This is a genomic window from Halomonas sp. 111, assembly GCF_052379685.1.
Classification (GTDB): Bacteria; Pseudomonadota; Gammaproteobacteria; order Pseudomonadales; family Halomonadaceae; genus Vreelandella; species Vreelandella citrativorans.
Window position 1 is genome coordinate 113119 of record NZ_JBQSYV010000005.1, and the last position, 57671, is coordinate 170789.

The 57671-nt window shown below is 54.8% G+C and carries 48 protein-coding genes and 7 tRNA genes (2 of these 55 only partly in view); 30 read left to right on the forward strand and 25 right to left on the reverse strand.

Features of this window, described 5'->3' with window-relative positions; translation table 11 throughout:
• Together ACT3T7_RS05585 and ACT3T7_RS05590 are read right to left on the reverse strand one after the other, a co-directional pair.
• Positions 1–859, reverse strand: the 5' portion of a protein-coding gene (locus ACT3T7_RS05585; RefSeq protein ID WP_444630303.1) for a YcjX family protein. It extends 530 nt beyond the left edge of the window; the window shows 859 of its 1389 coding nt (coding positions 1–859); the start codon lies at positions 857–859; its stop codon lies beyond the left edge, outside the window.
• Positions 860–1023: 164 nt separating this feature from the next.
• Positions 1024–1893 carry a D-hexose-6-phosphate mutarotase gene (locus ACT3T7_RS05590; RefSeq protein WP_444630304.1) on the reverse strand — a complete coding sequence of 290 codons (870 nt, stop codon included), beginning with the start codon at positions 1891–1893 and terminating at the stop codon, positions 1024–1026.
• A gap of 150 nt (positions 1894–2043) precedes the next feature.
• On the opposite strand from ACT3T7_RS05590, the gene ACT3T7_RS05595 reads away from it, so the two are divergent.
• The 4 genes from ACT3T7_RS05595 (at position 2044) to ACT3T7_RS05610 (ending at position 6911) form a co-directional block, all read left to right on the forward strand.
• The gene (locus ACT3T7_RS05595; RefSeq protein WP_192527808.1) at positions 2044–2286 is read left to right on the forward strand and encodes a GlsB/YeaQ/YmgE family stress response membrane protein; all 243 of its coding nucleotides are present in this window, start codon (positions 2044–2046) and stop codon (positions 2284–2286) included.
• Between the two features lie 189 nt (positions 2287–2475).
• Positions 2476–4941 carry a DUF1266 domain-containing protein gene (locus ACT3T7_RS05600; RefSeq protein ID WP_444630306.1) on the forward strand — a complete coding sequence of 822 codons (2466 nt, stop codon included), beginning with the start codon at positions 2476–2478 and terminating at the stop codon, positions 4939–4941.
• 85 nt (positions 4942–5026) lie between these two features.
• A complete protein-coding gene (locus ACT3T7_RS05605; RefSeq protein WP_444630307.1) occupies positions 5027–5662 on the forward strand; it encodes a C40 family peptidase in 636 nt (211 codons plus the stop codon).
• A gap of 61 nt (positions 5663–5723) precedes the next feature.
• Positions 5724–6911 carry an MFS transporter gene (locus tag ACT3T7_RS05610; protein ID WP_444630309.1) on the forward strand — a complete coding sequence of 396 codons (1188 nt, stop codon included), beginning with the start codon at positions 5724–5726 and terminating at the stop codon, positions 6909–6911.
• A gap of 54 nt (positions 6912–6965) precedes the next feature.
• Here ACT3T7_RS05610 and ACT3T7_RS05615 read toward each other — a convergent pair whose 3' ends face one another.
• Positions 6966–7448, reverse strand: coding sequence for an FKBP-type peptidyl-prolyl cis-trans isomerase (locus tag ACT3T7_RS05615; protein ID WP_172117189.1), 483 nt, complete (start codon positions 7446–7448; stop codon positions 6966–6968).
• A gap of 178 nt (positions 7449–7626) precedes the next feature.
• Between ACT3T7_RS05615 and ACT3T7_RS05620 the strand changes: the two genes are divergently transcribed.
• Positions 7627–7905: a hypothetical protein gene (locus tag ACT3T7_RS05620; RefSeq protein ID WP_444630310.1), complete on the forward strand. Its 279-nt coding sequence runs from the start codon at positions 7627–7629 to the stop codon at positions 7903–7905.
• Between the two features lie 173 nt (positions 7906–8078).
• Here ACT3T7_RS05620 and ACT3T7_RS05625 read toward each other — a convergent pair whose 3' ends face one another.
• The 8 genes from ACT3T7_RS05625 to ACT3T7_RS05660 all read right to left on the reverse strand — a co-directional run bounded on the left by ACT3T7_RS05625 (position 8079) and on the right by ACT3T7_RS05660 (position 16323).
• A complete protein-coding gene (locus tag ACT3T7_RS05625; RefSeq protein ID WP_444630311.1) occupies positions 8079–8546 on the reverse strand; it encodes a hypothetical protein in 468 nt (155 codons plus the stop codon).
• Between the two features lie 234 nt (positions 8547–8780).
• Complete coding sequence (locus tag ACT3T7_RS05630) at positions 8781–10379, reverse strand: isocitrate lyase (protein ID WP_444630312.1); 1599 nt, start codon at positions 10377–10379, stop codon at positions 8781–8783.
• Between the two features lie 333 nt (positions 10380–10712).
• Positions 10713–11894, reverse strand: coding sequence for a JmjC domain-containing protein (locus tag ACT3T7_RS05635; protein ID WP_444630313.1), 1182 nt, complete (start codon positions 11892–11894; stop codon positions 10713–10715).
• A gap of 30 nt (positions 11895–11924) precedes the next feature.
• Positions 11925–13313 (reverse strand): adenylosuccinate lyase, encoded by a 1389-nt coding sequence (purB, locus tag ACT3T7_RS05640; protein WP_444630314.1) that lies wholly within the window; start codon positions 13311–13313, stop codon positions 11925–11927.
• 77 nt (positions 13314–13390) lie between these two features.
• Positions 13391–14032 (reverse strand): high frequency lysogenization protein HflD, encoded by a 642-nt coding sequence (hflD, locus tag ACT3T7_RS05645; protein ID WP_444630315.1) that lies wholly within the window; start codon positions 14030–14032, stop codon positions 13391–13393.
• Positions 14029–15186, reverse strand: a complete 1158-nt coding sequence (mnmA, locus tag ACT3T7_RS05650; protein WP_444630316.1) for a tRNA 2-thiouridine(34) synthase MnmA — start codon at positions 15184–15186, stop codon at positions 14029–14031. Before mnmA ends, hflD begins: the two co-directional genes overlap by 4 nt.
• Positions 15187–15259: 73 nt before the next feature.
• The gene (locus ACT3T7_RS05655; protein ID WP_444630317.1) at positions 15260–15715 is read right to left on the reverse strand and encodes an NUDIX domain-containing protein; all 456 of its coding nucleotides are present in this window, start codon (positions 15713–15715) and stop codon (positions 15260–15262) included.
• Complete coding sequence (locus ACT3T7_RS05660) at positions 15712–16323, reverse strand: pseudouridine synthase (protein WP_444630318.1); 612 nt, start codon at positions 16321–16323, stop codon at positions 15712–15714. Before ACT3T7_RS05660 ends, ACT3T7_RS05655 begins: the two co-directional genes overlap by 4 nt.
• A gap of 231 nt (positions 16324–16554) precedes the next feature.
• Between ACT3T7_RS05660 and ACT3T7_RS05665 the strand changes: the two genes are divergently transcribed.
• The 3 genes from ACT3T7_RS05665 to clpA all read left to right on the forward strand — a co-directional run bounded on the left by ACT3T7_RS05665 (position 16555) and on the right by clpA (position 21823).
• Entirely contained in the window at positions 16555–18789 is a 2235-nt protein-coding gene (locus tag ACT3T7_RS05665) for an NADP-dependent isocitrate dehydrogenase (protein WP_444630319.1), read from the forward strand.
• 315 nt (positions 18790–19104) lie between these two features.
• Positions 19105–19410, forward strand: coding sequence for an ATP-dependent Clp protease adapter ClpS (clpS, locus tag ACT3T7_RS05670; protein ID WP_444630341.1), 306 nt, complete (start codon positions 19105–19107; stop codon positions 19408–19410).
• A gap of 139 nt (positions 19411–19549) precedes the next feature.
• On the forward strand, positions 19550–21823 hold the full coding sequence (gene clpA / locus ACT3T7_RS05675) for an ATP-dependent Clp protease ATP-binding subunit ClpA (protein WP_444630320.1): 2274 nt from the start codon (positions 19550–19552) through the stop codon (positions 21821–21823).
• A 134-nt stretch (positions 21824–21957) separates the two neighbouring features.
• Here the strand turns inward: clpA and infA are convergent, their stop codons facing one another.
• From infA to aat, 3 genes are all read right to left on the reverse strand, one after another.
• Positions 21958–22176 (reverse strand): translation initiation factor IF-1, encoded by a 219-nt coding sequence (infA, locus tag ACT3T7_RS05680; RefSeq protein WP_007111068.1) that lies wholly within the window; start codon positions 22174–22176, stop codon positions 21958–21960.
• Positions 22177–22335: 159 nt separating this feature from the next.
• Positions 22336–23070: an arginyltransferase gene (locus ACT3T7_RS05685; RefSeq protein ID WP_192527797.1), complete on the reverse strand. Its 735-nt coding sequence runs from the start codon at positions 23068–23070 to the stop codon at positions 22336–22338.
• A gap of 39 nt (positions 23071–23109) precedes the next feature.
• A complete protein-coding gene (aat, locus tag ACT3T7_RS05690) occupies positions 23110–23850 on the reverse strand; it encodes a leucyl/phenylalanyl-tRNA--protein transferase (RefSeq protein WP_444630321.1) in 741 nt (246 codons plus the stop codon).
• Positions 23851–23968: 118 nt separating this feature from the next.
• On the opposite strand from aat, the gene ACT3T7_RS05695 reads away from it, so the two are divergent.
• Together ACT3T7_RS05695 and lolA are read left to right on the forward strand one after the other, a co-directional pair.
• On the forward strand, positions 23969–27256 hold the full coding sequence (locus tag ACT3T7_RS05695; protein ID WP_444630322.1) for a DNA translocase FtsK 4TM domain-containing protein: 3288 nt from the start codon (positions 23969–23971) through the stop codon (positions 27254–27256).
• A gap of 237 nt (positions 27257–27493) precedes the next feature.
• Positions 27494–28147 (forward strand): outer membrane lipoprotein chaperone LolA, encoded by a 654-nt coding sequence (gene lolA / locus ACT3T7_RS05700; RefSeq protein WP_172117176.1) that lies wholly within the window; start codon positions 27494–27496, stop codon positions 28145–28147.
• A 35-nt stretch (positions 28148–28182) separates the two neighbouring features.
• Here the strand turns inward: lolA and ACT3T7_RS05705 are convergent, their stop codons facing one another.
• Positions 28183–29517, reverse strand: coding sequence for a replication-associated recombination protein A (locus tag ACT3T7_RS05705; RefSeq protein ID WP_444630323.1), 1335 nt, complete (start codon positions 29515–29517; stop codon positions 28183–28185).
• A 304-nt stretch (positions 29518–29821) separates the two neighbouring features.
• Between ACT3T7_RS05705 and ACT3T7_RS05710 the strand changes: the two genes are divergently transcribed.
• The 5 genes from ACT3T7_RS05710 (at position 29822) to ACT3T7_RS05730 (ending at position 38617) form a co-directional block, all read left to right on the forward strand.
• A complete protein-coding gene (locus ACT3T7_RS05710; protein WP_193054843.1) occupies positions 29822–30367 on the forward strand; it encodes a hemerythrin domain-containing protein in 546 nt (181 codons plus the stop codon).
• Positions 30368–30480: 113 nt separating this feature from the next.
• Positions 30481–31269, forward strand: coding sequence for a glutamate racemase (murI, locus tag ACT3T7_RS05715; protein ID WP_444630342.1), 789 nt, complete (start codon positions 30481–30483; stop codon positions 31267–31269).
• Positions 31270–31349: 80 nt separating this feature from the next.
• On the forward strand, positions 31350–32474 hold the full coding sequence (trmA, locus tag ACT3T7_RS05720) for a tRNA (uridine(54)-C5)-methyltransferase TrmA (protein WP_444630324.1): 1125 nt from the start codon (positions 31350–31352) through the stop codon (positions 32472–32474).
• Positions 32475–32604: 130 nt separating this feature from the next.
• Positions 32605–37428 carry an NAD-glutamate dehydrogenase gene (locus ACT3T7_RS05725; RefSeq protein WP_444630325.1) on the forward strand — a complete coding sequence of 1608 codons (4824 nt, stop codon included), beginning with the start codon at positions 32605–32607 and terminating at the stop codon, positions 37426–37428.
• A 175-nt stretch (positions 37429–37603) separates the two neighbouring features.
• Positions 37604–38617 (forward strand): quinone-dependent dihydroorotate dehydrogenase, encoded by a 1014-nt coding sequence (locus ACT3T7_RS05730; protein ID WP_444630326.1) that lies wholly within the window; start codon positions 37604–37606, stop codon positions 38615–38617.
• 81 nt (positions 38618–38698) lie between these two features.
• Here the strand turns inward: ACT3T7_RS05730 and rmf are convergent, their stop codons facing one another.
• Positions 38699–38908, reverse strand: coding sequence for a ribosome modulation factor (rmf, locus tag ACT3T7_RS05735; RefSeq protein ID WP_087106179.1), 210 nt, complete (start codon positions 38906–38908; stop codon positions 38699–38701).
• A 325-nt stretch (positions 38909–39233) separates the two neighbouring features.
• Between rmf and rlmKL the strand changes: the two genes are divergently transcribed.
• Positions 39234–41456: a bifunctional 23S rRNA (guanine(2069)-N(7))-methyltransferase RlmK/23S rRNA (guanine(2445)-N(2))-methyltransferase RlmL gene (gene rlmKL, locus ACT3T7_RS05740; protein ID WP_444630343.1), complete on the forward strand. Its 2223-nt coding sequence runs from the start codon at positions 39234–39236 to the stop codon at positions 41454–41456.
• A gap of 19 nt (positions 41457–41475) precedes the next feature.
• Entirely contained in the window at positions 41476–41811 is a 336-nt protein-coding gene (locus tag ACT3T7_RS05745) for a glutaredoxin family protein (RefSeq protein WP_193054847.1), read from the forward strand.
• Between the two features lie 17 nt (positions 41812–41828).
• Here ACT3T7_RS05745 and ACT3T7_RS05750 read toward each other — a convergent pair whose 3' ends face one another.
• The gene (locus ACT3T7_RS05750; RefSeq protein WP_018916661.1) at positions 41829–42110 is read right to left on the reverse strand and encodes a hypothetical protein; all 282 of its coding nucleotides are present in this window, start codon (positions 42108–42110) and stop codon (positions 41829–41831) included.
• A gap of 187 nt (positions 42111–42297) precedes the next feature.
• Between ACT3T7_RS05750 and pdxB the strand changes: the two genes are divergently transcribed.
• Positions 42298–43446 carry a 4-phosphoerythronate dehydrogenase PdxB gene (gene pdxB, locus ACT3T7_RS05755; RefSeq protein WP_444630327.1) on the forward strand — a complete coding sequence of 383 codons (1149 nt, stop codon included), beginning with the start codon at positions 42298–42300 and terminating at the stop codon, positions 43444–43446.
• A 62-nt stretch (positions 43447–43508) separates the two neighbouring features.
• On the opposite strand, the gene htpX is transcribed toward pdxB, so the two are convergent.
• The 4 genes from htpX to msrB all read right to left on the reverse strand — a co-directional run bounded on the left by htpX (position 43509) and on the right by msrB (position 47315).
• Positions 43509–44414, reverse strand: coding sequence for a protease HtpX (gene htpX, locus ACT3T7_RS05760; RefSeq protein ID WP_172117168.1), 906 nt, complete (start codon positions 44412–44414; stop codon positions 43509–43511).
• Between the two features lie 92 nt (positions 44415–44506).
• Positions 44507–45799 carry a pyridoxal phosphate-dependent aminotransferase gene (locus ACT3T7_RS05765; protein ID WP_444630328.1) on the reverse strand — a complete coding sequence of 431 codons (1293 nt, stop codon included), beginning with the start codon at positions 45797–45799 and terminating at the stop codon, positions 44507–44509.
• Positions 45800–45856: 57 nt separating this feature from the next.
• Positions 45857–46810: a ribosome biogenesis GTPase YlqF gene (gene ylqF / locus ACT3T7_RS05770; protein ID WP_444630329.1), complete on the reverse strand. Its 954-nt coding sequence runs from the start codon at positions 46808–46810 to the stop codon at positions 45857–45859.
• 106 nt (positions 46811–46916) lie between these two features.
• Entirely contained in the window at positions 46917–47315 is a 399-nt protein-coding gene (msrB, locus tag ACT3T7_RS05775; RefSeq protein ID WP_172117166.1) for a peptide-methionine (R)-S-oxide reductase MsrB, read from the reverse strand.
• Positions 47316–47565: 250 nt separating this feature from the next.
• Between msrB and ACT3T7_RS05780 the strand changes: the two genes are divergently transcribed.
• The 6 genes from ACT3T7_RS05780 (at position 47566) to ACT3T7_RS05805 (ending at position 48191) form a co-directional block, all read left to right on the forward strand.
• Positions 47566–47641 (forward strand) — tRNA-Glu (locus ACT3T7_RS05780).
• Between the two features lie 24 nt (positions 47642–47665).
• Positions 47666–47740, forward strand: a tRNA-Gly gene (locus ACT3T7_RS05785).
• Between the two features lie 79 nt (positions 47741–47819).
• A tRNA-Glu gene (locus tag ACT3T7_RS05790) sits at positions 47820–47895 on the forward strand.
• A gap of 24 nt (positions 47896–47919) precedes the next feature.
• Positions 47920–47994 (forward strand) — tRNA-Gly (locus ACT3T7_RS05795).
• Positions 47995–48017: 23 nt separating this feature from the next.
• A tRNA-Glu gene (locus tag ACT3T7_RS05800) sits at positions 48018–48093 on the forward strand.
• Between the two features lie 23 nt (positions 48094–48116).
• Positions 48117–48191 (forward strand) — tRNA-Gly (locus ACT3T7_RS05805).
• Positions 48192–48372: 181 nt separating this feature from the next.
• On the opposite strand, the gene ACT3T7_RS05810 is transcribed toward ACT3T7_RS05805, so the two are convergent.
• Entirely contained in the window at positions 48373–49998 is a 1626-nt protein-coding gene (locus ACT3T7_RS05810; protein ID WP_193054871.1) for a methyl-accepting chemotaxis protein, read from the reverse strand.
• Positions 49999–50281: 283 nt separating this feature from the next.
• On the opposite strand from ACT3T7_RS05810, the gene ACT3T7_RS05815 reads away from it, so the two are divergent.
• The 6 genes from ACT3T7_RS05815 (at position 50282) to ACT3T7_RS05840 (ending at position 54210) form a co-directional block, all read left to right on the forward strand.
• The gene (locus tag ACT3T7_RS05815; RefSeq protein ID WP_193054851.1) at positions 50282–51250 is read left to right on the forward strand and encodes an ABC transporter ATP-binding protein; all 969 of its coding nucleotides are present in this window, start codon (positions 50282–50284) and stop codon (positions 51248–51250) included.
• Positions 51247–52020 carry an ABC transporter permease gene (locus tag ACT3T7_RS05820; RefSeq protein WP_172117164.1) on the forward strand — a complete coding sequence of 258 codons (774 nt, stop codon included), beginning with the start codon at positions 51247–51249 and terminating at the stop codon, positions 52018–52020. The genes ACT3T7_RS05815 and ACT3T7_RS05820 overlap by 4 nt, the downstream gene beginning before the upstream one ends.
• A 35-nt stretch (positions 52021–52055) precedes the next feature.
• Complete coding sequence (queF, locus tag ACT3T7_RS05825; RefSeq protein ID WP_444630330.1) at positions 52056–52889, forward strand: NADPH-dependent 7-cyano-7-deazaguanine reductase QueF; 834 nt, start codon at positions 52056–52058, stop codon at positions 52887–52889.
• Between the two features lie 47 nt (positions 52890–52936).
• Positions 52937–53497 (forward strand): nitroreductase family protein, encoded by a 561-nt coding sequence (locus ACT3T7_RS05830; RefSeq protein ID WP_444630331.1) that lies wholly within the window; start codon positions 52937–52939, stop codon positions 53495–53497.
• Between the two features lie 14 nt (positions 53498–53511).
• Positions 53512–54015 (forward strand): YiiD C-terminal domain-containing protein, encoded by a 504-nt coding sequence (locus ACT3T7_RS05835; protein WP_444630332.1) that lies wholly within the window; start codon positions 53512–53514, stop codon positions 54013–54015.
• A 107-nt stretch (positions 54016–54122) separates the two neighbouring features.
• Positions 54123–54210: transfer RNA gene (locus tag ACT3T7_RS05840), tRNA-Ser, on the forward strand.
• Between the two features lie 173 nt (positions 54211–54383).
• Here the strand turns inward: ACT3T7_RS05840 and ACT3T7_RS05845 are convergent.
• The 3 genes from ACT3T7_RS05845 to ACT3T7_RS05855 all read right to left on the reverse strand — a co-directional run.
• The gene (locus ACT3T7_RS05845; protein WP_444630333.1) at positions 54384–55523 is read right to left on the reverse strand and encodes an ABC transporter substrate-binding protein; all 1140 of its coding nucleotides are present in this window, start codon (positions 55521–55523) and stop codon (positions 54384–54386) included.
• Positions 55524–55584: 61 nt separating this feature from the next.
• Positions 55585–56688 carry an ABC transporter ATP-binding protein gene (locus ACT3T7_RS05850; protein ID WP_444630334.1) on the reverse strand — a complete coding sequence of 368 codons (1104 nt, stop codon included), beginning with the start codon at positions 56686–56688 and terminating at the stop codon, positions 55585–55587.
• 2 nt (positions 56689–56690) lie between these two features.
• On the reverse strand, positions 56691–57671 hold the 3' portion of the coding sequence (locus ACT3T7_RS05855) for an ABC transporter permease (protein ID WP_444630335.1). Its footprint extends 867 nt past the window's final position; 981 of the gene's 1848 nt are visible here — the last part of the coding sequence; the start codon falls outside the window, past its right edge — the gene reads right to left on this strand; the stop codon is at positions 56691–56693.

Here is a 57671-nt window from a genome sequence, read left to right on the forward strand (position 1 = left end):
CATCGACCAGTACAATCTGGCGATCAAAACGCCTGAAATGATCACGATAGAAGGGCTTCACCACCTGTTGCTGATAGTAGCGAAAACGGGCAGCAAGCGTGGCGTAAAGGCTGCTTTGGGGCAGGTTGTTGAGCATTTCCCTGGAAGCATCAAGATGGGGCAGGGGGAAAAACTGCAGCACCGGGGCGCCCGCCAGCTCACCGGGAAGCAAAAAACGCCCTGGTTGAAGGTCCGAAAAGCCCGCTGCCTTGGCACGACGAAGCCCTTGCGCATAGGCATCAGCCAAGTGCGCCAGTTGCGCTTCGTCCGCTTCAGCAGCGGGGTCTAAAGCTTTCACCGCGTCTAACCACTCGCTGAAGAGTGCGCGCCGCTGCTCGCCTTCCAACAAGGGCTGGGCCTGGCACCAGCTGTAAAAATCGTGCTGCAGCAGCGGTAAATCGAGCAGCCATTCGCCCGGGTAATCAAACAGGTCCAGAGTTAAATGGGCGATATCCGGTGACAGCCAGCCGTTTTGCGCAGGCCGATAGCGCAACTGCAGGCGTAATTCGCTGATGCCCCGTGTCGGTTCGGGCCAGCGCGGCGGCGTATCGCGCAGTGCTGCCATGCCCGGGTCGTAGGGGAAGCGGGGGACGCCAAGATCGGGTTGATTAAGCCGCTGTGCGCCCAGTAAGCGGCCATCTCGGGCGGCGGGCAGTAAATCCAGCCTTGCCTCGACGCCCGCATGACGTAGCTGGTTCACCAACGAGGTTAAAAACGCCGTTTTGCCCGCTTGTGATAGCCCTGTTACCGCTAAGCGCAGCTGACGGTCTCGGCCTCGTTCCAGTAAGTTACTCAGTTCGCGGCTTAACGGCTGGCGCATCCTGGCGTTCCTTTTGTTAATCCTGAATTCAGAAGTCATGGGGCCGTGGCCGTAAGCGGCTCACGTAGTGAGCGAACATTAGTGGCTGGCGGCGTTGCAAACGTAATGGCTAATTTGGTTGCTAGCATAGTGAATAGCATAGCCAAGGGTTGATGAACCGTGCATTAACCGCGACTTAGCGTTGTCCCCAGCAGGTGCTGGGCGCCTGGTACCAGCCACACCGGGTCAAGGCGCGTGTTGGCGGCTTCAATGCACAAAAAATGGCGCGCGGCGTCAGCAGGTGTGTCGCCGGGAGGGTTCGCACCGGGGTGCCACACCACGGTTGAATCACTTGACTGCTTGGCAACGCGCAAGCGGCGCACGCCATCATCTAGAAGCACGGCTTCATTGCTGTGATAAATTCGGTCGATGCCGCCACGGATAGCCAGCGTGCCTTGTTGCTCGGACTCCGCAAAATCACGCAGTTTGTCCAGGTAACGGGCGCCCGCAAGACCTTCCACACGGCACTGATGCACGTCATCAACGGCTAAATAGGTGTGCAGCGCACCGCTGGTTTTAACCGGCGTATCGCCGATATTTTCACTGATAAGCTCAACATTTAAGTGCTGCGCGTTGGCCTGAACCACCACGCGTGCGGTGAGTTGGTTGTGCAGAGGGTGCTCGGGAGAAAGGTGCACCTCAATTCCCTCTGCGTGCTCATCAACGGCGTCCAGCCGCCAACTGGCTTGGCGAGCCAAACCGTGGAATGGGCCGTCGCGTTCAGGACTTTCGTCGGCGTAGCGCTCGTCTGCAAACCAGGGCCAGCATAATGGGATGCCGCCGCGTATAACGTCGGGCATTGCGGGCGGTGTCGGTGTTACCCAAAGCCAGCCGGTATCATTGGCAGGTTTGAAGTGAAGCACTTGGGCGCCTTGTAGGCTGATGGCAAGCTCGCCCCAGGGCATATTGAAAAGAGCGACATTGCGTCCTTCCCACGTCGTTATTTGCTGGCCGTCTACGCTAGCCATAAGAGTTACGAGTGAATCAGGGGTCATGAGCGTTCCTTAAAAGGGTGTGTATCAAATCAGGCAGGATTGTCGCGCTGTGTGCTATGGTAGGACAAGCATAATGAGTAGGTAAAACGCCTAGGTTGGCAGGTAAGAGACATAGGTAAAACCCTGAAAAGTGGATATCAAGGAGGCACTATGGGCTTTATTGCGTGGTTAATTATTGGTGGTTTGGCTGGCTGGATCGCTGGCAATATCATGCGCGGCGGCGGTTTCGGCATCCTGGGCAATATCGGTGTGGGTATCGTTGGAGCCGTGTTAGGTGGCTTTTTGTTTAGTTTGCTAGGCTTGCAGGCGGGCGGCTTTATTGGCTCGCTAGTGACCGCTACGGTAGGGGCTGTCGTACTGCTGTGGGTTATTAGTAAAGTGCGAAGTGCGTAGCGTTAAATAAAAGACGCCGTGCTTAAGCGGCGCACTGGTTCGATATCATTTGCTGCCCGGCCTTGTGTCGGGCAGTGTCGTTTTGCACCAATCGGTCAGTTTAGCTATCGGTCTTGCCACCACTTTCCGTTACACTAAGGCGCTTTGCTCTAGCGCACTGCTGGTAGATTTTTTGTTTCGAGGTGTCTCTTGGTCGACGCGTTAAACGCTTGGTGGGCCCAACAGCTGGTGCTGTGTGATTGGGCATTTACCCCGCATCCGCTCTCGGTGGATACGCAAGCTGCTGAGCAGCGTTTGCTGCAACTGGGTATTACCAGCCGTAACGAGCTGGCCGAACAGCTTTTTCATGCGTTAGGCGCTTCGACAGGAGAAGCGGACCGCTTATTGGGCGCGCTTGAGTGGTCGGCGTTGGCCGGGGCAGCAGGGTGGTTAAATGCCGATCAGGCTCATGCCTGGGCGCACCATGTTATCCGCCGTATTACCGCTGACTACAGCGATTTACGCGGCTGGCTTTCAGAGCTGCGCCGGGTGCTGGGCGCCAAGGGCTGGGAAACCGGCGCGGATGATCGTTTTATTGACGCCTGCCAGGCACTCTCAGCACTGGAAAGCGAAGACGAAGGGATTACCTGGCAAAGGCTTGAACATACGCTGGCACAGTTGCCCGCGCCAGCGCCGTTATGGCCCCAGGCGGAAGAAGCGCAGGTGTGGCGTTTATGTGCGCTGTTTCGCCCCGTTATTAGCTACCCCGCAAGCCGAGCCGATTGGCCGGAAGCCGACCAATGGCTTGAACGCATTTGGCAGATCAATGACCGCGAGCAGCTACTCGAAGTGGCGCTATGGCTGAGCGCTCAGGGAGAGCGTCAGCGCTGGGATATTGAAGCCCGTGAGCTGCTGGGGATGGATAACGCCCAACGGCTTGCTTGGCAGCAGGATGAAATAGAAGACTCACCCTACGCGGGTGTCCTCAACGCGTTTGTAAGCCAAGGCGAGCCGCTTGAATGGGCCGCGTGGGACTGGCTACGGCTGGTGGAGATTGCCTGGGCCGGTGCTTGCTGTGGTTGGTTAAGCCAGGCAGAAGCAGATGATCTTGCATGCCACGCGGCGGACCTAATGAATCATCGCTACCACGACTGGCGCGCTATTCTAAAAGCCTATATGCGCGGTCAGAGCCTTTTTGAGGGTGTCGACCGACGCGATATGACGCCCAACCCTCATCACGTCTTACTGCTCAACGCCGCACATAGCCCATGGGCTTGCCCGCCCTCTACGCTGTTGAATGAGACGAGTCGCCAAGCATCACAACAGCGTGTCAAAGCGTGGCGCAATACGTCCCATCACTGGCTGCTGGCGTTAGCGGGGGTACGTGAACCCGATGTCATGCTGCGCCAGCTAAACCCCGGCGCACCCATTGCCGAGCAGCGCCGAGCAGATGCCGCACTTTATCTTCAAGAGTCGCTTGGCCTGCATGCGGATGAGGGTCCCACTGTTCTAGCCCGTTACTGGCTGCCTGCCCAGGCACATCATCTTAATCAGTTAGCGGCCGATGCGGTGCACGGCGTGTTGCCACCATCACACACGCTGTTTGGTCAGCCTACATCAGACGAGTTGAAGCAGCGTAATGCGGTGAAGGGTGTCAGCCGTCATGCGGCAACGATCCATATGGCGGAAAAGTTTGCCTTCTATTTGCACATGTCGCTGGATAGCGGTTTATTCGAGCGTGAGCCGCTGCTTGCTTATGCCCGTGAACTGCGTAGCTGCTTGTGCCGTTTTTACCCTAACCCCAAGCGGTTGCTGGAAGCCTGGTTTGCCTGGGAAAGCTGCTTGCCGGAGCCTGAGCATACCTCGCTAATTAACGAGATAGCTTGGCACCTGGAAGATCCCGGGAGCCTCTTTTACTGGCTGGATTGGCGCCCCGATGCCTGGTGCGAGCCAGGCGGGCGGCCAACGCTTACGCACTTTACGGCCATGTCACTGGTTGGGCCGCTTAATAGTGCCGTGTGGAGTGAGCCTCAGCCAGAAAGCGCGCGCGAGTGCGCGGACATTAAAGAGTGGGTGGAGAGTCACTATCACTTGAGTAGTGCCGCCGATATGCAAGAGTTTCTAACCTTTATGTTGGAAGCTGGCGACCGCCAGGAGTATCAGATCAACTATGCGCCCTATACGCTGAACCCGGAGCGTCTAGAGGCCGAAATCGCGATTCTGGAATCGGGTGACTGTGCCGAAGAAGATCGCCACCATCTGCTTCGCCTACGGCGTGTGCAGGGTAATGAAGATAGCTGTAATGATGTTGACATGGCCGCATGGGATATTGCTCAGCTTGTCGATTTGGCGATCGCTGCCCGGCAGTTGGGTTGGCTGGAAAGCCAGGCATTTGCCGAGGTGCTGGACCGTGCGTACCATTTGGCGGCTAATCACTATGCTGGCTGGCAAGAGTATGCCGCAGGAATGTATGCTGGATTCTCGTTTTTTATGGGTGAAACACCCGAACGTGACAGCTTTTTAGCCGGGTTTCGTCAAGCCATGGTGGCTTGGGTGTGCGGTGCACCGATCCTTGCGGGCCCTTGGGCAAGCCTCGATTTTCCGGGTAATAAACCGCGCCATTTTGCGCCGCTGCATATCGACACCTTACCCGGTGATTCACGAACATTACATTGAGACTCGCCAACCATGCATTGTCTAGCTTATAGTTTAACGCGTGTTAATTACCCTACCTTCACCATAATAGTACGAGGTTAATCGCATGGTTGCGTTGCCACACCCCGCTGTGACCGCTGTCCGTGTTGTAAGTGTTTGTGTTGTCATTGCTTTTCTGACTGGCTGTGCAGGCTCTTCGCATCAATCTATCGAGCCGCCCGAGGACTATTTCTCGATGACGCTGCCAGGAATGGCGAAAGGCGTTAGTCCTCAGATGTCACCCGTCAGTAATTCGTTAGACCAGTTACGTAGTTTTCAGACACCGCCACCGACTCTGGTACGTCAGGCACTACTGGAACAGCACCAGCGATGGTCGGGGACGCCTTACCGCATCGGCGGGACGTCAGAACGAGGAATCGACTGTTCGGCGCTGGTACGTAATGTTTATCGCGATACGTTTAATTTAGAATTACCCCGTTCCACTTCGGGCCAGGTACATGAGGGACGCTCGATCGACCGCCAAGAGCTGCAGGCGGGCGATCTGGTTTTCTTCCGTCCACCAGGGCGTTATAACCATGTGGGCATCTATGTAGGAGATGGCTACTTTTTACATGCCTCTACCTCACAAGGCGTCATAATTTCCAGTTTGGGTAATAGCTACTGGCAGCGTTATTACTGGCAGTCGCGTCGGGCGCTGGAACCCACCAACCTGGCTTATTTAGGCAGTAACTTCACGCCGTGAAGGGGCAGGGCTGTTGGCGTTTCGCTTCCAGCCCTGCAGGTTGTCTACTCCTGGGAATGGCATGATTGAAGGCAAAACACGCGCTTGGTGGCGAGCAACAATGGCCCTGTGTTTAGGGTCATTTCTGGTATTTATTAATCTGTATGTTCCTCAACCGTTACTGCCCGAGCTTAAAACGGCCTACGAGGTGTCTACCTTAGGCGTCAGCCTGCTGATGTCGGTTGCTACACTGTCACTTGCTCTGTCCCTTTTGGTCTTTGGACCGCTTTCCGATGCGATAGGTCGTGAAGGCATTATGCGTATCACGCTACTGCTAGCGGGGGGCTGTTCGCTGGCGCTGGCATTTGCCCCGAACTTTGAAAGCCTGCTACTGCTTCGCTTAGTCCAGGGGTTTGTATTAGGCGGTCTACCCGCCGTTGCCATTGCCTGGATGGGCGATGCCTTTGAAAAGTCTGCGCTGCTAAGCGCCGTAGGGCTCTATATTGGTGCCAATACGCTGGGCGGTATTAGCGGTCGGGTCGTAGGGGGGGCCGTCGCGGAGATAGGTGGGCCCTCCGCTTCCTTTATTGCGGTTGGGGCGATGACGCTGGTTGGCTGCGCAGTATTTTGGCGCTTATTGCCTAATAGCCATGCGTTTGAGCCCAAGCGTTTTCAGCTTCGCCGCGCGCTGACGGACCTGGCCGGGCATTTGCGTAACCCGGTGCTGCTTGCAGCCTACTGCCTGGGCGGCATCAATTTTCTTATCTTTATCAATCAATATAGCTACATCACCTTTCGCTTGGCCGCTACACCTTATGCGCTGGCAGCGAGCGGGCTGGGGCTGATTTTCCTGACCTATTTGGGCGGCACTTTTGCATCGGCTATTTCTGGCCGACTGGCCGAGCGCACGTCTCCTGCTACCTGCATGATGGCAGGCGTGGCGATTCTAATGGCAGGTACCGCCGTTACTCTGAATGATTCGCTGGCGCTAATTATTGTCGGTCTAACGATTAATGCGTTTGGTTTTTTCTTAACGCACTCACTGGCATCCAGCTGGGTGGGGCGTTATGCCCAAGGCGCGCGTGGCAGCGCGTCAGCCCTTTATCTGGTGTTTTATTACGTAGGCGCAAGTCTCGGTGGCTTCTGGCTGGAGCCTTTCTGGCAGGGAGCTGGCTGGCTTGGTGTGGCCTGGGCTTCGTGGATTCTATTAACGGTTACGTTAACCATCACGCTAGGAATGCGCTGTTTCGAGCGCCGTTGCTGCCTTTAATGAAGGCATAAAAAAAGGCAGCCCGCAGGCTGCCTTTTTAGCAAACGTGGGCACTTAGTGCTCAACGCCACCTTCGCCGTGCACATGACCGTGCTCGGTTTCTTCCTGGCTTGCTTCACGTACGGTTGCAATCTCAACGTCAAAGTTAAGTTGCTGGCCTGCCAGCGGGTGATTGCCGTCAACGATGACGGTATCGCCTTCGATGTTCTTAACGGTCACCATCAGTGGGCCGCCTTGAGTCTGGGCTTGGAACTGCATGCCCGGCTCAATGTTTTCAACGCCCTGAAAAGCATCACGCGGTACTTCTTGTACCAGTTGCTCTTGAACTTCGCCGTAGCCCTCTTCGGGGGATACTTTAACGTTCAGCTTGTCGCCCGCTGCGCGGCCTTCCAGCTCTTTCTCCAGGCCCGGGATGATGTTGCCAGCGCCATGAAGATACGTGAGCGGCTCACGGCCTTCGGAACTGTCGAGCACCTCACCTTCATCGTTGGTCAGGGTATAGTGGAACGCGACAACCGAGTTTTGCGCAATTTGCATTGGATAACCTTTCGGTGAGTGCATGTCCCAATATGGTAACGCGTGAGGCGTGGCTTGTCAGGGGGTAAACCGGGTTTTTACGCCTGATCGCTAATAGTGGTGTTGCGCCTTGCAGTCACCGGGGATACTCTAAGCCAACAACTTTTCCCTTTTTAAGATCACATTCACTGGAGCTTGCATGACAATCTTCTTTATTTGGCTTATTGCATTTGTCCTGATTGCCTACTTTGCCAATCAGAAGTGGAACAATGGCCTCAGCCAAGGCTTGGACCGGCTTTTGCCTGGCGTGATGAAAAGCCACGGCGATAATCGCTACTTGTGGGTAACGACGCTGGCTGTATTAGGCGCAACAACGCTGGTTCGTCCGGTGGATATTTTGCTTGTGACTATTTTGCTGGCGTTGGTTGGTTGGGTCATTGTGAAGCTGGCCGGTTGGGCGAGCAATATGTCGCACTAATTAAGCTATCAAGCGGCGAATGTCATTGCCGCTATGAAAATAAAAATGCCCGGCTAAAGACAGCCGGGCATTTTTTTGCATTAAAACGAATAGCTCACTCAACGTGGTAAATGTTCATCTTACCTGGCGACAAGCCCGAGACCTATCAACTCGAGCCTATCGGCGAAGCGCTATTAATACGGAGCGACGCTTACGTTTGAGCCACTACCGATCAGACGCACGCGCTGGCCTGCCTGGTAGGCGTGATCCGCTCCTTGTACCACCACCACGTCGCTGCCATCATCAAGGCGGATTTCCATTTCCAGTGCGCTGATGCGGTTGGCGCGGTCTTCAGCAGCGGTGCCCGCAATCGTACCACCCAGAGCACCGGCAACGGTTGCCAACTGACGACCTGAACCGCCACCCACTTGGCTACCCAAAAGGCCACCAATGATGGCGCCGCCGCCACTGCCCAGCAAGCCCCCCGCACGGCTATCTGCCTGAATTTGTACGGGTCTTACCGCTACGATGGTTCCATAGGTAACGCTTTGGCTGGTTTGAGCTTGGTTGCCGCGATACACATCACCTGAGTAGGGGGCAGTGTTGGCACACCCGGCCAAGGTCAGGATGCTTAACGCAGCAACAGGTAGTAAACGTTTCATTAAAACCTCCAAGGTATGCAGCTTAAAAAAGTAATAATCAGGTGCTTCAAGGGTAGTGCAATGCGTATGAAAAGTAACTGAATTGACTAATTAAGACCAGAGAATATCAAAAGACCGTAAATCCCAGTGTAGACAGAGAATAAGAAAACAGTGTGCATGCCTAACAATAAAAAAGGAGGCTAAAAAGCCTCCTGGGATAAAGATACTTCGTCGTGGAATGCGTGTACGGCTAAATTAGCCAAACTGGTTCATTGTATTATCTTTGCCGCCCGCTTTAAGCGCTGCGTCGCCGTGGAAGAATTCCTTATGGTCATCGCCAATGTTAGAGCCTGCCATGTCTTGATGTTTTACCGTGGCAATCCCTTGGCGAATCTCTTCTCGCTGAACACCTTGTACGTAGGCCAGCATACCCTCTTTACCAAAGTAGCCCTTGGCCAGGTTGTCGGTTGAAAGCGCCGCAGTGTGGTAGGTGGGCAGCGTAATAAGATGGTGAAAAATACCCGCTTCACGGGATGAGTCGCGCTGGAAATTGCGTGTCCATTCATCCGCCAGCTGGCCAAGCTCGGTAGTGTCGTACTCGACACTCATTAGCTTGTCACGCTGATAGGCGGACACATCCTTACCCTCGGCTTGCCAGGCATCGAACACCTGCTGACGGAAATTGAGCGTCCAGTTGAACGAGGGCGAGTTGTTGTAAACCAACTTGGCATCGGGCACCACTTTGCGGATACGGTTGACCATGCTGGCAATTTGCCCAACGTGGGGCTTTTCCGTTTCAATCCACAGCAAGTCGGCGCCATTTTGCAGGCTGGTAATACAGTCAAGAATGACGCGGTCTTCACCCGATCCAGCTTTAAATTGATAAAGACCTGATGCCAAACGCTTGGGTTTGACCAGCTTGCCGTGTTGCTTGATAACCACATCGCCATTATTGATATCGGCAGCATCCTCGATAACGTCACCATCCAGAAAGCTGTTGTACTGATCGCCGAGGTCGCCCGGCTCATGGGTCACGGCAATCTTCTGGGTCAGCCCGGCGCCCAGCGAGTCCGTACGAGCAACGATAACGCCATCTTCCACGCCGAGCTCAAGAAACGCATACCGGACGGCGTTAATTTTGGCTAGAAAGTCCTCGTGCGGAACCGTGACCTTGCCATCCTGATGGCCGCACTGTTTCTCGTCGGACACCTGGTTTTCGAGCTGAATGCAGCATGCGCCGGCTTGAATAAACTTCTTCGCTAGCAGGTAGGTGGCTTCCGCATTACCAAAACCGGCATCAATGTCGGCAATAATAGGCACGATATGAGTATCATAATTGTCGATTTTGCTAATGACTTCCTGCTCTTTGGCGCTGTCACCGCTGGATTTTGCGTCATCCAGCGCGCGGAAAAGATGATTAAGCTCCCAGGCATCGGCCTGCTTCAAGAAGGTGTAAAGCTCCTCAATCAGGTTGGCGACGGAGGTTTTCTCATGCATGGACTGGTCGGGCAGGGGGCCAAATTCGGAACGTAAGGCTGCGACCATCCAGCCAGAAAGGTAGAGGTAGCGGCGCTTGGTGGTGCCGAAATGCTTTTTGATGGAGATCATCTTCTGCTGACCAATAAAACCGTGCCAGCAGCCTAGTGACTGCGTGTACTGTGCCGTATCGGCATCGTAGGCAGCCATGTCATTGCGCATTATTTTGGCGGTATAGCGCGCAATATCGAGCCCTGTATGGAAACGGTTTTGAGCACGCATCCGCGCTGCATGTTCAGGCTTAATCGCCTCCCACTTGCCGCTTTGGGCCTCACGTAATTGAGCGATGGCTTTAATATCGTTGAGTAGTCCAGACATGAGTAATTCCTCCAGGGTTAAACAGCACTTCGCAAGGTTGTGTTTGTGCTGCACTTGCGAAAACGTGATCAGCGTCTACCGGCTGTAAGGCGTGGCTTCTGTCTAGGCAGAGATACCTGGTAGCGCTGCAGTGCAATAACTATTGACGACAAGGAGGGATTCAACAATTGACACTTGGAGGCAGACGGGGTTGTAACTTGACGACAGAGGGTTAACAAAATGGCGTGTTTGTGTAGTCGTTTTTCGTCAGGCGCGTCACCGGCCCATAAAAAAACGCCATCCGAAGATGGCGTTTGGTGCTCAATATTGAGAGGCGTTGGGTAGGCGCTGGATCTACTCTTCGTCCTCTTCTTCATCCATAAAGCCCATGCTGCCAGTGTTAACCAGCTGGGTAAGTAACGCCGCCGCACCATCAAGCTCAAGAACGTCTTCATAGAAGGGAGCCGATTCTGACAGGCGCTTGGCAAGTGCTTCAGAGCAGGAATGACCATCGCCATCGACAAACAGCGTGGTGCCGCGTGAGTCGCTACGCCAGGCAAAGCGTGACCCGGGCATTGCAAAAAGCGGTTCACCCGCTTGCAGGTGCGCGACCAGCGCTGCTTCATCCAGCGGCGACTCCAACGGAGCGACCTGATCCATGTATTTGGGTTGCGTCATCACGCGGCCAAACCACTGCGCCATTTGCTCAGGGTTGTCCAGCGTTGACAGCATAAACTGGCGCATGCGCTCGATAGCCGCATCATCCAGCTCACCGGCCTGGCTTGCGGGCGCCATGCCTGCATCGCTGTAGCGCTTTGACGCGGGCAATTGCTCGCCCAGGTAATCCGCGTAAGAGGTAATGGACTCATCGGCAGAGGGTGCGCGAAAGCCTACCGAAATCGTCATGCAGTCATCGGTCTGGCTGACGCCGTGATGTGCCCAACCTGGCGGAAGGTACAGCATATCGCCTGGTGCCAATGTCCAGTCTGAGTCTGGTTCAACCTCAAAGGTTTCCAGGATACGCAGGTCAATGCCCTGAATAATCGGGGCGTCATCGGATTGCTTACCCCCCAGCTGCCAACGACGGTGACCGCTGGCTTGTAGTAAAAAGACATCGTACTGGTCGATATGCGGGCCGACGCTGCCACCTGGCGGTGCATAGCTGATCATAATATCGTCTAACCGCCAGCGTGGCAGAAAGTCGAACTCATCCATCAGCGCAGCAACCGCCGGTACATAGTGGTCAACCGCCTGTACTAACAGGCTCCAGTGGCCTTCAGGCAGGCGCTCAAAGGTAGCTTCATCAAGCGGGCCATGAGAAACCTGCCAGGCCCTGTCGGGGCCTTTTTCTTCTACCAGGCGCGCTTCTACACCCGGTTCACAAGCAAGGCCCGCCAGTTCATCAGGATCAATCGGGCTTAGAAAGTCAGGTATAGCGCCACGAATCAGCAGCGGTTTCTGTTGCCAGTAGTGGGCCAGGAAGTCCTCGGGCGTTAAATCGCCCAGCAGGGTAAGTGGCTTATCGTGTTGGCTCATGGCGGTATCCTAATTGAGTGGCCGCAGCGCTTATGACAAGCTGCCCAGGCGTTGAGTAAGTGCTTCAGCTTGCGCTTGTGCATTACCAATATAGCTTGCCGGGGAGAGCTCTTTTAGCGCTGCTTTAACGTCGTCTGGCAGCTCAAGGGTATCAATGAAGGCGGCAAAGCCTGCCTGATCAATACGCTTGCCACGTGTCAGCTCTTTAAGTTTTTCGTAGGGTTTTTCAATACCGTAGCGGCGCATAACGGTTTGAATCGGCTCGGCCAGCACTTCCCAGCTGTTATCCAGGTCGGCGGCTAAGCGCTCAGGGTTGGCTTCCAGTTTGCTGATGCCTTTTAAGCTGGCGTGATAGCCAATCAGGCCATACGCCAAACCTACACCTAAATTGCGCAGTACGGTGGAGTCGGTCAAGTCGCGTTGCCAGCGGGAAATGGGCAGTTTTTGCGCCAGGTGAGCAAGTACGGCGTTTGCCAGGCCGAGATTGCCTTCCGAGTTTTCAAAGTCGATAGGATTAACCTTGTGCGGCATCGTAGACGAGCCGATTTCGCCTTCAACCGTGCGCTGCTTGAAGTAACCCAGCGAAATATAACCCCAAACGTCACGATCAAAGTCGATCAAAATGGTGTTGAAACGGCATACCGCATCGAACAGCTCGGCAATGTAGTCGTGCGGCTCAATTTGCGTCGTGTAAGGGTTGAAGCTTAGTCCCAGCCCTTCGACGAAGGTGCGCGCATTGGCTTCCCAGTCGATGTCGGGGTAGGTGGTTAAGTGAGCATTGTAGTTGCCAACGGCGCCGTTGATTTTACCCAAAATTTCAACGCGTTCGATCTGCTTGAGTTGGCGCTTTAAGCGGTAGGCTACGTTAGCCATCTCTTTGCCAAGCGTGGTGGGGCTTGCTGTTTGGCCGTGGGTGCGCGAGAGCATTGGCTGAGCAGCGTGGGTAATCGCGAGCTTGGCCACTTCATCGGCTACTTCGTGCATGGTAGGCAACAGTGCTTTAAGGCCATCGGCCAGCATTACGCCGTAAGACAGGTTGTTGATGTCTTCCGAGGTGCACGCAAAGTGAATGAACTCGGTCACTTCGTTCAGTTCGGCGTTGCTAGCAATTTTCTCTTTCAGGAAGTACTCGACGGCTTTCACATCATGATTGGTCGTCCGCTCAATCTCTTTGATACGTTCGGCATCAGCAATCGAAAACTCACCCACTAACTGCTCAAGAAAGGCGGTCGCCTCGGCGGAAAGAGGCGGCACTTCAACGATTTGATGGTGCTCCGCCATGCGCTGCAACCAGCGTACTTCTACAATTACGCGGGCGCGTATCAGGCCAAATTCACTGAAGTGTTCGCGCAGCGCGGACGCTTTGGCGCTGTAGCGACCGTCAACAGGAGAGAGAGCAGTCAAAGCGGAGAGTTGCATGGCATCGTTTCCAAGTAGTTCAAGAACAGGTGAGTCGGGAAAAAGTAAAGAGGCGCAATATCCGCCATTTAAAAGCGTTAACCGAGGCTATCCAGCGCACGGCGCAGAGCTTTGCGCTGAAAAATCAACTTCCAGCGGCGTCCACCCTGCTGATGCCATAAGAGCCCAAACCGAATGCCTGACAATAAGCAGGCACGCACGCGTTCCGGCATCATACGGCTTTGCAGTAATGAGGGGTCACCCTGCACTACAATGCGCGTTTTAAACGTGGAAACCGTTTCCTTGTAAGCTTCGCCGAGGCTTGAGATGACGTTTTCATGGGTAGCGCTAAAGTGTTCGGCCTGACCCTGAATGCGGGTAAGGTGCTGGCCCAGAGAATCCATCATGTCGTTGTTGGTGCGCAGCTTATTCATGACCAGTAAAATCGTAAAACCGTAGCGCAGCACTACCGGGTTGGCCTGCTTACGGCCTACCAGCGCCTCAAGCGTTTCAAGGCCACGGCGCAGGTTGTTGGGGTGGCCGCCATAGATCGCTTCAAAGTTTTCCGGGTTGGTATCCACGGTTGCTTCAATCAGCGTGTCCCAGGAGCGGGTATCCACTTGGCCGGTGCGCGCTAGCTCATCCACCAGGCTGGCTGCTTGAAACACACCGGCCAGGGCAAGTGCCTGGCGTATAGCGGGTGAGTCAGGCGCCCGGTGAATGGGAGTGGGGGTGCTCATGCGGCAGTCTCCGTGGCATTCCAGATCGCGCGAATAACGCCGCCGCCCAAACAGATATCGCCATCGTAAAGTACCAACGATTGGCCGGGCGTCACCGCCCACTGCGGGTCATCGAACGTCACTTCAACGCCGCCATCGGGCAACGTGCGCATTTCACAGGGGCAGTCGCTCTGCCGGTAGCGGGTTTTGGCGGTAAACCGGCCTGACGCCGCGGGTGGTTCGCCTGCGACCCAGTCCATGGCCTCGGTGGCCAACGTATCCGAAAAAAGCAGCGGATGGTGCTTGCCTTGTACCACGACCAGCACGTTACGCTCTAAATCTTTTGCCGCTACGTACCATGGGTCTTCGGAGTAGTTAGCAAGCCCGCCAATTCCCAGCCCTTGGCGTTGCCCCAGGGTGTAGTACATCAGCCCCATGTGGTCGCCAATCACATCGCCTTCAGGCGTTTCAATTTTGCCGGGTTGCGCGGGTAGATACTGCTGTAAAAAGTCACGGAAGCGCCGTTCGCCGATAAAGCAGATACCCGTGGAGTCTTTCTTTTTGGCGGTGATCAGGTCGTGTTCTTCGGCAAGCGCACGAACGGCGGGTTTTTCCAGCTCACCCACCGGGAACAGCGTGCGGGCGATAGCCGCTTCGGGCACCGCGTGCAGGAAGTAACTCTGATCCTTGTTACCGTCCAGCCCTTTAAGCAGGCGAGGGCGAACACCGCTGGTGCCTTGGCGGACCCGTCCTTCACGCACATAGTGACCGGTGGCGATCTTCTCGGCGCCCAGCATTTCGGCGTATTCAAGAAATACTTTAAACTTGATTTCCCGGTTGCACAGGATGTCGGGGTTGGGCGTGCGCCCGGCCTTGTACTCTTCCAGGAAGTGTTCAAACACGTTATCCCAGTACTCGGCGGCAAAGTTAGCCGTATGCAGCTTGATGCCCAGCTTGGCACATACTGCTTCGGCGTCGGCAAGGTCTTCCTTTGCCGTGCAGTATTCAGTGCCGTCGTCTTCGTCCCAGTTCTTCATGAACAGGCCTTCCACCTCGTAACCCTGCTGCTGCAGGATAAGAGCGGAGACAGACGAATCGACGCCACCCGACATGCCGACAATTACTTTGCCTGCGGCGGGCGCCTCGGTAGTGGGCGAGCCATTGGTGGATGTCATTGGCATCCTCGGTTGAAGTGGTATGCAATTGGGCGGTGATTATACACGATGGGGGGTTGGTGCTTCGAGTGCTTCACTCTTGAATGACGCTTAATGGATAGCAGCGTTCGCAGATAGCGTCCTCAATGCGTTTGAGTACCAAGGGGCTTCTTAAGCGGTTTGCGTCTTTTAAGGCGCGAATTTCGTCAAGCGTTAGCCAGTGAGTCGCCACAATGTCACGGTCCAGTGGGGTGTCTAGCTGCTTAAGCGGCTCGGCAAGAAACCCGTGGCTGTGAAAGGTCTGGCCACTCTTTGCGTGAAAAACATAGAGTCCTAAATAGCCCGTAAGTGTCACCTGCCAGGCCGTTTCTTCTTGCACTTCCCGTACGATTGCCGCCATAGGGCCTTCGCCCAACTCAACATGTCCCGCCGGTTGGTTAAAAACGGTAGTTGGGCCGCCCTTGGCTTCTTCAACCAGCAAAAAGCGGTCGAAACGTTGAATAACACAGGCGGCCGTACTGTGAATGGCACTGCTTCGAGTAGCGCTCATGAGGGCTTTCGCTGGCGCGAGGCAGGCGGTTTGCCCGAGCGCTGGGTGCCTGGCGCCTTCCTTGGGGCATGCAGGGTTTCCTTGCGCCATTCACCAGGCTGTAAATCACCCAACTGCCAGGCCCCTATCGAGGCACGAATCAAGCGTAGCGTGGGAAACCCGACGTGGGCGGTCATCCGGCGTACCTGGCGGTTACGGCCCTCGCTAATGGTCAGTTCCAACCAGCTAGTGGAGGGGTGGCGTTTGGGGTCGATGGCTGGTTCGCGAGGGACAAGTGCCGGTGGCGCTATTAGTCGAGCTTTGGCAGGGCGGGTAGGGCCGTCCTTCAAGGTAATTCCGGCCCGCAACGCATTAAGCGCGGTGTCGTCGATCTGACCTTCAAGCTGTACCCAATACGTTTTGGGCTGTTTGTGGCGAGGGTGCGCAATTCGATGGATGAGCGCACCGTCATCACTGAGTAACAGCAGACCTTCAGAGTCATAATCAAGTCGTCCAGCCGCATAAACACCGGGCACCTTAATAACATCGGCAAGGGTAGCCCGCCCTTCGTTATCGGTAAATTGGGAGAGCATGCGGTAGGGTTTGTGGAGTAAATATAGGCTGCTCATAACGTCTCTTACATCTTGCGCCGGATTTGTCGACAATCTCGCATGCGGTTAAAGTGCAGCGCTGGTATACTCCTGCGTGACCGCTGGAGTCGTCGTCAACACCACCGAAGTGATATCAAGGCAGCTAGATTGAGCTGCTCAGCGCGCTTCGCGGCACGGTCTATCGTCGAATGAGCCGCGTAGCTTAGTATTTTATAACTAAAGCGACAGAGAAAAGAGGTTAACGCAAAAATGTCCCAAACGCCGAAGATCATTTATACGCTCACCGACGAAGCCCCTGCGCTCGCGACATATTCCCTGTTACCGATTATCGATGCTTTTACAGACCCGGCCGGGATTGAAGTCGAGACACGCGACATTTCATTGGCGGCACGTGTGTTGGCCCAGTTCCCTGACCTGCTTAACGACGAGCAGCGCGTTAGTGATGACCTGGCAGAGCTTGGCAAGTTAGCCACCACGCCTGAAGCCAATATTATCAAGCTGCCCAATATCAGTGCCTCTGGCCCGCAGCTGAAAGCCACGATCAAAGAGCTTCAAGGCCAAGGCTACCCGCTGCCGGAGTACCCGGAAGAGCCTAAAAACGACGCAGAAAAAGCTATCAAAGCGGCTTACGATAAGGCCAAAGGTAGTGCGGTAAACCCGGTACTGCGTGAAGGTAACTCTGATCGTCGTGCGCCGAAGTCGGTCAAGAACTACGCGCGCAAGTACCCGCATCGCATGGGCGAGTGGAGCAGCGACTCTCAGTCTCACGTGGCTCACATGAGCGAAGGCGACTTCTACGGCAGCGAGCAATCCGCCGTTATGGAAAAAGCCGGCAAGCTCAAGATTGAGCTGCAGCAAAAAGATGGCTCCACAACTGTCCTAAAAGAAGGCCTGGCCGTTCTTGAAGGCGAAGTGATTGATGCTGCCTGCATGAGCAGCCGTCGCCTGCGCAGCTTTATCGACAGCGAAATCAGCGATGCCAAGGCGCGCAATGTACTGTTCTCGCTCCACCTGAAAGCCACCATGATGAAGGTTTCCGACCCGATCATGTTCGGCATCGTGGTTGAAGAGTTCTACAAAGCTGCACTTGAAAAGCACGCCGATGCGCTGAAGTCAGCTGGCTTTAACCCTAATAGCGGTATTGGCGATCTCTACAGTGCCATTGAGTCGCTGCCCAGCGACCAGCAAGACGCTATCAAAGGTGATATCGAAGCGCTTTACCAAGAGCGCCCGCCGATGGCGATGGTGAACTCCCACAAGGGCATTACCAATCTTCACGTGCCTTCTGATGTGATCATCGATGCCTCCATGCCGGCGATGATTCGTGACTCCGGTAAAATGTGGGGTGCCGATGACCAATTGCACGACACCAAAGCGGTTATTCCCGATCGTTGCTACGCGACTATCTATCAAGCGGTGATCGAAGATTGCAAAAAGCACGGTGCGTTTGACCCGACCACCATGGGTAGCGTGCCTAACGTGGGCCTGATGGCGCAAAAAGCCGAAGAGTACGGCTCCCACGATAAAACCTTCCAGATCGCTGCCGATGGCACCGTGGTGGTGACGGACGAAAATGGCAACACGCTGTTTAGCCATGACGTTGAAGCAGGCGATATCTGGCGTATGTGCCAGACCAAAGACGCGCCGATTCAGGACTGGGTGAAGCTTGCGGTTACGCGTGCGCGCGAAAGCGGCGTTCCGGCTATTTTCTGGCTGGATGCTAACCGCGCTCATGATGCGCAACTGATCAAGAAGGTAGAAGCGTACCTTAACGATCACGATACCAACGGCCTGGATATTCGTATCCTGGCGCCGGTTGATGCCATGGCGGTATCGCTTGAGCGTATCCGCAAAGGCGAAGACACCATTTCTGTCACCGGCAACGTGCTGCGCGACTATCTGACCGACCTGTTCCCGATCATGGAACTGGGCACCAGCGCGAAGATGCTGTCTATCGTTCCGCTGATGAATGGCGGTGGTCTGTTTGAAACTGGCGCGGGCGGTAGTGCACCCAAGCACGTTCAGCAGTTCCTGGAAGAGAACCACCTGCGTTGGGACTCGCTGGGCGAATTCCTCGCGCTGGCGGCATCGCTTGAGCACCTGGGCAGCACCTTCGGCAACGCACGTGCCACGGTGCTGGCGAAGACGCTTGATGAAGCCAACGGCAAGTTCCTGGATAGCAACAAGTCGCCTTCACGTAAGGTCGGTGAGCTTGATAACCGTGGTAGCCACTTCTACCTGGCACTTTATTGGGCAGAAGCGCTGGCCGCTCAGAATGACGATGCTGAGCTGAAAGCGCTGTTTGCTCAGTTGGCTGAGAAGCTGGAAGCCAATGAGCAAACCATCGTTGCAGAACTTAACGATGTTCAAGGAAAAGCCGTTGATATTCAGGGCTATTTCCGTCCGAACGGTGAGCTGGCAAGCCAAGCCATGCGCCCGAGCAAAACGTTAAACGATGCGTTAGCCGTGGTGGCAAAAGGTTAAGGCTAAAATGCCCTCGTTGATGAGGGCGTGAAAGCGAAACCCTCGTTCCAATAAAGAACGGGGGTTTTTGACTTTTGAAGTATGATATTTTGGATGCCATGTGAACCCTTGTAGAACTTAAGCGTCATAGTCTTTGACGGGTTACCCTTGCGGCTGCAAAGGTGGAGTCGTTTCGACTAGGTCGTTTTATGCGTCTTGAGAGAACCAACAGTGCGATCTATGTCTATTCCAATGTTTGATATGACAATGTTCGGTATGACGACGGTTGATGTAACCGCAATGTCATATGCGATGGCCGGTATGACGCGGCCTGAAATGCCTGATGATGGGGATGTAGCGACTCAGTCTGCTGAGCCCGCGTTAGCACAACCGCCTCTATACAAAGTCGTGCTGCATAACGACGACTACACGCCTATGGATTTCGTTATTGAAGTGCTGCAAGAGTTTTTCGGTATGGATAGCGAAAAAGCGGTGCAAACAATGCTGGCGGTGCATACCCAAGGAAAAGCGACCTGTGGTGTTTTTACACGAGATATTGCAGAGACCAAATGCCATCAGGTTAATGAGTATGCACGTGAATGCGAACACCCGTTAATGAGTGATATTGAAGCCGCAAATTGAAAGGGTTGATAAAATTTTGTCGGTGAGGCTTGCAACCCTGCCATTTGTACCCGATGTTGAAAGTGCCGGTCGACTAAATTGATCCGACGCAAGTCCTAGGTGGCGAAATGCCCTAGGTAGTAGCGAAAAGGGGACTGCCATGCTGAGCAAAGAACTTGAACTGACCCTGAACACGGCTTTTACCGTGGCCCGCTCAAAGCGCCACGAGTTCATGACCGTTGAGCACCTACTGTTAGCGTTGCTGGATAATGCCTCAGCAGTTGATGTCTTAAAAGCGTGTGGGGCAAACCTCGACAAGCTGCGGTCCGATCTGCAGGATTTTATTAATTCAACCACACCACTTATTCCCGAAGGCCATGGGGACCGTGAAACGCAGCCAACGCTTGGTTTTCAGCGTGTGCTACAGCGGGCGGTTTTCCATGTTCAGTCGTCAGGCAAAAGCGAAGTTACCGGCGCCAATGTATTGGTGGCCATTTTTTCTGAGCAGGAAAGCCAAGCGGTCTATTTCCTCAAGCAGCAAAGCGTTGCCCGTGTCGATGCGGTTAACTACATCGCCCACGGCATTTCCAAAGTAGCAGGCCATGGCCAGGCGCCGTCATCATCGCAAGAGGGTGAGGAGGTCGAAGAGGGCGCAAGTGAAGGTGGGGCGCATCCGTTGACTGGATATGCCACTAACCTGAACGAGCAGGCTCGCCTGGGCAAAATTGACCCGTTGATTGGCCGTGACCACGAGCTTGAGCGCGTTGTGCAGATTCTGGCGCGTCGGCGTAAAAACAACCCGCTGCTAGTGGGCGAGGCAGGCGTAGGTAAGACCGCTGTGGCCGAAGGCCTTGCCAAGCGTATCGTTGAAGAAGACGTTCCGGACGTTATTGCAGACGCCGTAGTTTATTCGCTGGATATGGGCGCGCTGCTTGCCGGAACCAAATACCGCGGCGATTTTGAAAAACGTCTAAAAAGCCTGCTGAGCGAGCTGCGCAAGCAGCCCAATGCTGTACTGTTTATTGATGAGATTCATACGATTATCGGTGCGGGTGCCGCGTCCGGTGGCGTAATGGACGCCTCTAACCTGCTTAAGCCGCTGCTCTCCTCAGGTGAGCTGCGCTGTATTGGCTCCACGACGTTCCAGGAGTTTCGCGGTATTTTTGAAAAAGATCGTGCATTGGCGCGTCGCTTCCAGAAAGTCGACGTACTCGCGCCCTCGGTTGACGATACGATCAAGATTCTTAAAGGGTTGCGCTCTCGCTTTGAAGAGCACCACGAGCTTAAGTACACCGATGGTGCGCTGGAAAGTGCAGCACGTTTAGCCGATCGTTACATCAATGATCGTCATTTGCCGGATAAGGCCATTGACGTCATTGACGAGGCGGGCGCTCACCAGCGGCTACTGCCACCTGAAGTGCGCAAAAACACCATTGATGTAGAGCAGGTGGAAGCCATTGTGGCCTCTATCGCGCGCATTCCGCCGAAGAGCGTTTCCAGCTCGGACCGCAAGCTGCTTGAGAAGCTCGATCGTGACCTGAAAATGCTGGTGTTCGGGCAGGACGAAGCCATTGATACGCTCTCTGCCGCTATCAAGCTCTCGCGCGCAGGGCTTAAATCGCCCGATAAGCCGGTAGGTAGCTTCCTGTTTGCCGGGCCGACGGGTGTAGGTAAAACCGAAGTGGCCAAGCAGCTTGCCCATATCATGGGTATCGAGCTTGTGCGCTTTGATATGTCGGAATACATGGAGCGTCACACCGTATCGCGCTTGATCGGTGCGCCTCCCGGCTATGTCGGGTATGACCAGGGCGGGCTGTTAACCGAGGCAGTGACCAAGCAGCCACACTGCGTACTGTTGTTGGATGAGATTGAGAAAGCGCACCCGGAAGTCTTTAACCTGCTGCTGCAGGTCATGGACCATGGTCGCCTGACGGATAACAACGGACGTGAAGCTGACTTCCGCCATGTTATTGTCATCATGACCTCTAACGCAGGTGCCGAGCAGGCCTCGCGTCGCTCTATCGGTTTCCAAAGCCAGGATCACTCAACTGATGCGATGGAAGTTATCCGCCGTACGTTCTCGCCGGAGTTCCGTAACCGCTTGGACGGTATCATTCAGTTCCATTCATTACCGACGTCTGTTGTGCGTAACGTGGTCGACAAGTTCTTGATTGAACTGCAGGCGCAGCTGGACGAGAAACGTGTACAGCTTGAGGTTGATGATGCGGCCCGGGACTGGTTAGCCGAGAAAGGTTACGATCCGGATATGGGTGCTCGCCCCATGGCGCGCTTGATTCAAGAGAAGCTGAAAAAGCCGCTTGCTGAAATGATTCTGTTTGGCGAGTTGGCCGATAATGGCGGTATTGTGCATGTCAGTCTGGAGGAGGGGGAGCTGCATCTCTCCACCGAGACTGAGATGGCGGATGCGCCCTGAAAAGGGCGCTAAGATCGCCTTAATGCGTAGCGCCTAATCATACCGTATGCACAGCGCCCTGTCTTCGACGGGGCGTTGTCGTATACAGGTAACGGCGCCGTACTGCGTGCTGGCTGAAAAGGCGTTATAAAGGCTTAGCGCGAACGGTAGACAATGCGGCCTTTGGAAAGATCGTACGGCGTTAGTTCCACTTTCACTTTATCGCCCGTCAGAATGCGGATATAGTTTTTACGCATTTTGCCGGAGATATGAGCGGTTACAACGTGACCGTTCTCAAGCTCAACACGGAACATGGTGTTGGGAAGGGTATCAACGATAACACCTTCCATTTCAATATGATCTTCGCGTGCCATATAGGCAGATCCTCACTTATTTAACGTAGTTTTTAACGTAGTTAGCAAACCAAAACCGTTTCAGGTTTTAAGGGTCAGAAGGCTGACACTTAAGAAACAGCGCTATATTGTGCCGTAAGCCCGTCGTCAAGGCAAAAAAGCTGGCTTAATTTGCTGGCTTTAGCGAATTAAGGGCCGCCAGTAACGCCCATCCAGTACTTCAATGGGAGAAAAATCCTGCTTGTAGCGCATTTTACGACACTCTTCGATCCAGTACCCTAAATACAGGTGGGATAGGCCTTTTTCACGCGTCAGCGCAATGAGCTGAAGGATAGCAAGGGTGCCTAAAGAGCGCCTGTCTAGTGCATCGCCAACACCAAAAAACGTGTAAATGGCCGAAAGACCATGCTCTAGCTGATCAAATGCCGATACGGCCACCAGCTCCGAGCCTGCATACATCTCCAGCAGGTAGGCATACGGCTCCTCCAGAGTTAAAAACGTGCGGTACTGTTCACGATTGGGTGGGTACATGTCACCATCGGCATGGCGATGGCGAATATAGTGTGCATAGAGCTCATAGTGTCGCGCCTCATAGCGTGCAGGAACGACGCGGGTGGTGATATCTGCGTTCCGTCGCCACACCTTGCGCTGGGAGCGGTTGGGCGCAAAGGGCTCAACAGGAATACGCACGGACTGGCAGGCATTACAGTTTTCACAGTGGGGCCGGTAGAGATGCCGACCACTGCGCCGAAACCCGAGTAGCGCCAGCGAGTCATATACGCCCCGAACGGGAGACTCTTGCGGGTCAAGAAAAAGCGTTGTCGCTTCTTTGCCGGGTAAATAGCTGCAGGCATGAGGCACGGTAAGGAAGAAGCGTAGGTCCCGCACCGGCCGACGCGGAGTATTACTACTCAAAGCTTGCCTCCTTGATAAATTAACCCAACCCAGCCAGCATCACGGGGTGTTATAGCGCGATACCGCTTCTAGCCAGGGGGATGCAGGCACTGACAATGCCTCATGTGATGACACATTAAACGCCGCTTCGGGCAACCACTGTTCAAGGTAGTTGATGAACGTCTCTCGGGCGACTGTTGTCGCACCCATGCTTGCAAGGTGCGGTGTGTGCATTTGGCAATCAATCAACTTGCCACCATGTGCCTGCATAGCGCCCGCCAAGTGAGCAAGGGCTACTTTAGAGGCATCGGCGATGTTCGAAAACATCGATTCGCCGAAAAATACCGGTCCCATCGCTAAACCATAAAGGCCACCTACCAATTGGCCGGCGTGATGGACCTCGATACTGTGTGCAATCCCTAGACGGTGAAGCGCTACGTAGGCATTGTACATATCAACGGTGATCCAGGTGCCTGCGTCTTCATCGCGTGGCGCAGCACAGGCATTAATGACCTGTTCAAACTGTTGATTAACGGTGATGTTAAAGCCCCCATTGCGCAGTCGTTTTGCTAAGCTACGCCGCAGCTTGAACTGCTCAGGGCGTAGTACCATGCGCGGATCGGGACTCCACCATAAAATGGGGTCGTCATCGCTGTACCATGGGAAAATACCGCGCCGGTACGCTTCCACCAGCCAGCGCGGAGAAAGCTCGCCACCTGCTGCCAGCAGCCCATTGGGCGAGTCCATGGCAATGCGGGTAGGCGGAAAGGTTGGGTATGGCGAAGAAAGCCAAGGTAGCATTACTTGCTCCTGTTACTGAGCACTTGATGAGAAGCTCTGTGACGGCGCAAGGATGCTCGGTATGATGCAAACTCGCAAGTGGATTAAAGACACCATTGAGGTGTAAAGGGAGAATCGCTTGAAAGTGAATAAGGCGGTAGACAAGCGAACGCAGCGTAATTCGCGTCAAGCACCATCTTCGGCCTCTTCTGCGCGGGTTAAAGCCGCGAAAGATAAAGCTCGCCGGTTCGGTCTGCGCTTGCAAGGCTCGGTGCGTGAAGGCGTAGTAGTGGTACTGCTGGCGCTGTGCGTTTTTTTATTATTAGCACTGTTTAGTTATCATCCGGAAGATCCTGGTTGGTCTTACCAGGGGCCTGAAACGGACGTTCGCAATTGGATGGGGCCGGTCGGCGCTTGGCTTGCGGATGTGCTGTATTCGTTGCTGGGGGCTAGTGCTTTGTGGTGGCCGGGTATGTTTGGCTTTACCGCATGGTGGCTAATGCGCTCGCGTCAGGTGCGTTTTGAGTTCGACCCCGTGGCGGTTGCCGTGCATGCTGGCGGTCTGGTGCTGCTGATGTTTGGCACGACCATGCTGGGAGCGCTGCACTTTTATCACCCTAACAGCATTTTACCCTATGCCTCTGGCGGTATTTTGGGGGAAGGGTTGGTCAATACCCTCAAACCACTGGTCGGCAGCGGTGGTGTGGGACTAATCGCTGCGGCCTTGATACTGATTGGCTTTCCGCTGTTTAGCGGTACGTCCTGGCTGCGGGTGGCGGATGAAGTAGGTCGCCGCTTATGCCGTGTTGGTGGCTGGTTGAGTGCCCGCCGGGAAAAAAGTCGTGAGAAACGCCGCGAGCGGGCTGCGCTGCGTGCCTCTTTAAAGCCTGCGCCAAAAGCGGAAGAGCCTCCACGAGCACCTAAAGCCAAAACCAGCCGCGATACCCATCGTGAACGTCGCGAGCCCGAGTTCTCGGCACCGCTTGCCGCGCAAGAAACGCCTGCGGCGACCACAAACGATACGTCGATTCCTTGGGCAGCGAGCGCTTTTTCAGCGGCAGCGACGGCTGCCGAAACACAGACCAAGCCTGCGGTGGTAACGGCCACTGAGCCTGACGCTGTACCGCAGCCAGAAGCAGCATCAGAACCAGAACCCGCGCAAGCGCCAACGCCTGAGGCGGTGAGCCCAAAAACAGCGGAGAGTGATGAACCAGTATCGATCAACGCTGATCGCACTTCTGAGCTGTCCAAAGCGCTTGAACCTGAGATTATCCCTGAACCAGCGCCTCACAACGACGCTGCTCCAGCCGTTGAATCATCAACGCCTGAATCGCCGATGTCGTTACGCGCTTCTCGTGAAGACGATACTGCGGTGCCCGCTGCCTCACGCTTCTTTCGCCAAGAAGAGGAGGCCGACGAAGCGCGAGACGATGAACAGGGCAGCGAGCAAGATGATGAGCGGGACAGTGAACAGGGCATGAAAACACAGAGCTTGAGAACAGGGGGCTTGAAAAAGGAAGAGTGGCAGTACGATGGCTGGAATGAGAAAGAGCAGGCGGTTCAGGAAGACACGCCTCTGCGCCCTGAGTCTAGGCCAAGCGAGCCCAGGCTAAGCGAACCCAGGCTAAGCGCGTTTGATCAGCCTGAGGTGGCGCCTCAAAGTGAGCCTTCACTTACCGCTACGCCTTCATATACTGAGCCCCGCCGTGAGAGGGTGCCTGAAGTCGTTCCTGAGCCGGTATGGGAAGAGGATGAAGATGAACCCTTACTTAGCCCTACGCCTTTGCCCGCCAACACTGCACGCCATGAGCCGACCTTCTCTGCGGATAATGTGGTCAATGAAGCCGACAGTGGGCCGACGCTCTGGACAGTTGAGCACCTGCAAAATCAGCGGCCTGCTTTTGAGACGTTGCCAGAACCGGAAGGCGATGTGCCCAGCCTTCAACTGCTAACGCCCGCTGAGCCGCATCAGCCGAACTACACAGACGAACAGCTGGCCAATATGGCAGAGCTGCTGGAAGTGCGGCTGCGCGAATATGGCGTAAAAGCAGAAGTGGTCGATACATGGCCTGGCCCCGTCATCACGCGATTTGAAATCAAGCCGGCGGCAGGGGTTAAAGCGTCCAAGATCAGTAATCTTTCCAAAGACCTGGCCCGCTCGCTAATGGTAAAAAGCGTGCGCGTGGTTGAGGTGATTCCAGGGCGGCCTACCGTTGGGATCGAAATTCCCAACCCGCATCGGGCAATGATTCGTCTGCGTGAAGTCATCGACTCCGAGCGCTATCAGCAGGAAACCTCACCGCTGACCATGGCGCTTGGCCAGGATATCGGTGGTGGGCCTGTGATTGCCAACCTCGGCAAGATGCCCCATCTGTTGGTGGCGGGCACCACCGGTTCAGGTAAATCAGTAGGTGTTAACGCAATGCTGATTTCGATGCTGCTGAAAGCCACGCCAGATGAGCTTAAGCTCATCATGGTGGACCCTAAGATGCTGGAGCTTTCGGTCTACGACGGTATTCCGCATCTGCTGGCACCGGTCGTGACCGATATGAAAGAGGCCGCCAATAGCCTGCGTTGGTGTGTCGCTGAAATGGAGCGCCGCTATAAGCTGATGGCCGCCATGGGCGTGCGTAATATTGCCGGCTTTAACGGCCGATTGGATGAAGCCGAGCGGGCAGGTGCTCAGGTAGCTGACCCGCTTTGGGAGCCGCAACCCTGGGAAATGCACCAAACGCCCCCAGTGCTTGAGAAGCTGCCCTATATCGTGGTGGTCATCGACGAATTTGCCGACATGTTTATGATCGTCGGCAAAAAGGTGGAAGAGCTGATTGCGCGCCTGGCGCAAAAAGCGCGGGCAGCCGGTATTCACCTGATCCTGGCCACCCAGCGCCCCTCGGTGGACGTGGTAACGGGCTTGATTAAGGCGAATATTCCTTCGCGCATGGCATTTCAGGTCTCTTCACGGATCGATTCTCGTACGATTTTGGACCAGGGCGGCGCTGAAAGCCTGTTGGGTCATGGCGACATGCTGTATTTGCCTGCGGGCTCCGGTCCGCCTAATCGAGTGCATGGCGCGTTTGTTGATGATGATGAAGTGCACCGTGTGGTTGAGGATTGGAAGCGCCGCGGCACCCCTGAATACATTGAGGAAATTTTGTCGGGCGGCGTCTCGGCTGATGCGCTAACGGGGCTTGAAGCAGAAGGCAGTGACGGCGACGATGCTGAACAGGACGCACTTTATGATGAAGCGGTTCAGTTTGTGACCGAAACCAAAAAAGCCTCGATTTCTGCGGTACAGCGGCGCTTTAAGATTGGTTACAACCGAGCCGCGCGCTTGGTCGATGCCATGGAGGCGGCACAGATCGTTTCTGCCATGGGCAGTAACGGCGCCCGCGAAGTATTAGCGCCACCGCCGGTGGGGCATTAATGCCGCAATTAGTAATTCTGCATTTAGTAATCGTGCAAGAAGCGTGAAAGTCGCGCCGCGGATGAAACCCCGTGGCGCGTTTCGCGTCTGAAGAATCACATGGACGTTGTTGAAAGTCCTCAGCACTGGTTTATCAGTACTATTTCATCCGTACTATTTCATCTGTACTACTTTATCAGCTTCAATCCGGCAGCGTAGGTCTATTCAACCCGACAACGTATGCCCAGGGAGAACACTATGCGCGACACGCAAACTCTGCTTTCTTCACCCTTGTCATTGGCCGCGGCCGCTCTTGGATTGACGTTTGCTACCCCCGCTGCATGGGCCAATGATGCCGCTGAGCGTTTAACCGAGCGCCTGGAACCCCTGGAAAGCTATCAGGCGACCTTTGAGCAGCAGATTCTTGATGGTAGTGGCCAGCGTTTGCAAAGTGCGCGTGGCGAAATGTGGCTCTCACGCCCAGGTATGTTGCGTTGGGAAGTCGAAGCGCCTTATACGCAGGTCGTCGTGTCCGATGGCAACGATGTTTATCTCTACGATCCGGACCTTGAGCAGGTAACGGTGCAGCCGATGGATGACCGCGTAACGCACACGCCTGCGCTTCTGCTCTCTGGCAGTATTAATGACCTGACGGCAAGTTATGATGTGGTGTATGAGCAGGAGAGTGGTGAAGATGTGTTCACGCTGATCCCAAACTCGGCAGACACGCTGTTTGAAGAGTTGAGCATGGTGTTTGACAATGACACGCTCACTGAGCTTTGGATGATGGACAGCACTGGTCAAAAAACGCTTATTCGGTTTAGCGATATCACCCAGAACGGGTCGATTGACCGTGGCCTGTTTAACTTCGAAATTCCGGAAGGCACCGACGTTATTCGTGAAGAGCTCTAAAACGTCGGCGGTTTACCCGTGAATGATCAGGCGCCTTAGGGCGCCTGATCTGCTTCCTGGTCACGACTTTCCCGCCATGCCATTATCTCGCCGAAGCGCTTCTCCTGGCCAAACTGGCTAGGCTCAAAAAAGCGCGCTTTGGGCAAATCCTCTGGCCAGCAGTCGTGAGCGCTACCCGCGGGATAGCCATCAGGCTCGTTATGCGCGTAGCGGTAGCCTTCGCCATGGCCTAGCTGCTCCATAAGCCTGGTGGGCGCATTGCGTAAATAAGTGGGTACCTCTATTTGAGGCTGCTGACGCGCGTACTGTTTTGCAGCGCTCCAGGCGCGGTCAATTCGGTTACTTTTGGGCGCCACGGCCAAATGGATGGCTGCATGGGCAATGGCACGCTGGCCTTCGTAGTCACCCAAACGAAGGTAGGCGTCCCAGGCCGCTATCACCAGCGGAAGCGCACGTGGGTCGGCATTACCAACATCTTCAGACGCAATGGCGCTAAGCCTGCGAACAATATCCAAAGGATCACCACCGCCCTGAATAAAGCGCGCCATATAAAGTAACGCTGCGTCAGGGCGTGAAGAGCGTATGGATTTATGAATCGCCGAGAGCAGGTCGTAATAAGCGTCGCCCTGCTTATCAAATGCGCTTGCCTGATGGCCGACAACGTCTGCTAATACCGACATGTGAAGCACCTCTTGGCCATTCTCTGGCTGGGTAAAGTCACAGGCGGTTTCTAAAAGTCCCAACGCGCGCCGGGCATCGCCCGCACTTGCGTGCGCCAGGGCAGCAAGCACATCGTCCTCCACGACAATCGCACGTTTGCCAAGACCGCGCTGCTCGTCAGCCAGCGCTTGGCGCATGACGGCTATCAGCTCCTCTTGCGAGAGTGCCTTCAAAACGTAAACTCGAGCGCGAGATAGCAGGGCAGAGTTGACCTCGAAGGAGGGGTTCTCCGTGGTGGCGCCAATCAGGGTTAACAGCCCCGACTCTACATGCGGCAATAAGGCATCCTGCTGGCTCTTGTTTAAGCGATGGATCTCATCCAGAAACAGAATCACCGGTGAGGTATGCTGCTGAGCGCGCTCAACCACGGCGCGTATCTCTTTGACGCCTGCCATCACCGCGCTTAAATGCTCTAAGTGTGCGCTGGATGCGCGCGCGAGTAGCTCGGCTAGCGTTGTTTTGCCAACGCCCGGAGGCCCCCACAAAATCATTGAGCGTACCAGGCCTGCTTCGGCCATGCGACGAAGCGGCTTGTCTTGACCCACCAACGCTTGCTGGCCGACGTAGTCATCAAGCGTCTGCGGGCGCATCCGATACGCCAACGGCGCGTCATCGCTGGGTGTTGCACGCTGAGAGTCGAAAAGATCCATGTAAACTTCCGTTGTAAATCGAGACGTTGAGTAATGAGGTAATCATAAGTGCGTATGGCAAATGGCGTATTGCCCGACTACCTTTTGCATAGCTTCCATAAAAACTGATACAAACGATATGCTTGTCAGGGTGGCGCCTTAAGCGCATGGTGACATCTAACCATAATACGTAGCGGTACCTACATGACGATAGCGCTTAGCCATCGCCCATAGGCGTAGTGTAGTAATACCCGCTTATGATTGCGTGCCCAACGCCACTTCAGAGGTAAGGCGGGAGGCATGACACCACAAAGGAGACGGCACGATGTTAAACCAACTGCGTCTAGATCATGCCAACATGGCACGAATGCTTCATGTCTTGCAGCTTAAACAAAAGACCCTGGCTCAGGGTGAGCGACCCAACTTCCAGCTGATGCGTGAAGTCGTGGATTACATTTTGTCTTACATGGAAGGTTTCGCGGCACCGTTAGAGCGTATATGCGTTGATCGTTTGGAAACCCAAGCGCCTGAGCATCTGGAATTAATGGAGAAAATGACCAGCGATTATCTTGAGCTCAAGCCGCGCCTTCAACTTTTGTCAGACAACATCGATACGATTCTGATGGACAACATCCTGCCGATGGATCGTTTTGCCGAAGATTTAAAAGCTTACCTTGAGGCGCATAGGGCGTATCTACGCCAGGAGCGAGAAGGTCTGTTCCCTCTTATTGATCAATATTTTAGTGAGGAAGATATGCAAGAGCTGCTGCACGCGCTGCCAGAAGGCGCTGAGCAGGAGCTTGAGCGCCTGCAACAGGCTTACCCAGAGCTTTACGCTGAACTACGCGGTGCGGACATACCCGCGATCTAATCAGCAGGGCGTTCCTTTGGCTGCCAGCGGGGCGTGTTAAACTAGCGCCCCGTGAATGAGCGGCTGATGGAGAAGCAGGTGTGCTTATCAAAGCAAACGGCAAAGGGGCAGTAATGGCTGGCCCTGTGCTGGTTTTTGACTCCGGCGTGGGTGGGCTTTCGGTCGCCCGGTCATTGCGTCAGTATTATCCTGATACGGCGATGTGTTACGCCTGCGATAACGCGTGGATGCCTTATGGGCTGCGTGATGACGTAACGCTTTCAGCGCGTATCGTGTCGGTTTGCCAGGCCGCCGTTCAGGCCTGCCAGCCAAGCGTGCTGGTCGTTGCCTGCAATACGGCTAGCACACTCGCGCTGGATGGTTTGCGCAACGCCCTGACGATCCCTGTGGTTGGCACGGTACCCGCCATTAAACCCGCCGCTGCCATTAGCCAAACGCGCCATATTGGCCTGCTGGCTACTCGCGCTACTGTGGGTAGGCCCTACACACAAAAGTTGATTGAAAACTTTGCCAGCGACTGCCTCATCACCCGGGTAGCCGCCGATGCGCTGGTGCTGGAAGCCGAGACACTACTTGGCGGCGGCCAGCCTGACCGCCAACGGCTTCAGCAAGCCCTGGCGCCGCTTTGGCAAACGTCGAGCACTCAGCCACCAGTGGATACTGTTGTGCTGGGCTGTACGCATTTCCCCCTGTTAAAACCTTGGCTTGAAGCACTCGCCCCCACATCCGTGAATTGGATTGACTCCGGTGATGCTATCGCTCGGCGCGTCGGCCAGATCGCGCCACCGTTGAAAAAAGGGCAAGATGGCCGATTTTTTACCACTGCTTCTGCCGATGCGCTAAGCCCAGGTTTTGCGCAGTTTGGATTTTCTGTTCCTGGCCGGTTGGTGTTAAGCGCTTAGGGCGCGTATTTTCAGCCTGAGCCGACACGACTGTTATTAGCATCGATATTAATACCGTTTATGAAAAAAGAGGCGCCGACTTGGCTATCCCCGTGATACAACCCGAACGTTATGACGAGCAGCTTGCCGAGAAGCGTGCTTACCTGGAAAGCACTTTTGCGGTGTTTAATCCGCCCGCACTTGAGGTCTTTGCCTCACCGCCCAGTCACTATCGCCAGCGCTGTGAGTTTCGTATCTGGCATGAAGGCGATGATCTTTACTACGCCATGTTTGAGGTCGACCCAGCCGACCCTAAAAACAAGCAGGTCGTGCGGCTTGATCAGTTTGACGTTGCAAGCGAGTCCATCAATGCGCTAATGCCGCGTTTGCGCGAGGCGTTTCTGGCCAGTGACGAACTGCGGCGGCGCCTATTTCAGGTGGAGTTTCTCACCACGCTGTCAGGCGAGGCGCTGGTCACGCTGATTTACCACCGCCCGCTAGGTGACGCTTGGGAGCAAGAAGCACGCGCCCTGGAAGCCGAGCTTGGCATTATGATCATTGGCCGCTCACGCAAGCAGCGCTTGGTGCTTACCCGTGACCACGTGTGGGAGCGTTTAACGGTTGATGGGCGCTCGCTTGACTATCAGCAGGTCGAAAACAGCTTTACCCAGCCCAATGCGCATATCTGCCAAACGATGCTGAGCTGGGCGCGTGAAGTGACGGCCGGACGTCAGGATGAAGACCTCGTCGAGCTTTACTGTGGCAACGGCAATTTCACCATCGCCCTGGCCGATAATTTTCGGCGCGTACTGGCCACTGAAATTTCGCGCACGTCGGTCGCCAGCGCTAACGTCAACCTTGAAGCCAACAAGATCACCAATGCTCATGTAGCCCGTATGTCAGCCGAAGAGTTTGCGCTGGCGCTTAAAGGCGAAAAAGGCGGGCGGCGCGTGGCTGAAATGGCATTGGACGAATATCGCTTCTCCACGGTGCTGGTTGACCCGCCCCGCGCTGGGCTGGACGCGCAGAGCTGCCAGCAAATCAGTGAATACGACCAGATCGTCTATATTTCATGTAACCCAGCAACACTTGCCGAAAACCTGGCGCTGCTCACTAAAACGCACCAGATAGAACGCTTTGCACTATTTGACCAGTTTCCATTCACCGACCATTGTGAATGTGGCGTATGGCTCATGCGGCGCGAGGATGGTCAAGAGGGCGCATAATGCGAAAGAGGTATACACCATGAAGAACATGCCAGATGGATAGAGTGATGATCCAGGGTGGCGTAAGCTAGTCGTTATATTGGCCTAAAGGCCTATCGTCCCACGTTTTTTCCGGCAGTCGAGGTGATGGATGCAATACGTTGCGAGTGAAGAGAGTCGGCAAGACCTTTTGAAGCAGCTATTTGAGCGCTTGGAAGCGCGGCTGGAACCGGAGCGAGCAACGGCGATAGAGGCGTTTGCACGACGTTTTTACGCGAGCGTGCCGTTAGAGGATCTTGTTGATCGCCGCTTGGACGATCTGTACGGCGCCACATTATCCATTTGGCAGTTTCTACAGCACCACGATGCGAAGCGCCCTAAAGTGCGCGTTTTCAACCCTGACTTTGAAGAGCATGGTTGGCAGTCGACGCATACCTTTGTGGCGGTACTGCATGAAGACATGCCTTTTTTGGTCGACTCGATACGCATTGAGCTGAATCGCCAAGGGCTTACCGTCCATGCGATTCAAAATTCCGTATTTGCTGTGGCCCGCAATGAGCAGAATCAGCTGCAAACGCTGACCTCACCTCGTGATGCCAACGCCCCAGAGGCGCGTGAGTCGCTCATCGTTATCGAGGTTGATCGTCATACGGATCCTGACGCGCTGTCGAATATCGAGAAAAAACTCTATCAAGTACTGCGTGATGTACGTACCGCGGTTGATGACTACGACGCGATTACCCGTCAGATCACCGCTGCGATCCAGGAGCTTGAAAAGAATTGCCCCCCGCAAATCGACCCGGACGACCATGAAGAGGCCATCGCCTTTTTAGAGTGGCTGGTTAAGGATAATTTCACTTTCCTGGGGTATGACGAATACCTGTTGGAAGGCGATGAGCTGCAGCGCGACCCGAATAGCGTGCTCGGGGTCTTCCGCCTGGACGATCCACGCTACGATGAGCGCATTCGTGCCGAAGAGGGCATTGACGAACACGGCAATTATGAACTGGTGCCCCAATTGCTCTCGTTTGCCAAAAGCGCCCACCACTCGCGGGTACACCGCCCGACCTATCCTGACTACATCACCGTTGACCGCTACGACGACGACGGCAATGTGATTGGCGAGCGTCGTTTCTTTGGTTTGTTCACCTCGACGGTGTACAACGAGTCGCCGCGCAATATTCCGCTGCTGCGCCGTAAACTAAAAGCTGTCTCGGATATCGCCGGGTTTAACCCCCAAGGGCATAACGGTAAGCAGCTTCTACAGGTGCTTGAAGTTTATCCCCGCGATGACCTGTTCCAGATCAGTACGGATTCACTAGCGCATACGGCGCTGGGCATTCTTGATATTCGGGAACGCCGCCAGGTACGCCTGTTTATCCGTGCCGATGTTAGCGGCAAGTTCTACTCGTGCCTGGTGTTTGTGCCTCGCGATGTGTTTTCAACCGATTTGCGTCAACGCATTCAAAACCTGTTGTGTGACGAGCTTGACGCGCACTTTGGCGATTTTAATACCTACTTGTCAGAGTCGGTTCTGGCGCGTATTCAACTGATTCTACGCTTTAACGGCGATGCACCCAGCCAGTACGACCTTAAACGCCTGGAAAGCAAGGTTGCCCGCTTGGCACGTAGCTGGCGCGACGAGCTGATGGCCGCGATGATTGAGGGTTTTGGAGAAGAGCGCGCCAATCATCAGATGGAGCAGTTCCAAAGCGCCTTCTCGGCAAGCTATCGCGAAGACTTCAATGCGCGCACCGCAGTATTCGATATACAGCACTTGCTGGCACTGGATAACGGTGAGGCGCTGTCGCTGTCGCTTTATCGGCCGCTGGAAGAGCAGGGCAGTGGCGTAAACCTGAAGCTTTTCCATCGTGGTTCGCCGATCCCGCTGTCTGATGTGTTGCCCATGATGGAGAACCTGGGGCTTCGGGTTATTAGTGAGCGCCCCTACGACATTAGTGCGCCGCAGCAGCATTACTGGATTCACGACTTTGAGCTTGAGCACAGTAATAAAGATGTCAGCCTGGGTGAAATGCGCGAAACCTTCAGTGAAGCGTTTAAACGTATTTGGGCGAGCGAAGCGGATAACGACGCCTTTAACCGGCTGATTATTGCGGCAGGGCTGGACTGGCGCGAAGTCGCCATGCTGCGTGGATACGCACGTTATCTCAAGCAAATCCGCTTTGGCATGTCTCAAAACTACATTGCCGCGACCTTGGCCAACTACCCGGCCATTACTCAGTTACTGGTAGAAATGTTCCGTCTGCGCTTTGATCCTGCGCTGGACTCACACGATACCGACGAGTGCATCACGCGGCTTAATGAGCAGTTGGAAGCCGTTGCCAGCCTAAATGACGACCAATTGTTACGTCGTTTTATGGAGCTTATTCAAGCAACTCTGCGCACCAACTACTACCAGCGTGCTGAAGACGGCCGCTTTAAAGACTACATCGCCTTTAAGCTTGAGCCTTCCAAAGTCACCGGAATGCCCAAGCCACGGCCGATGTTCGAGATTTTTGTCTGCTCTCCACGCGTGGAAGGTGTCCACCTGCGCGGTGGCAAAGTAGCCCGCGGTGGTTTGCGCTGGTCTGACCGCCATGAAGATTTCCGTACCGAAGTGCTGGGGCTGGTAAAAGCGCAGCAGGTCAAAAACGCGGTGATCGTGCCGGTGGGCGCCAAGGGTGGTTTTGTATGTAAGCGCATGCCTGAAAATGCTGACCGTGAAACGAAGCAGAACGAAGGCATTGCTTGCTATAAAACCTTTATCCGTGCGCTGTTAGATGTGACCGATAATCTGGATGGCAGCGACGTTGTTCCGCCTAAAAACGTGGTGCGCCATGACGAAGACGATGTCTATATGGTGGTTGCCGCCGATAAAGGAACGGCAACATTCTCGGATATCGCCAACGAAATCTCTATCGAGTATGGCCACTGGCTAGGGGATGCGTTTGCCTCCGGCGGGGCGAACGGGTATGACCATAAGAAAATGGGCATTACCGCACGTGGTGCCTGGCAGTCGGTTAAACGTCACTTTAAAAACCTCGGCGTAGATACCCAGCGGGATCTATTTAGCGTCGTTGGTATTGGTGATATGGCAGGCGACGTATTTGGTAACGGCATGCTGCTTTCCGACAAGATTCAGCTGGTGGGTGCGTTCAACCATCTGCATATCTTTGTCGATCCCAACCCTGACGCTGATGCGGCCTTTGCCGAGCGTACAAGGCTATTTAACCTGCCGCGCTCCAGCTGGGAGGATTACAGTGCTGAGCTGATTTCGCAGGGCGGAGGTGTCTTTAACCGCAGCGCCAAGTCCATCGCGATTACCCCGGAAATGCAGCAGGTCTTTGGTATTCAGGAAGAGCGCCTATCGCCGAATGAATTGATTCGCGCCATGCTCCAGTCAAAGGTCGACCTGGTCTGGAACGGCGGTATCGGCACCTACGTGAAAAGCTCGGATGAAACCGATGCCGATGTCGGCGATAAAGCTAACGATGCGCTGCGCATTAATGGCGAAGACCTTAACTGCCGCGTAGTGGGCGAAGGCGGCAACCTGGGGATGACTCAACGTGGCCGAATGGAAGCCGCGGCCAAAGGTGTGCGCGTTTACACTGACTTTATTGATAACGCAGGTGGCGTTAACTGCTCTGACCACGAGGTCAATATCAAAATATTGATCGATGATGTGGTGAAGCGCGGCGACATGACCGACAAGCAGCGCAACGACCTGCTAGCAGAAATGACCGATGAAGTTGCTGACCTGGTGATTCTTGATAACTACCGTCAGGCTCAGGCGCTGGACCTCTCCGAGATACTGTCATGCCAAGGCATCGGGCCGTACCGCCGCTTTATCAGCGAGCTGGAGTCTGCCGGGCAGATTGATCGTGAGCTTGAGTTCCTGCCCACCGATGAGACCTTAAAAGAGCGTGCCGCCAATCAGCAGGGCATGCGCTTGCCGGAGCTTTCGGTACTGATTTCCTACGCCAAGAGCACGCTAAAAGACGACCTGATCACCTCCGATGTGCCCGATGATACGTATATCCATCGCCATCTTGAGCGGCTGTTCCCGTCTGTGCTGACAGAGCGCTACCAGACCGAGATGTATGAACACCGCCTGAAGCGTGAAATTGTGGCAACGCAAGTCGCGAATGATCTGGTTGATCACATGGGGGTCGTGTTTGTCCGTCGGCTACGCGACTCTACTGGCGCCGGTCGGGCAGATATTGCACGTAACTATGTCATCGCTCGGGATAGCTTCAACCTGCTGTCACTTTGGGCACAGATTGAAGACCTGGATAACCAGATCCCCAGCGACGTGCAGCACTCCATGATGCTGGACCTGATGCGCCTGATCCGCCGCTCGACACGCTGGTTCCTGCGCCAGCACATGGGACTTTCGACTCAGGATGCCATTGAGTACTTCGCGCCTCGGTTGGCGCAGCTGCAAGAAGAGATGGGCGAACTGTTAAGCGGCGAAGAGCTTGATGCCTGGCGCCAGCGTCGGGATGAGCTGCAGGAAGCGGGCGTGCCGGAAGCGCTGGCCTCTACCGTTGCCGCCGCGCCTAGCCTGTATGCCGGGTTGGGGATCATTCAGGCGGCACGGGTTACCAATGAGAAGCCCCAACGCGTCGCCGAAGTGTTTTACGAAATTGGCAGCCGTTTGGAACTTCCCTGGATGAGCCAGCAGGTAACGCAGCTGGGAGTACGTGATGCATGGCAGGTGCAGGCCCGGGAAACGTTCCGGGATGATATCGACCGCCAGCAGTTGGCCTTAACCACCAGCGTACTGAAGTTGGAAGCCGGTAGCCGCGATACTCAGGAGCGTGTGGACCAGTGGCTTGAGCAGCATGCTGACCTGCACCGCCGCTGGTGCCGTTTGATTGATGAGGTGCGTAGCGGTAGTGAAGGTGGGTTTGCGCTGTTTGCCGTCGCCGTACGCGAACTGGTGGACCTTGCAGAAAGCGATAGCGAAGCATAACCGCCTAAGCGTGCGCTGGCACAACGCATACTTGCTGTAAGAAGTAACCGTGCCTGAGGTAACTCAGGCACGGTTTTTTTTGTGCGTAGCTTCTGGTTAAGCGCGAGCGCGGTGCGCTAAAAGGGCAGGATGCGCTATACTCTGCGCCGCCCATTCTCCCGGAGAGACTCTGTCGATGTATTCACTCGCGCGTTCGCTGTTCTTTCGTATTGACCCCGAAACCTCACACGGGTTGGCGCTGGGGGCGTTAGACGCATTACAACGCGTGGGCGGTATACGCCCTTGGGTGGGCAAGCCAATCGAGGATCCTGTTGAGCTGATGGGGTTGCGCTTTGCCAACCGCGTGGGGCTTGCTGCGGGGCTTGATAAAAATGCCGATCACCTGGATGCGCTCGGCGCGCTGGGCTTCGGCTTTGTTGAAGTGGGCACGGTGACGCCCAAGGCACAGCCGGGTAACGCCAAGCCGCGCTTGTTCCGTTTGGCGAGCCATGACGCCATCATTAACCGTTTTGGGTTTAATAACAAAGGGGTCGAACACTTAATTGAGCAGGTGAAAAAGCGCCGCTATCAAGGCGTGGTGGGCATTAATATTGGCAAAAATCTGACCACCTCGGTTGAAAATGCCCTGGAGGACTATGTAGCCTGCCTGAATGCCGTTCACCCGGTCGCTGATTATATTACTGTGAATATTTCTTCACCCAATACGCCGGGGCTGCGTACGCTGCAGTTTGGTGAGCAGTTGGATGCGTTATTAGGGCCAATTCGTGAGCGTAGCCGGTTGCTGGATGCTGAAGCAAACCGCAAGGTACCGCTACTTATTAAAATCGCCCCGGACATGAGCGAAGAGGAAGTCGCGCTCGTGGCCGGTAGTATTGCTCGCAATGAACTGGACGGCGTCATCGCGACTAACACGACCGTTTCCCGTGAAGCGATCAAGAGTGACCCTCAGGCAGAAGAGGCGGGAGGGCTTTCGGGAAAACCCGTTTTTGAACCCTCTAACGTGATTATTCGTCTGCTGCGTCAGCATCTGCCAACGCTACCGATTATTGGCGTAGGCGGGATTGATAGCGGTGAAACCGCAAAAGCCAAAATTGCGGCGGGTGCTGATTTGGTTCAGCTCTATTCAGGCCTAATTTACCAAGGCCCAGCGCTTGTGAACGAATGTGCCAGCGCGCTAAAAACGCAGTAATTCGCGTGGCTTTGAGGCTAAAAAGCCCGCTTTTAAGCGGGCTCCATGTTCCAAAATGTAGATTAAGGAAGTTATAACCGGTTAGGTCATGACCATGGGATTCTTGTGGATACCGGAAACGCCGGTCATACCGTCCCATTGGTCTCCGCGACCTTCACGCCAACCGCTCATCCAGTACTCGCGTAAATTAACATCTTGACTGGGACATTCATCACGGGAGCGGCCGATAACACCTGCTTTGTACCCGTGAACATAAGCCCGCTGGAAGCGGTCACGTTTTTGTCGTTTCATTGGCTAACCTCTTTTCATGAAAGCCTTTAATAAGAAATAGTGCACTATGCCTTAGTGGCGTCAGGCTCCTATTCCGAGAGCTAACCTCAAGAGCAGGCAGCCAGCATGGTACTTTTGTCTAGCACTCACGTGCTGAACCGACCAAGCGGCGCCCCAAACAAGCCATAGGTCATAAATGGCCTAGACAAGCAACGCATGCGTTTTTAGTAGCTACTCTCTTATTCTTAGATCAAGATGGGGGCACTTGTCGACCCCCAAATTGTCATAAGATGTAAATACATTTGCCATATATAGGAATATCGCGCGGTTACGCGCTGCCATGACTATGACCGAAACGAGTCAAAACGCCCCCTTGAACCTGTTGGCGACCTGCCCGAAAGGCATTGAAGGCCTGTTGGCCGATGAGCTGGCAGCGCTAGGCGCGACGCCTGGAAAGACCACGGTGGCAGGCGTGTACTTCACCGCCAGCCAAGCCATCGCCTACCGTGTATGTTTGTGGTCACGGCTTGCCAACCGGGTCATTCTGCAGCTCGTTCGCGAGCCGATGATTGAAACGCCCGAGCAGTTACGCGATGTCGTTGCCCACATTGCCTGGACCCAGCATTTGGCTGTGGGCAAAACCCTGGCCGTAGATTTTCATGGCCGCAGCGACCACATTCGTCATACCCGGTTTGGCGCGCAAACGGTGAAAGACGGCGTGGTAGATTCGTTGCAGCTTGCCGGGCAAGAGCGGCCATCCATTGATACTAAAACGCCCGACTTGCGCCTGTACGCACATTTGCACCGGGCGAATCTCACGATTGGTATCGACCTCTCGGGCGAGAGTCTTCATCGCCGCGGCTATCGTCGCGATGTAGGCCATGCACCGCTGAAAGAGAACCTGGCGGCCGCGCTACTCATACGCGCGGGCTGGCCCGAGCGAGCCAAGGCTGGCGAGCCGTTGATCGACCCACTGTGTGGCGCGGGCACGCTGCTGATTGAAGCGGCGCTAATGGCCGCCGACCAGGCGCCTAACCTGGACCGCGAACGCTTTGGCTTCAAGGGCTGGGCCGGGCACGATGAAGCGCTCTGGCTTGAGCAAAAGCGCGAGGCCGAAGCGCGTGCTTCTATTGGCCGTAAGCGGTGTAAAACGCAGCTGCTGGGCTTTGACCAAAGCCCAGCCGCGCTTTCTGCGGCGAAAACCAACGCGATGCGCGCAGGCATTCCAGCGCTGATTACCCTGCACGGGCAAAGCCTTGCTCAGCTAACCCGGCCCGAGACGCTCACGGCAACAAGTGGGCTGTTGATCACCAACCCGCCGTACGGCGAGCGGTTGGGGGAACTTCCCGAACTGGTACGCCTTTACGCCCAACTGGGCGAAAAAGCCAAGGCGCTGTTTCCAGGTTGGACGCTGGCAATGTTTACCGGCAACCCCGACTTGGGCCACCGTTTGGGGCTGCGCGCGCACAAGCAGTATGCGTTAAAAAATGGTGCGCTGGATGCCAAGCTGCTGCTGATGGATATCGGCACGTCAGTTGCCAATAATGATGCTCAGGCAGAAGGGCCGCCTGCCGATCAAGCGCCTGCTGCTAGGCAAGCTGCTCCACAGCAAGCGTCGCGTGCTGTGTCCGAAAACGCCCAGATGTTTGCCAATCGTCTGGTCAAAAACCAGAAGCGCCTCAAAAAATGGTTAAAGCAGAGCGGAGAAACCTGCTACCGGCTCTATGATGCCGACATGCCTGAGTTTGCGCTGGCGATTGACCGCTATGGTGACCGTGTACACGTTCAAGAGTACGCCGCACCGAGCTCGATCAACCCGGCTCAGGCACAAAAACGCCTGTTTGACGCCTTGGAAGTGTTGCCTGATGCGTTGGGCGTTGACTCCAGCAAGGTGTATATCAAGCGTCGTGAGCGGCAAACCGGCACCGCCCAGTACCAGAAGCGTGATGCCAGTGGCGAGCGTTTTGACGTGCGCGAAGGCGATGCGCGGTTGTGGGTTAACCTGCGTGACTACCTGGATACCGGGCTGTTCCTGGACCACAGGCCAGTGCGCCGCATGTTGGGTGAAATGGCCAGCGGCAAGCGCTTCTTAAACCTGTTTTGCTATACCGCCACGGCCACGGTGCAAGCCGCGCTGGGCGGCGCCAGCGACAGCGTTAGCGTGGATATGTCCAATACCTACCTTGAGTGGGCAAAAGACAACTTTACGCTGAACGAACTCGACCTGCGCCTGCATCGCGTGGTGCGTGATGACTGTTTCCGCTGGCTGGAAACCGCTAACGCCGAGTTTGACCTGATCTTTATGGATCCGCCGACGTTCTCCAACTCGAAAAAAATGCGCGATACGCTCGACGTACAGCGCGACCACCCACGGTTGGTCGAACTTGCCATGGCGCGCCTCGCGCCTGGCGGAACGCTGGTATTCTCGAATAATCAGCGTCGCTTCAAGCTTGATGATGCACTTAGCGAGCGTTATGCGGTGGAGGAGATTACCTCGCGTACCTTCGACCCTGACTTTCAGCGGCGCACCAATATGCATCACGTGTTCCTGCTGCGTCACCGCAGCTAGGGCGTAAGGGCTTGCAGCGGTGATCTCGCTTACGCTCTACACCACGCTGGGTTGCCATCTGTGCGCCCAGTTGGAAGGCCTGCTGGCAGCGCTTGCTAATCAACCGGTGGCGCTGCAACGCATTGAAATCAGTGATTGCCCGGAGTTGCTAGCGCGCTATGGCGAGCTTATTCCGGTTGTGGCGGATAGCCAGGGGCATGAGCTGATACGCGGTTTTGAGGTAGAGCGCTTAAGCGCTTGGTTGCGTCAGCGCGGCTGGCTAAGTGAGCACGCGCTAACACGCCTGATGCAACCTGATGAAGCGCCGCCAAAAGGGCGTTATGTTCGCAACGGGCGGCGTTTTCTGGGTGAGTGATGACTTACTGGGGGCACTTAAAGCAGGTCAAGCAGCGAAAGCTGGCGCATCGCTTCCTGGCCTTCTGGAGTATGGTCATCAACGTCCAGTACTTTATGAAACCCGCGTGACTTTTGAATGGTCGTCTCATCTTCCAGCCACATCTGAGCCTGCTCAAGCGTGTCGGCCAGTTGATGTTTTAAGCCGCCAAACTGCGTGCCGATTTGCCCCCAGGCGCGACTAAAAATCCAGTCGCCAAACATATCCTGGTGAATATGAACCAGCACATAGTCGTGGTCGGTTTCCCACCTTACGATCACAAGCTTACTCCCACGGTTGTTCTTGACACTGGCTTACCCATTAGGCACTCCTTGTCCTGAATACTCTTTTCCAATTTGATGCGGCGGACGGTATTGTAAAGCGCGTTATCGCAAACGCCTATCTTTGCTTATGAAGCGTTTTTCTGTGGAGAGGCTTGCCTGTCCTGCGGACTAAAAGGATCACGTTGTGAAGCTGACTGTAGATGCCAATATACCCGCCGCCGAACGCTGCTTTGGTGATTTTGGCTCAATCACCCATCTGCCAGGGCGTGAAATAAGCGCGGCGCACGTCAAGGACGCGGATGCGCTAATTGTGCGCTCCATCACCCAGGTCACTGCCGCGCTATTGGCAGACAGCGCTGTACGCTTTGTCGGTACCTGTACGATTGGCACCGACCATATTGATCACGCCGCCCTGACTGAGCGCGGTATTACCTTTGCAAGCGCGCCTGGTTGCAACGCCGAAGCGGTGGTGGACTATGTGCTCAGCAGCTTGCTAACGCTTGCTGAGCGCGATGGCTGGTCGCTGCTCTCACGAACGGTGGGCATTGTGGGCGTCGGCAATGTAGGCAGCCGCTTACTTGCCCGCCTTAATGCGCTGGGCGTCAACACACTTGCCTGTGATCCACCCAGAGCAGAGCAGGAGGGCGAGAAGGACTTTGAGCCGCTGGATACGCTGATCGATCGTTGCGATATTCTCTGCCTGCACACGCCGCTGGTGTCAGAGGGGCCGCACGCCACCTATCAGTTGCTGAATGCTCAGCGCGTCAATGAATTAGCGCCTGGCACGGTATTGCTAAACGCCGGGCGGGGCGACTGTATTGATGGGTTAGCGCTGCGTGGTCGGTTAGCGGGTAAAGGCGATATTACCGTCGTACTGGACGTGTGGGAGAGCGAGCCGGACATTGACGCAGGGCTGCGCGACCTGGTGGCACTTGCCACGCCGCATATTGCTGGGCACAGCCTGGACGGCAAGCTGCGCGGTACCTGGATGATTCAGCAAGCGTTAGCCAGCCATCTTGGTACTCCCAACCATGATGCGTTTACCGATATTTGCCCGCTGCCAGCGTTGGCGTCATTGCATTTGCAGGACGCACTGTCGGTCGAGGATGCGCTGCGTGTATGCATGCGTGCGGTGTATGACGTGCGCCGAGACCACGACAGCCTGCAGCGCCAAGCGCTTTTGGAGGGTATCAAGCAGGGCTTTGATACCTGCCGAGCCAATTATCCACTGCGCCGTGAATTTGCCACGCTGAACGTGCAGTTATCAGGCAGTGCGGTTGATCTTGAAGCGCCGTTGAGTGCTGCGGGCTTTCACGTCTCGCGGTTATCCTGACGCGCAAAAAGAACAGGCCCGCTTAGCGGGCCTGTTGCGACTAAATACGTTGCGGATGTTGTTTATTGACGGTAAGCGGCTTCTTTTAGCGCACGAATACGGTCATCCAGCGGCGGGTGGCTGGCAAAAAGTTGTTCTACCAGCGAGCGTGTTTGGCCTTTGGTGATCGCCATGGCGCGTAGGGTGTCGGGCATTTGGTCCGGCATTTCTGTTTCCGCTTTCAAGCGGGCCAGAGCATTCACCATGGAGCCTGTCCCTGCTAACCGAGCACCGGCCTCATCGGCACGGTATTCACGATAGCGAGAGAACCAGGCAACGATAGCCGACGCCACAATCCCGAACACAATTTCTGCGACAATCACGACCGCGAAGTAACCCATAAAGCCCAGGCCACCTTCGCCGCCGCTGCGGCTTTTAAGAAAGCCATCCACCAACTGCGCCACCACACGGGCAAAGAACATCACAAAGGTGTTCACTACGCCCTGAATCAGCGCCAGCGTGACCATGTCGCCATTGGCGACGTGGCCAATTTCGTGGGCAAGCACTGCACGCACTTCGTCGGGGCGCATCCGGTTTAACAGCCCGGCAGAAACCGCCACCAAAGCGTCATCTTTATTCCAGCCGGTGGCAAACGCGTTTGACTGCTGGGCGGGGAAAATGCCCACCTCCGGCGTCTTAATGCCGGCCTCGCGGGCAAGCTCAGCCACGGTATCGACAAGCCATTGCTCGGTGGCGTTGGAAGGCGACTCAATAATTACCGTGCCGGTACTGCGTTTCGCCATCCACTTGGAAATAAACAGCGAGATCAGCGAGCCGACCATGCCGAAGATAAAGCAGAAAATCAGCAGGCTGGTAAAGTTGATTCCTTGGCTGCGTAAATAACCCTCAACGCCAAACAGGCGCAGCGTAATACTGGCGACAAGCAGTACCGCCAGGTTGGTGGCTAAAAACAGCACAATTCGCATCATGGTGCAGGTTCTCCCTAAGAGGACGGTAAAGCGTTACTAGAATGCTTGCTTAGATACGTACACTTCGTGGCAGTTTCAAGTCACAGCCCGCCTTATTGACGGTAGCGGGACAAGAAATTACCGAGCCTGTCCAGGGCGTCGCCCAGTTGATCCGCCCAGGGCAGTGTCACAATGCGCACATGATCAGGTTCTGGCCAGTTAAACGCCGTGCCTTGAACCAGAAGAATTTTCTCTTGAAGGAGCAAATCAAGAACCAGCTTCTGGTCATCTTGGATATTGAAGACCTTGGGGTCCAAACGAGGAAACGCATAGAGCGCGCCCTTGGGCGTGACACAGGAAACACCAAGAATCGCGTTGAGTTTTTCCACCGTGATGTCGCGCTGAGCCAGTAAACGGCCACCTGGCAGGATCAGGTCATTGATCGACTGATAGCCACCCAGTGCGGTCTGAATGGCGTGCTGGGCAGGCACGTTGGCACACAGACGCATGGAGGCCAGCATGGTTAGCCCCTGGATAAAATCCTTGGCGCGCTGCTTGGCAATCGTGCCAGAAATCGTCATCCAGCCGGAGCGAAAGCCCGCACAGCGGTAGCTTTTCGACAGCCCGTTCATGGTAATCACCAACTGGTCATCGTCGGCCAGAGCGCCGGTCGCGGTATGTTCTACGCCGTCATACAGGATCTTGTCGTAGATCTCGTCAGAGAACACCACCAGATTGTGCTCTTTGGCCACGGCCAGTACGTCGCGCACCACGGCCGGTGGATAAACCGCGCCGGTCGGGTTGTTGGGGTTAATCAGTACAATCGCGCGGGTACGGCTGGTGATCTTGGCGCGGATATCGGCAATGTCCGGCGTCCAGTCGGCCTGCTCATCGCACCTATAGTGCACGCCGTGGCCGCCGGAAAGGTGCGCCGCTGCCGTCCATAGTGGATAGTCGGGGGCAGGGATCAGCACTTCGTCGCCATCGTTTAATAGTGCCTGCATGCACATCACAATCAGTTCGGACACGCCGTTGCCGATGTAAATATCTTCGATGCCAACGCCTGGAATTTTCTTGCGCTGGCACTCCTGCATAATTGCCTTACGCGCCGAGTAGAGGCCTTTGGAATCACAGTAGCCTTGTGCCGTGGGCAGGTTGCGCATCACATCCTGCAAAATCTCTTCTGGTGCTTCAAACCCAAAGGGCGCCGGGTTGCCAATATTCAGCTTTAAAATCCGCTGGCCTTCATCCTCAAGCCGCTTGGCATGATCGAGGACCGGGCCACGGATGTCGTAGCAGACGTTATTGAGCTTGTGAGATTTTTTGAGTTCAGCAGATGACGGCTCGGCGTTTTGTGAGTCCGTATCCTGAAGCTCAGTAGGCGTTTGAAGCTGAGAGGTTTCCATGAGTGATTTATCCAAAAGTGTCCAAAGGCCGTGCGGCGGCGCCGGTCGGTTCATCCATTATGCGTCGGAAAGTGGCTGATTGTCTTCGTCGTTTTGCACAATGGGCTGCGGAATATCGTCCGGTGTTTCCAGCGTTAAACGGCCAAGCTTGCCGTCACGCAGTTCGTGTAGCAGTACTTCGGCGCCACGGTGTAAATCTACCTCGCCACCTGCGCGCAGGCCGCCCCGTTTACCGGCAATTTCTTTCAGGATGGCATGGCCATCAAACCCGGCGATCGCCAGGAAGTCGGGCTTCTTCGGACCGTCAGCGTCCACGTCATTATCGACCGGCACTTCATACGTGGGCAATGCTTTGAGTTTGTAACGTGTGGTCAACTCGTCCGGGTAGCGCTTGGCAAGCTCGGCGCTGGTAACAATACCCACGTCGGTATACTCAATGGCGGTATCGCGAATAGCGCCGCTGGCCGCCAGCCGATAAGCGCTGGCCTGGTCTTCAATCTTGGGCCACAGCACGCCAGGCGTGTCGATCAGTGCCACGCGGCCATCAATACGCACTTTCTGCTGGCGCTTAGTGACCGCCGGTTCGTTACCGGTTTTGGCAATTTTACGCCCGGCGAGGCCGTTAATCAGGGTGGATTTACCCACGTTGGGAATCCCCATTACCATCACCCGAACGTCGCGGTCAGCACGTACGTCACCCGCTAATTCGTGGCAAAGTTTGGGAATTTTCTTTAACTCACGGGTGTTGGTCGTGGTGATCGCGAGTGCCCGGGTATCGTCCTGGGCATCGAAAAAGGCCACCCATTCCGCAGTGCGCTCTGGGTCTGCCAGGTCCGCCCGGGAGAGTATTTTCAGCACTGGCTTATGGCGGGTCAGCTCGGCCAGCATCGGGTTGGCGCTAGAGTAGGGCAGACGTGCGTCGAGTACTTCAATGACCACGTCAATTTCCGGCAGCGCATCCTTTATCTGGCGGCGGGCCTTGTTCATATGTCCGGGGAACCAGCCGAGCATGAGTTTCTCCTACAAGCACAAAAAACGGGCATAAAAAAAGCGAGCAACCATTCTACCAGATGGTGCTCGCCTTGCTGCGATTCGTTAAAGGGGTTAGAGGTAGCGTTTACTCGTCAGGGTGAAACTCTAGCGACACTGAGTTAATGCAGTAACGCAACCCTGTGGATGCCGGCGGCCCGTCAGGAAACACATGCCCCAAGTGGGCATCGCAGTGGGAACACACTACTTCTGTGCGCACCATGCCGTGCGTGGTATCGCTATGCTCTTCAACGCAGTTTCTGCCAAGCGGCCTGTCGAAGCTGGGCCAGCCACAGCCCGCATCAAACTTGTGCTCGTTTTCAAACAGCGGTGCGTGGCAACAAATGCAGTGGTAAATGCCTTGAGCATCGCTTACCTGGTAGTCACCTGTAAAAGGACGTTCGGTGCCTTTCTCGCGTGCAACCCGGTACTGCTCAGGCGTCAGCTGTTCGCGCCACTGCTCGGGGGATTTTTTAATTTTGGCCATTTTAGTGTCTCCTTGCCCTCTGTGACTTGCAGGCTATCGTACTCTTTTCAATTAAGACAGCGTAGTTAAGAAAGCTAGTACTTACCCGAGTTCAGAAGGTGAATAGGGAGTAGCCACCCGCTTGAGTGGGCGTTAAGTCGTAGCAATGAAAGAGATTTGCGTATAGATAGAAATCAGAGCGATATCATAGGGCTTGACAGAAATGCGTGCTCTGAGTAATATACGCGCCACCTCGACGAGGCAATGAAACGTCCCATTCGTCTAGTGGTCTAGGACACCGCCCTTTCACGGCGGTAACAGGGGTTCGAACCCCCTATGGGACGCCAATTACATCGTTAAGGTATCGGAGTGCGGGAATAGCTCAGTGGTAGAGCATCGCCTTGCCAAGGCGAGGGTCGAGAGTTCGAATCTCTTTTCCCGCTCCAATTTGGTCGTGTGGTTAAGCAAGTGCAGGTCGAGAGCTGGAACGCCAGCCCGGTCGAATCTCTTTTCCCGCTCCAAAACGTCCCATTCGTCTAGTGGTCTAGGACACCGCCCTTTCACGGCGGTAACAGGGGTTCGAACCCCCTATGGGACGCCAATCCGATGGCGAGAAATTGATTAAGCGGGAATAGCTCAGTGGTAGAGCATCGCCTTGCCAAGGCGAGGGTCGAGAGTTCGAATCTCTTTTCCCGCTCCAATCAATAAAATAGATGTTTATACGTCCCATTCGTCTAGTGGCCTAGGACACCGCCCTTTCACGGCGGTAACAGGGGTTCGAACCCCCTATGGGACGCCATCTAGCAAGTGCATGTTTACATTGCGGGAATAGCTCAGTGGTAGAGCATCGCCTTGCCAAGGCGAGGGTCGAGAGTTCGAATCTCTTTTCCCGCTCCATGTAAACAGTCTCATTTCGTTATCCTTCCTGTTTTACCTTTCCTTCTTGTTATACATATTGCTATCTATCTACCGTCCTTGTTGGCGGCGTTTTGCTGTGCGTGTGTTTTAGAGGCGCGTTTTGAGTGGTGGCTTACGCCCAGACAGTGCTGCCTGAACGCAAGCCGGTAATGCCGAGTGCTTAACTGAGGGTGAAGTGATTTACAACGCTGCTAAGCGACTGTGAGCGCTGTTTCAGGTCGTGGGCGGAGTTAGCAGTTTGCTGAACCATAGTGGCGTTATCCTGAGTTGACTGGTCAAGCTGTGCGATGGCCACGTTGATCTGTTCAATCCCCTGGGTTTGCTCATGCGTCGCGGCTGTAATGTCGGCAAACAGGTCATTGATGCGTTGGATCTGTTGGTCAATCTGCTGCATCCGCTCTTTAGCGGTCGTCACCAGTGAGGCGCCGTTATCCACCTGTGCATTGGAGGCGTTAATCAACGTTTTGATCTCGTGAGCGGCGGTTGCCGAACGGTTAGCCAGTTGGCGTACTTCACTGGCTACCACGGCAAAACCTCGACCATGCTCGCCCGCGCGGGCAGCTTCAACCGACGCATTAAGGGCCAAAATGTTGGTCTGGAAAGCAATGCTGTCAATCAGGGTAACAATGTCGGAAATTCTGGCGGCTTCAGCGCTAATTTCCTGCATGGAGGTAACGGCCTGGCCAATGGCTTGCTGGCCAAACTGAGAGGTTTCGCCTGCGTTGCGTACAAGCTCCTTGGCTTGTTCCACGTTTTCGGCATTTTGGCGCACCGTCGCGGTCACTTCTTCCATGCTGGCAGAAGTTTGCTGAAGGGCGGCTGCCTGCTGCTCGGTGCGTGATGAAAGCTCCTGATTGCCTGCGGCAATATCGCCAGAGTCATTGTCTACCGCGGCGCTGGTGGCGTGAATTTCCTGCATCGTTGCATGCAGCTTGTCACGCATTTGCTGAATATCGTAAAGCAGGCTGTTGGTATCGTTAGCGCCCAGGCGAACCCTTGCCGTTAAGTCGCCTTGGGCAATACGTGCTACTACCTCTGCCGCGTAGTCAGGCTCGCCACCCAAACGGCGCAGAATCAACGAGATCATGCCCCAAAAGGCCAGCGTTACCAGTATGCCGCCCACCAGGCCGACTAAAATGGTTTTGGTCAATTGGGCCATAATGGTTTGGCTGATATCGCCCATAAAAATACCGCTGGCAACATACACATCCCACGGGGCGTAGGCTTCGGTGTAAGTATGCACCAGGGGCATTTTGTCGTTGCCGCGGGCGAAGTTAGAGTAGTACTCGGAAAAGCCGTAGCCTGACTCGCGGGCGCTTTCCCGGATCAACGGAAAGATCAGCGTGCCCTTGGGGTCAGTCACCTGGGATAAGTCCTGCCCCGTCGGACGTTTGGGGTGGGCAAGCATCTTCAGGTCGCCGCTGAGTGCAAACAGGTAGTTATCATCGACGCCAAAGCGCACGTCACGAATGGCTTCAAACGCCTGGGTTTTGGCTTCATCAAGCGAGAGCTCACCCCGCTTGGCTCTTTCATCAAAATGCTCAAGGGTAGAAATGGCAATGTCCACGGCGGTAACCATGCGCTGTTCACGCTCGTGATAGAGCAGCGTTCGGCTTTGCAGCGCATTCACCGTAATCATGATGGCGAGTATCAGCCATAAAACGGCTACGCCAATCAGCCGTTGGCGGCGCAGAGGAAGCGCTGCCAGGCCGCGTCGGGCGGCGGACGTTGAGTGTTCGGTAGTAGCGCCTGGTTGGGCAAAGGTAACAGGGGGCTGGGCGATCATGGTGCTCACTATGGCTTTTTCTCGTTTATAAAATACGTGTTCCCTTGAATGCCGTGCTATTAATAGCGAAAGGGCATGCGCATAATACTAAAGTATTAGCCTGCGTGTCGTGCGCGACAAAACGCCGCGAATACTAATTAAAGTGGATGGATTGTTAGCGGTTTAACGAGATAGCCATAGGCGCCATGTTACGCTGGCTTGAAAAAACGACCGAATGCCCCGATATCGTTGCTTCTCACGTTTTTTTTTGTGCCCCTATTTTTTTTGCTGACAGGACATCTTTATGGCCGAACCGGCATTGTCTATCCGTGGCCTTACCAAGGTGTACGGCAACGGCTTTCACGCGTTAAAAGGAATTGATCTCGACGTCCAGCAGGGCGATTTTTTTGCCTTGTTGGGTCCCAACGGTGCAGGTAAATCCACCACCCTGGGTGTGGTGTGTTCATTGGTGCAGAAGTCAGAAGGCAAGGTGTCGATTTTTGGTATCGACATCGACAAGGACTTCGCCAAGGCCAAGTACCAGCTGGGCGTGGTTCCTCAGGAATTCAACTTCAACCAGTTCGAGAAGGTGCTTGATATCGTGCTGGCGCAAGCAGGCTATTACGGCATGACGCGCCGTGAAGCGCTGCCGCGTGCTGAGCAGTTACTGCGCGACTTGGGCCTGTGGGACAAGCGCAATGGCAACGCTCGCATGCTTTCTGGTGGTATGAAGCGCCGCTTGATGATTGCCCGGGCGCTGATGCACCGGCCCAAGCTACTGATTCTGGATGAGCCCACCGCGGGCGTGGATATTGAACTGCGCCGCAGCATGTGGGAGTACATGCGCCGCATTAATCAGGATGAAGGCACCACGATCATTCTGACCACCCACTATCTGGAAGAAGCCGAAAGCCTGTGCCGTAATATCGCCATCATCAATCACGGTGAAATTGTGCGTAACACCAGCGTGCGCGAGCTATTGGCCGAGCTGAATACCGAAACCTTCCTGCTGGATCTCGCCGAGCCGGTCACGGCGCCGCCGGTGATCGAAGGGTTTGAGATCAAGCAGATCGAACCGACGCAACTCTCGTTGGTGATTCATCGCGGGCAGCAGTTAAACGATGTGTTCAGCGTATTAAGCGAGCAGGGCATGCAGGTGGTTTCCATGCGCAACAGCGCTAACCGGTTGGAAGAGATGTTTGTGTCAATGGTAGAGGCGGGCAATACAGCCATCGATCAGCGCGCCGAACCCAACAAGGAGACGCAGGCATGAATGCAACACAAACGCTCGTCGCGCTATGGACGCTCGTACTTAAAGAGATCAAACGCTTTACGCGTATCTGGCCGCAAACGCTGCTGCCGCCTTCGATCACCATGGCGATGTACTTCATCATCTTTGGTAACCTGATCGGTTCGCGTATAGGGGATATGGATGGCTTCTCCTACATGGACTTTATCGTCCCCGGCCTGATCATGATGTCGGTCATCACCAACAGCTACTCGAACGTGGCTTCCAGCTTCTTCTCGAACAAGTTTCAGCGTTCGGTCGAAGAGCTAATGGTATCGCCCATGCCCAACTGGGTGATTCTATCCGGGTTTATCCTCGGTGGCATGGCGCGCGGCTTGGGCGTGGGCCTGATCGTTACTATTGTGTCGCTATTCTTCACGCGCTTAACCATCGAGCACCCGCTTTTAACCATCCTGGTGGTGGTGCTAACCTCGGCGCTGTTCTCCATCGGCGGCTTTATCAATGCCCTGCTGGCCAACAAGTTCGACGATATTTCCATTGTACCGACCTTTATTTTGACGCCGTTGACCTACTTGGGTGGGGTGTTTTACTCCATTTCCATGCTGCCCAATTTCTGGCAGGGCGTGTCGATGCTCAACCCGATTCTGTATATGGTGAACGTCTTCCGCTATGGGTTTTTGGGCGTGTCGGACATTCCCGTTGGCTGGGCGCTGGCGGCTATTTTGGGGTTTATCGTAGTGCTGTTTTTTGCGGCACTGGCCATGCTGGAGCGTGGCAAAGGCATTCGTAGTTAACCGCACGACCGTTTTTATCAAGAGAGCGTTACCCTATGGCACACCGCCCCGATACCTTAGAGCACGCGCCCCTGGGGCGCGAATCCGCCTACCCTGAGCAGTACGATGCCGGGCTGCTGTTCCCCATCCCACGCGCCGCCAACCGCGCCCCGCTAGGGATTGAAGAGGGCAAGCTGCCCTTTGTGGGTGAAGATGAGTGGCACGCGTTTGAGGTTTCCTGGCTGAATGCCCGTGGCAAACCCATCGTGGCCGTGGCCCGCTTTCGGCTGCCTGCTGAATCGCCCAGCCTGATCGAATCCAAATCCTGGAAGCTCTACCTCAACAGCTTTAACCAAACCCGTATGGAAAGCCGCGAGGAAGTGCTTGAAACGTTGCAGCGTGACCTAAGCGCGGTAGCCGGTGCACCGGTCAGCGTGGAGCTGCTCGGTGTAGAAGACACTGAGCTTGCCCCACAGCCGCTACCCGGCGACTGCCTGGACGACCTCGATATCGAAGTAAGTGATTACACGCCCAGCGCCGCCCATTTGGCGGTAAGCGATGAGGTTGTAGAAGAGACGCTGCACTCGCACCTGCTTAAATCCAACTGCCCGGTGACCGGCCAGCCCGACTGGGGCAGCGTGATGATTCGCTACAAAGGCCCGAAGCTGGATCGCGAAGGGTTACTGCGCTACCTGATCGGCTATCGTCAGCATCAGGATTTTCATGAGCACTGTGTCGAGCACATCTTCACCGACCTGATGCAGCACGCCCAACCTACTGAGCTTCTGGTGCTGGCGCGCTACGTGCGCCGCGGCGGGTTGGATATCAGCCCTTGGCGCGCCACGCCGGGCCTTGCGCCGCCAAGCCCGCTGCGTCTGGCAAGACAGTAAGCGACTGCGCTACAGTAGTACCTAACTGATTGATAGGATGAAACCAAATGGATGGACTCACGCTGCTTCACAGCCGTAGCTCAATGGGCAAGCTGGTTGAGCCTGCGCCCACTGCCGAGCAGATGGATGCAATTTACCAGGCGGCCCTGCGCGCCCCGGACCACAAAGAGCTGCGCCCCTGGCGGTTTATTGAGTTCACTGGGGAAGGGCGTACGCGCTTGGGCGAGCTGTTTGCCGAAGCTGAGTTCCAGGAAGACCCCAGTGCCGACGACGACACGCTAAATTCAGCGCGCAAAAAACCGCTGCGCGCGCCGATGATTATCGCCGTGATCGCCAAGGTAACGCCGGACCTGCCCAAAGTGCCCAAGATGGAGCAGGTAATTTCCGCAGGCTGCGCCGCCCATGGCATTTTGCTGGCTGCCCACGCGCAAGAGCTAGGCGCCATGTGGCGTAGCGGCAAGTACGCTTTTGACCCCGTGGTGCGCAAAGGGCTCTCTCTGGAAGAAGATGACGAAGTCGTCGCGTTTATCTACCTGGGACACCTGGGCGGGCGCCACAAGCCTTTGCCTGCGCATAACGTGGCCGACTTCGTAGAGCGCTGGGCGTAAGGAGACCAACCGCCATGCGCAAACCCGGTGTGCCTCACCCACGCTTGCCGCTGCCCGAAGACCAGGAAGACCTGGCCGCCTTTCAAAAGTGGTTAAGCGATGCAATCCCCATGGTTGGCGCCCTGGGGATTGAAGAGATGTCGCTGCACAATCAATCGCTCACTTGGCGGCTCGCCTTGGCGCCTAACCTGAATGACAAAGGCACCGGCTTTGGTGGCGCGCTAAGTGCGCAAACCACGCTGCAAGGCTGGTGCTGGGTAACGCTATGGCTACGCGGACAAGGCATGGCGCGCGATGTAGTGGTCGCTGAAGCCACGCAACGCTTTCTGGCTCCGGTAACGGGTGATTACCGCCTGATATGCACGCCAGCAGAGCCTGACGGTGTTGAGAAGCTGACCCAAAAGCTTGCCGAACGGGGCAAAGGGCGCATCGCGCTAATCCAGCAGCTTTACTGTGGCGATGCGCTCTGCCTGGAAGCCCACGGCAGCTATGCAGTGTTATCGAGTAGCGATACCTGAAGGCAAGCCACTGATTCTGAAAAAGGCTTGCTATTTGGCTGCTTAAACCATAGTATATGCGCCGTTCTGTCGCGAAAGGCACAGCCCAAGTGATTGAACCAAAATGTGGAGAGGTGTCCGAGTGGTCGAAGGAGCACGCCTGGAAAGTGTGTAAGTCGTAAGGCTTCGAGGGTTCGAATCCCTCCCTCTCCGCCACAGAATATTAAAGGGAAATCAAGCACTTAGCTTGATTTCCCTTTCTCGTTTTTGGCCCTTGGGAACGGTTTTGGGAACGCTATTGATCTTGGTATTGCTTGATCAGTGCTGGAATAACAGGGTCATCGCTTCGCTAAGCTGTCACCTTGATATATGCAGTGGTGTACAAGCGATTAGCGGTTATTGATGATCCATATATCTTGCCAATCTTGTAAGTTAGCAAAATCATCGCCACTTGTAGTGGAGTCAGTTACATGAAGTTGTTCAACCAAGTCGAATACCCCGGAGCGCTCATCTTCAGGCATCTTGGCGTCTGTATTAGTTGATATTTTTCCGTCGATAAGCTGCGGTCCCATACCTTCTTCAGTCATCATAAAACGCACGAATAGCTTGGCTGCGTTAGGGCTGTCAGTACCTGATGCTATGACTGCGACGCGGGGGGTTAATTGACCGACATAGGGTTTCATGCCTTCACAGATGGCCATGCCATAACCATCGCGGTCAGCATGTCGGAAGATCGCTGCGCTTAAAAAGCCTATAAATGGAGTGTCCTGATTTGGTGCGCCGACTATAGGTCCCACATCAGAGTCGCTGCGGGTTAAAGTGGGGTTGTTCTTGGCTAGACGTTTCACCCATTCGGCTGTAGCGCTGGTTTCGTTGCTGTTCAGTGGCTCGCCGAAGTAAGCTTCATAGGCGTCGGCTATTTTATCGTCAGCATTAGTTGCTAGCTGATTGAACCAGAACATGGTTTCACTGCGTAACTGCGGGTCTGGGATTGCGATCCGGCCGTTCCACTCAGGTTCAGTTAGTGCCCAGATATTGTCGATTGGGCAGCCGTCGGTATGCACATCTGAGTTATAAGCCCACACCCACGGATTCAGGCTAGTGATGGCCGGGCTTTGATAGTTCTCCGGTATCACGTCTGCCAAGTCTGGTGGGAACCAACTCACAGCATAGCCTCGAGGTAAAATCTGTGAGGTGACGGATGGCAGATTGCTCATATTGAATACATCGGTACGAACATTGTTCGCTTGAGCTTCCCGCATTATGACCTGCTCTTGTTCCTGGGCTGACATCTTCACGCCTGTGGCCTGTATGCCATATTTTTCTGTAAAGTTCTCAGCCATGGTAACTATTTTACCCGTGGCATCAATCACGGTGATCGGAGCCTCCTGCTGGGCAGCATTGATCAGTGCTTCTAAGGAATACTCATCGTCATCGATCCCTAGCGCGGGAGCCTCTTGAGCCAAGACCGGTAGGCAAATAAGGCTGCTACCTAAAATGAGTGTTGTAGATTTAGCATTATGTTTCATAATTTATACTCCAAAAAAAAATCAAGTTGCTATCTCTTTTTTATTATTGAGAGAGATAAAGTTAGATATCCATCATCCGTTTTCCTTGGGTATCGAATAAATGGATATCTTTCGATTCAACGGCGAGAAGAACCGCTTGGCCGACGTTCACTGTCGGCGCACGATCAGCGATAGAGAAGACGCGCTCTCCATCTACTGAAAGTTCGATGATCCAGCTGCCCCCTGTTGGAAGAATGTCTTCTACCTTGGCACCATGTGTGATTGACAAGTACTCTGGGTATGGGGAACCTTCTGGTAATACTTTGATGACCTCTGGTCGAATGCCAGCCTTTGCAATGTTATTAATAAAGGCAGGGTGCCCCAGAGCCTGACGTATCCAGCGATTTAGAACTCCTTGCTGTTGTTCTAACATGTCAATCATATTGATAGGTAAGTTACCAACGAAACTGGCTACGAACTCATTGGCAGGACGCTCATAAATATCGTCAGGGGTACCGAGCTGCTGTAGCTCCCCTTGGCTCATTACAGCGATGGTAGTGGCCAATGTCATGGCTTCCCACTGGTCATGGGTCACGAAGACAATGGTAGTTCCCATATCCCGATGTATGCGCTTGAGCTCGGCGCGCATTTCTAGTCGAAGTTTGGCATCGAGATTTGAGAGAGGCTCATCAAGTAGAATGATGCTGGGATTCATGGCCAGAGTTCTAGCAAGAGCCACGCGCTGTTGCTGCCCTCCCGAAAGCTGGCTTGGATAGCGGTCGCGATAAGCTGCTATGGCCATTTTGTTCATGACCTCATCGACGATTTGCTTGCGTTCAGAATTAGGCCGCTTGTCAAGCTTTAAACCGAACTCTACATTCTGTTCTACGGAAAGGTGTGGCCATAACGCGTAACTTTGAAACACCAAGCCTAGTCCACGTTTTTCCGGCGGCGTATAGATGCCCTCGGTAACCGAGACGATTGCCTTATCATCTATTAGTATCTGTCCAGCGGTGGGGTGCTCAAGTCCTGCTAGCATACGGAGCGTGGTAGTTTTACCGCAGCCTGAAGGACCTAACAGGCAGAGAAACTCACCATCGGCAATGTGGATGCTGAGATTTTCCACCGCTTTGGGTGTGTTGGATGCATAAGTTTTTGAGATGTTGATAAGGTTAATGTTAGACATGGTTATTTTCCTAGACCGTCGGATAAGCTGCTGTTAGTAAGCTTTTGCACACCTAGAGTGCCAAAGAAGGCAATAGCACAGATCATCAGTACGACAGCATTCGCGGCTTGGTTATATCCGTAATCTACGAGACGAATAGCGTAGGTCGTTAGTACATCTGTACCTGGTACAGCTAGAACTACGACTAGACTAAGGCCCTTAATTCCTGAGATGAATGGAAGTAGGATGCCTGATACTAATGACCCACGTTGAATCGGGATAACTATTGAGGTTAAACGCTTAAACCAGCCAGCCCCAACTATACGAGCCGAATCTTCAGGATCCTTGCCTAATTGCATCATTGAAGTAATACCCGCTCGCGAGGCAAAAGGCATTTGGTCGGCGATCAATGCCAGTACTAATATGATAGGTGTGCCATATAGTGCGGGCAGTGGCCCCCTAGGGTAGGCAAACATCATTAGATAGGCGGCAGCAAAGGCAATTCCTGGTACCAGGTATGGCATGAAAGTTATGTGGCGTAGCAACGAACCGATCAGTGGAATTGATGATCGCGTTACTGCGAACCCGACTAAAAGCCCTAGTAGGCCCGAGCCAATAGCGGCTCCTCCTACTATATAAATAGTATTCCAAGCGGTGCGCCAAAATTCAGGTGTAAGCAATATTCCTTGGCGCAGCGCAGTTGTGGCGAGATCGGTGCCAATCCAGTAATCCAGTGTAAAGTTACTCCAAGCCAGAATGCCTGGGCGGATCATTACGGTGGTTAGAAATAATGCAAGTAGAGGAATAACGGCACTGAACAAGAAGACAAACGTTGCCCAAGTAGCGGCGGGTATTCTCCATCTTCCCAAGTGCGTGATGCGTTGCATGGCACTCTTTGAGCCAATAGTTTCGAAGCGACGCGCTTCTTTAAGAAGACGCATGTCGATCAAAATGGACATTACCCCCAATAGTAAGATCATACCAGCCAGTACAGCTGTAGAGCC

What these genes read in the sequence shown, in the direction of transcription:
- ACT3T7_RS05590 (WP_444630304.1), bottom strand. Translation starts at nt 1,893, where the DNA reads ATGACCCCTGATTCACTCGTAACTCTTATGGCTAGCGTAGACGGCCAG.
- ACT3T7_RS05595 (WP_192527808.1), top strand. Translation starts at nt 2,044, where the DNA reads ATGGGCTTTATTGCGTGGTTAATTATTGGTGGTTTGGCTGGCTGGATC.
- ACT3T7_RS05605 (WP_444630307.1), top strand. Translation starts at nt 5,027, where the DNA reads ATGGTTGCGTTGCCACACCCCGCTGTGACCGCTGTCCGTGTTGTAAGT.
- ACT3T7_RS05610 (WP_444630309.1), top strand. Translation starts at nt 5,724, where the DNA reads ATGATTGAAGGCAAAACACGCGCTTGGTGGCGAGCAACAATGGCCCTG.
- ACT3T7_RS05615 (WP_172117189.1), bottom strand. Translation starts at nt 7,448, where the DNA reads ATGCAAATTGCGCAAAACTCGGTTGTCGCGTTCCACTATACCCTGACC.
- ACT3T7_RS05620 (WP_444630310.1), top strand. Translation starts at nt 7,627, where the DNA reads ATGACAATCTTCTTTATTTGGCTTATTGCATTTGTCCTGATTGCCTAC.
- ACT3T7_RS05625 (WP_444630311.1), bottom strand. Translation starts at nt 8,546, where the DNA reads ATGAAACGTTTACTACCTGTTGCTGCGTTAAGCATCCTGACCTTGGCC.
- ACT3T7_RS05630 (WP_444630312.1), bottom strand. Translation starts at nt 10,379, where the DNA reads ATGTCTGGACTACTCAACGATATTAAAGCCATCGCTCAATTACGTGAG.
- ACT3T7_RS05635 (WP_444630313.1), bottom strand. Translation starts at nt 11,894, where the DNA reads ATGAGCCAACACGATAAGCCACTTACCCTGCTGGGCGATTTAACGCCC.
- purB (WP_444630314.1), bottom strand. Translation starts at nt 13,313, where the DNA reads ATGCAACTCTCCGCTTTGACTGCTCTCTCTCCTGTTGACGGTCGCTAC.
- hflD (WP_444630315.1), bottom strand. Translation starts at nt 14,032, where the DNA reads ATGAGCACCCCCACTCCCATTCACCGGGCGCCTGACTCACCCGCTATA.
- mnmA (WP_444630316.1), bottom strand. Translation starts at nt 15,186, where the DNA reads ATGACATCCACCAATGGCTCGCCCACTACCGAGGCGCCCGCCGCAGGC.
- ACT3T7_RS05655 (WP_444630317.1), bottom strand. Translation starts at nt 15,715, where the DNA reads ATGAGCGCTACTCGAAGCAGTGCCATTCACAGTACGGCCGCCTGTGTT.
- ACT3T7_RS05660 (WP_444630318.1), bottom strand. Translation starts at nt 16,323, where the DNA reads ATGAGCAGCCTATATTTACTCCACAAACCCTACCGCATGCTCTCCCAA.
- ACT3T7_RS05665 (WP_444630319.1), top strand. Translation starts at nt 16,555, where the DNA reads ATGTCCCAAACGCCGAAGATCATTTATACGCTCACCGACGAAGCCCCT.
- clpS (WP_444630341.1), top strand. Translation starts at nt 19,105, where the DNA reads ATGCCTGATGATGGGGATGTAGCGACTCAGTCTGCTGAGCCCGCGTTA.
- clpA (WP_444630320.1), top strand. Translation starts at nt 19,550, where the DNA reads ATGCTGAGCAAAGAACTTGAACTGACCCTGAACACGGCTTTTACCGTG.
- infA (WP_007111068.1), bottom strand. Translation starts at nt 22,176, where the DNA reads ATGGCACGCGAAGATCATATTGAAATGGAAGGTGTTATCGTTGATACC.
- aat (WP_444630321.1), bottom strand. Translation starts at nt 23,850, where the DNA reads ATGCTACCTTGGCTTTCTTCGCCATACCCAACCTTTCCGCCTACCCGC.
- lolA (WP_172117176.1), top strand. Translation starts at nt 27,494, where the DNA reads ATGCGCGACACGCAAACTCTGCTTTCTTCACCCTTGTCATTGGCCGCG.
- ACT3T7_RS05705 (WP_444630323.1), bottom strand. Translation starts at nt 29,517, where the DNA reads ATGGATCTTTTCGACTCTCAGCGTGCAACACCCAGCGATGACGCGCCG.
- ACT3T7_RS05710 (WP_193054843.1), top strand. Translation starts at nt 29,822, where the DNA reads ATGTTAAACCAACTGCGTCTAGATCATGCCAACATGGCACGAATGCTT.
- murI (WP_444630342.1), top strand. Translation starts at nt 30,481, where the DNA reads ATGGCTGGCCCTGTGCTGGTTTTTGACTCCGGCGTGGGTGGGCTTTCG.
- ACT3T7_RS05725 (WP_444630325.1), top strand. Translation starts at nt 32,605, where the DNA reads ATGCAATACGTTGCGAGTGAAGAGAGTCGGCAAGACCTTTTGAAGCAG.
- ACT3T7_RS05730 (WP_444630326.1), top strand. Translation starts at nt 37,604, where the DNA reads ATGTATTCACTCGCGCGTTCGCTGTTCTTTCGTATTGACCCCGAAACC.
- rmf (WP_087106179.1), bottom strand. Translation starts at nt 38,908, where the DNA reads ATGAAACGACAAAAACGTGACCGCTTCCAGCGGGCTTATGTTCACGGG.
- rlmKL (WP_444630343.1), top strand. Translation starts at nt 39,234, where the DNA reads ATGACCGAAACGAGTCAAAACGCCCCCTTGAACCTGTTGGCGACCTGC.
- htpX (WP_172117168.1), bottom strand. Translation starts at nt 44,414, where the DNA reads ATGATGCGAATTGTGCTGTTTTTAGCCACCAACCTGGCGGTACTGCTT.
- ACT3T7_RS05765 (WP_444630328.1), bottom strand. Translation starts at nt 45,799, where the DNA reads ATGGAAACCTCTCAGCTTCAAACGCCTACTGAGCTTCAGGATACGGAC.
- ylqF (WP_444630329.1), bottom strand. Translation starts at nt 46,810, where the DNA reads ATGCTCGGCTGGTTCCCCGGACATATGAACAAGGCCCGCCGCCAGATA.
- msrB (WP_172117166.1), bottom strand. Translation starts at nt 47,315, where the DNA reads ATGGCCAAAATTAAAAAATCCCCCGAGCAGTGGCGCGAACAGCTGACG.
- ACT3T7_RS05810 (WP_193054871.1), bottom strand. Translation starts at nt 49,998, where the DNA reads ATGATCGCCCAGCCCCCTGTTACCTTTGCCCAACCAGGCGCTACTACC.
- ACT3T7_RS05815 (WP_193054851.1), top strand. Translation starts at nt 50,282, where the DNA reads ATGGCCGAACCGGCATTGTCTATCCGTGGCCTTACCAAGGTGTACGGC.
- ACT3T7_RS05820 (WP_172117164.1), top strand. Translation starts at nt 51,247, where the DNA reads ATGAATGCAACACAAACGCTCGTCGCGCTATGGACGCTCGTACTTAAA.
- queF (WP_444630330.1), top strand. Translation starts at nt 52,056, where the DNA reads ATGGCACACCGCCCCGATACCTTAGAGCACGCGCCCCTGGGGCGCGAA.
- ACT3T7_RS05830 (WP_444630331.1), top strand. Translation starts at nt 52,937, where the DNA reads ATGGATGGACTCACGCTGCTTCACAGCCGTAGCTCAATGGGCAAGCTG.
- ACT3T7_RS05835 (WP_444630332.1), top strand. Translation starts at nt 53,512, where the DNA reads ATGCGCAAACCCGGTGTGCCTCACCCACGCTTGCCGCTGCCCGAAGAC.
- ACT3T7_RS05845 (WP_444630333.1), bottom strand. Translation starts at nt 55,523, where the DNA reads ATGAAACATAATGCTAAATCTACAACACTCATTTTAGGTAGCAGCCTT.
- ACT3T7_RS05850 (WP_444630334.1), bottom strand. Translation starts at nt 56,688, where the DNA reads ATGTCTAACATTAACCTTATCAACATCTCAAAAACTTATGCATCCAAC.